The organism is Sphingoaurantiacus capsulatus (assembly GCF_042648405.1).
GTDB lineage: Bacteria > Pseudomonadota > Alphaproteobacteria > Sphingomonadales > Sphingomonadaceae > Sphingoaurantiacus > Sphingoaurantiacus capsulatus.
Genome location: NZ_JBHRXV010000010.1, coordinates 111,685 through 165,305 on the forward strand (window position 1 = coordinate 111,685; position 53,621 = coordinate 165,305).

The window sequence follows — 53,621 nt, forward strand, 5'->3', positions numbered from 1 at the left end:
AAGGCGCCGAGACCCATCAGGGTGCTGGTCACCGGTGCGCCGGTCAGCGCCGCCAGTTCGCGCAGCGCGGCGCTCGCCGCCGGGCCGGAATTGATGACGCCGCCGCCGGTGTAGAGGATCGGCCGCTCGGCCGCGGCCAGCATGTCCACGGCCGCCGAGACCAGCGCGGCGTCGCCGTCGACCTGCGGGCGGTAGGTCTTGTGCTCGATGGCCTTGGGCGCGGTGTAGCGCGCCTTCATCACCTGCACGTCCTTGGGGATGTCGATCACCACCGGGCCGGGGCGGCCCGACGTGGCGATGTGGAAGGCCTCGTGCACCGTCTGGCCGAGCTTGTCGGCGTCCTTCACCAGATAATTATGCTTCGAACAGTGGCGGGTGATGCCGACCGTATCGCATTCTTGGAAGGCGTCGGTGCCGATCAGGTGCGTCGGCACCTGGCCGGTGATGATGACCAGCGGGATCGAATCGAGCAGCGCGTCGGCGATGCCGGTGACCGCATTGGTCGCGCCGGGGCCGGAGGTGACGAGCACCACGCCCGGCTTGCCGGTCGAGCGCGCATAGCCCTCGGCCGCGTGAACCGCGCCGCCTTCCTGGCGGACGAGGATGTGGCGGATGCGGTCCTGCTGGAAGATCGCGTCGTAGATCGGAAGAACGGCACCGCCCGGATAGCCGAACACGACCTCGACACCGAGGTCGGCCAGCGCCTGCACGATGATCTCCGCTCCGGTCTGGTTGGGGCCAGCCATGTCCACGATCCACTCTTCACCACGACAGCAAGGGGATGCGGAATAGCATATAAAGTTTCAGCGTCAACACGAGATTGGAAATAAAATTACGAAAGACTTCCACCATTTCCGAGACGCCGCCAGCCCGGTGCCTGGTTGCGGAACCAGGTGAGCTGGCGCTTGGCGTAGCGGCGGGTGTCCTGCTTTGCGTTTGCCGCCGCCGTGGCGAGATCGATCTCGCCGGCGAGGTGACGGAGGAGGGGCGGGACGCCCAGCGCCTTCATCACCGGCAGGGCAGGGGGGAGGTGCCGCGCCGCGAGGGCGGCGACTTCGTCGAGTGCTCCTTCGGCGAGCATGATGTCGAAGCGTGCGTCGCAGCGGGCGTAAAGGTCGTCGCGGTCGATCTCGACGACATAGGGCTCCAGTTCGATCGTCTCGCCGATGCCGCCGACATTGCCCTGCTGCCAGTCGCCGAGCGAGCGGCCGGTGGCGCGCCACACTTCGAGCGCGCGTGCGGAGCGCTGGCGGTCGGAGGGGCGGAGGCGGGCGGCCATCGCCGGGTCTTCGGTGGCAAGCGCGGCGTGGGGATTGTCGAGGGCGCGCACGGCGTCGCGCACATCGTCGAGGATTTCGGGGACCGGCGCGATGCCATCAAGGAGCGTGCGGATATAGAGACCGGTACCGCCGACGAGGATCGGCAGGCGGCCTTCCGCCTGAACCTCGGCGATCGCCTCGCGCGCCATCGCCGCCCAGGCGGCGGCTGAGCAGGCGACCGCCCCATCGACGATGCCGTAGAGGCGATGCGGCGCGCGCGCTTCTTCGGCCATCGAGGGCCGGGCGCTGACGATGCGCAGGTCGGCATAGACCTGGCTGGCGTCGGCATTGATGACCACGCCGTTCCGCCGCTCCGCGAGGTCGAGCGCCATCGCAGACTTGCCGCTGGCGGTCGGTCCTGCAATGACGGCCAGCGGTGGCTTCTTCATGAACATCCTGACCCTTGTCGCGCCCGAGCGCTTGTCGCCCGGTGACGTGTCCGCCGCAAGCGATGCGCTGCGCGGGATCGACGCGCAGTTGGGCATGACCGGCTGGATCGACCGCGACAAGGCGTGCGACGTGCAGTTCCGCGGCGCCGAGGTGGCGGCGGCGCGCGCGGCGGTCGACGCGCTCGGCCTGCCGATCGACATCTTCGTGCAGCCGCGCGCGACGCGAGAGAAGCAGATGATCATCGCCGACATGGATTCGACGATGATCACCGTCGAATGCATCGACGAACTGGCTGACTATGCCGGCATCAAGCCGCAGATCGCAGCGGTGACCGAGGCGGCGATGCGCGGCGAGCTGGATTTCGCCGAGGCGCTCGATGCGCGGGTGGCGCTGCTGAAGGGCCTCGCCGCCACCGCAATCGACCGATGCCATGAAGAGCGGGTGCGGCTGATGCCAGGCGCCCGGACGCTGGTGCAGACCATGCGCGCGCGCGGGAGCCACAGCGTGCTGGTGTCGGGAGGCTTCACCGCCTTCGCCGACCGGGTCGGCGCGGCGATCGGCTTTGCCAAGGTGATTGCCAATGAGCTGCTGATCGACGGCGAGGCGCTGGCCGGGACGGTCGCCAAGCCGATCGTCGACAGCGACACCAAGCTCAAGACCTTGCGCGCCGAGGCGTCGGTGCACGGCATTCCGATCGACGCGACACTGGCGGTGGGCGACGGCGCCAACGACATCCCGATGATCGAGGCAGCGGGCTTGGGCGTCGCCTATCACGCGAAGCCGAAGACCGAGGCGGCCGCCGCCGCGGCGGTGCGCCAAGGCGACCTGACCGCGCTGCTCTATGCGCAGGGCATTCCGCGCCGGGAGTGGGTAGCCGACTAGGCCTCCGTCATGTCGGTCGCCAGCGCCAGCATGGCGAAGGAAACCGAGGCATCGCTGACCTCGAAGCTCAGGCCCACGCCCTCGCGGGTGTGCCGGCTGACGTGCGCGGCGATCTCGCCGGCCTCGGGATGATGCAGCCGCACCGCCTCGCCGAGTGGCGGGCGGGCGTTGGTGTCGAGCGTGGCGCCGGCGGCGGAAATGTCGCGCAGCCGGGCCGGATCGCGGCGCGTGCCGGCCTCGATCACGCACATCCGCCGACGGCGAAACCGCGCGAAGGCGCGGCGCCCGACCAGCCGATATACGCTGCCTTCCGACATGATGTGATGACGCCCCCGATTCGCTTCGCTGCCATCAGACTTGAAGCAGCGGTGCGAAGAAAGCGTAAATTTTAAGCGGCTTGGCCGATCAGCTTCCAACGACGAAGCAGTTGCGTCCGACCGTCTGCAGCTTGCCGCAGAGGCGCTGGGCGTCGCCCTTGCTGGCGAACGGCCCCAGCTGAAGGCGGATCATCTTGCCCGCTTCGGCATAGGTCGGCTCGGCCCCGGCAACGACCGCGGGCTGGGAATTCTTCAGCGCCGTCCACGCCTCGACCGCCATCCCGCGCTGCGAAAAGGCGCCGAGCTGCACGCGCCAGCGGCCGTTGGCAGCGGTCTGGATCGGCGCGGGTGAGGCGGCGGCGGTCTTCACGGCGAGCGGGCTGCTCTCCGTCGGGGCCGGCATCGGCGCGCGCGGCGCCGGCGGAGTCGCGGCGGCCACCGCGGTCGCCTCCGCCTCGGCGATCGGCGGCGGGGCGGCGAAGGTCTTGGCGATTTCCTCGCCCTTGGCGCGGTCGTTCGTCGAGATATTGGCGTTCATCGTCGCCAGCGCGGTGGTCGACTGCGGCACGCCGCCGTTGTTGGCGCGCAGCATATAGGCATAGGCGAGCGGCCAGTTCTTGGCAGCGGCCTCGCCGTTGAAGTGGGCGACGCCGAGCACATATTGCGCGCGTGCCTGACCCGCTTTCGCCGCCTGCTCGAGCCAGCGCATGCCTTCGGTCTTGGTATCGGCGGCGGTATAGAGGGTGATGCCGAGCTTCTCCTGCGCCGGCGGGTGGCCGCGCGTCGCGGCCTTGCGATAATAGTCGAGCGCGATGTTCTCGTTCTTGGCGACGCCGCGGCCGAGCTTATAGGCTTGGCCGAGGTTGAACAGCGCATCGGCATCGCCGCGCGCCGCGAACGGCATCCATTCGGCGACGGCGCCCTTGTGGTCGCCCGCGTGCCATTTTTCGACGCCTTCCTTGACGCCGGCCATCGCCGGCGTGGCGATCAGGATGGCCGCTGCCCCCAGCGACGCAATCCAGCTCTTGTTGCGCATGTCCCCCGAAGTCCCCTCGAACGCACCGTCTACATAAAGGCGGCGAGCCTTAGCAGATTTTGCCGCCTGCCGCATGAACATGATGGGCGTATGGCCTGCGAACGCCACGATTTGCCGCACATTCGCGGCGGCCGGTCGAAGGCGAAAAATAGATCGCTCAGCTTGTTATTTCAAGTGCAAGACTTTGAAAAGACAAGGGGAAGAGGCATTTCGGCTCTTTAACCTTCATGAATCTTTACGGATTCTTAGGACGGGCCGTGCGACTCCGTCAGCGGGGAAATTCGTAGACTTGGGGTTTGCGGACATGCGCGTTCTCGCACTGGCGTCGCAGAAGGGCGGGTCCGGAAAGACCACCCTCAGCGGCCATCTCGCCGTTCAGGCGCAACTCGCCGGCGCCGGGCCGGTGGTGCTCATCGACATCGATCCGCAAGGCTCGCTCGCCGACTGGTGGAACGAACGCGCGGCCGACGTGCCGGCGTTCGCGCAGACCAGTGTCGCGCGGCTGGTCGCCGACCTCGACGCGCTGCGCGCCGAAGGGTTCAAGCTGGCGGTGATCGATACGCCGCCGGCGATCACGATGGCGATTCAGAGCGTGATCGCGGTGGCCGAACTGGTCGTCATCCCGACACGGCCGAGCCCGCACGATCTGCGCGCCGCCGGCGCCACGGTCGATATCTGCGAGCGGGCGGGGAAGCCTTTGGTGTTCTGCATCAACGCCGCGACGCCCAAGGCGCGCATCACCCATGAGGCCGCCGTCGCGCTGTCGCAGCATGGCACTGTCGCGCCGGTGACCATCCATCAGCGCACCGATTTCGCGGCTTCGATGATCGACGGGCGAACGGTCATGGAGACCGACCCGAACGGCAAGTCGGCCGCCGAAGTGGCGGGCCTCTGGACCTATATCGCCGACCGGCTGGAGCGGAACTTCCGCCGCACCGTGTTCAACGTGCCCGGCACGATGGCGGCGTCCGCGCCGCGGCTCGGCGTTGCCGGCGGCTTCGGCCGCAAGGCCGTTGGGTGAAAGGCAGCGACATGCGTGAAGCCCGATCCGTCGCGTCACTGACCGGCAACCTGCTCGCCCGCAAGGGCGGCGCGCGCCCGGCGATGCGCCCGCAAATCTTCAACGCCGAGGAGGATCTCGGCTGGAACGACATGGGAGAAGCGGGCGGCGAGCCTAAGCCCGATCCGTCGCCGAAGCTGGTGCCGATCGCCTTCGGCCAGCCGGTCGCCGACGAGGTGCCGCCGCCCGCAGTGGTGCAGCAACAGGCCGCGCTCATCGAAAGTTTCGCCGAGCCGAAGCCGCGCGCGGCAGCGGGCGCACATGGCAAGTCGGCCTTCACCCTGCGGCTCGACGAGGAGCGTCATCTGCGCCTGCGGCTGATGGGGGCGCATCGTCACCGGTCGAGCCAGTCGCTGGTGATCGAGGCGCTCGACCGGCTGCTCGACGAATTCGAGCAGGGGCGGGCGTAGCCATGGCAATCAAAGCGATCCAGGCGCTGCTGCTGGTGGCGACCGCACTGACCGCGGCGGGCTGTCAGCAGGGCGCCGCCACCAAGGCGATGAACGCGCAGCCGTCGCGTGGCGCTGCGGTGCTGCAGGCGCAGGTCCAGGCCGCTGCCGAGCAGCAGATGCGCGGCGCCGGCATCGCGATGGCCGAGGCGAAGGTCGAAGTCGCGCCTGCCGATATCGAGGCGCGGCGGACGCTGGCGCAGGTCTATCTCGCTTCTGGCCGTTTCCGCTCGGCGGCGCAGGCCTATGACGATGCGCTCGGTCTGGCGCCGGGCGACAGCGCGCTGCGGCTGAAGAAGGCGCTGGCGCTGCTGGCGCAGGGCAATGCGGTGGCGGCGGTCGGCGAGCTCGACCGTATCGCGTCGCTGCCCGACGCCGGCCTGGCCTATGCGCTGGCCGGGCAGACCGCGCGTGGTGTCGAACTGCTGGAAGCGGCGGCGCGGGGCGCCGAGGCTTCCCCGCGCATCCGGCAGAATCTCGCGCTCGCTTATGCGCTCGACGGGCAATGGGCGCGCGCCCGCGTCGTCGCCGCGCAGGATCTCGACCCGCAGGCGGTGGAAGGACGGATGCGCCACTGGGCGCTGCTCGCCTCGACCGCCGATCCGGCGGCGCAGACCGCCGGCCTGCTGGCGGTGACGCCCGACGGCGGCGACCCCGGTCGGCCGATCGGCCTTGCCTATGTCGCGCCGATGGCGGCGCCGGCGGTGCAGGTTGCCGACGTGGCGGCTCCGCCGACCCTCACGACGAGCCCCCCTGTGCAAGTGGCGTTGCGTAAAGCCAGCCTGTCCGTGCCCACCCCGGCGCCGGCCCGGCAATGGGTCGTCCAGCTCGGCGCCTACGACACGCCCGAGCTGGTCGACAGCAACTGGGCAACCCTCCAGCGCCGCGTCGGCGACCTGCTCGACGGCCGCGCGCCGTCGCGCAGCGAGAAGATGGTGGGGGAGAAGCGCTACTACCGCCTGTCGGTCGCCGGCTTCAGCCAACGCGGCGCCGCGATCGACCTCTGCGAGGCGTTGCAGGCGCGGCAGAAGGATTGCTTCGTGCGCCGGGTCGGCCCGGCGGTGCCGCAGCCGACCCGGGCTTAGGCGTCAGGCCTTGCCGTCGAACGCCGCCTGAAGCGCGGCGAGGTCGAGCTTGACCATCTTCAGCATGGCGTCGGCCGCGCGCTTGGCGGCCGCGCGGTCAGGGCTCGCCATCATGTCGTTGAGCGCGACCGGTACGACCTGCCAGCAGACGCCGAACTTGTCCTTCAGCCAGCCGCATTGCTCGGTGGTGCCGCCCGCCGACAGGAAGCCGTCCCAATAATGGTCGATCTCCGCCTGGTCGGCGCAGTTGATGGTGAACGAGATGGCGTGGTTGAACGGATCGAGCGGACCCGCCGACATTGCGGTGAACGACTGGCCGTCGAGGGTGAACTCGACGACGACGACCGACCCGGGCGGGCCGCTCGGCGTGTCGGTCGGCATCGTCGTCGTCCGGTCGATGCGCGAGTTGGGAAACAGCGAAACATAGAGTTTCGCTGCCTCCTCGGCCTCCTTCGCGTACCAGAAGGAGGGGCTGATCTTCGCGATGCTCACGCCTTCTCGCCGTGGTCGACGATCGGCTCGAAGGCGCCGAAGATCAGGCGCTGTCCGTCGAACGGCATGTCGCTGCCGCTCATGCGCTCGTCGTTCATGATCTTTTCTTGGGCCGCGTCGCGCGCTTCCTTCGACGGGTAGACCACCCACGAGAACACGACATTCTCATCGGCCTCGGCCTTCACGGCGCGCTTGAAGTCGGTGACCTTGCCGTCGGGAATATTGTCGCCCCAGCATTCGACGACGCGCAGCGCGCCATGCTCGATGAAGATCGGCGCCGCCTTGGCGGCCAGCGCGCGATAGGCCTCGCGGTTGCCGTTGGGCACCGGAATCAGAAAGCCGTCGATATACATATCTCTCTCCTCAGGCTGCTTCTTTGAAATCGCCGAGCTGCGCGGCGAGCGCGCGCTGGAAGGCGGGGCGCGCCTCGCAGCGGTGCTGATAGGCGGTCAGCACGGGGTAGTCGTTCAGGATCGAGGTCTGGCGCAGGTTGCGCAGCACCGTCGACATCATCAGGTCGCCGGCGGTGAAGCGGTCCTCGAGCCAGTCGCGGCCGTTCAGCTGCGCGGACAGTTCGCCGAGGCGCTGGCGCAGCTCTTCCTCGACCTGCGGGCGGCGTTCCTTCGTCCAGTCCTCGCCTTCGTGGAACAGGTCGGTCTCGGCGAGTTGCGACACGCCCGGTTCGATGCTGTTCAGCGCGGCGAAGATCCAGGTGAGCGCGCGGGCGCGGCCGGCTTCGTCGCGCGGCATCAGCGCCTCGCTGCCGAGCGCGATGTGCGTGACGATCGCGCCGGATTCGAACATCCGCACCTGGCCGTCGTCATAGGCCGGCACCTGTCCGAACGGCTGCCACTGGCGATACGCCGGGCCCTTCGACTCCTCGAAGTTCTTCAGGTCGCTGTCATAGGCGATGCCCGCCTCTTCCAGCGCCCAGCGGACGCGCAGGTCACGAACGAGGCCGCGGGCGAAGTCCGGCACCCAGTCGAAGGCCGATACGCAAGGGCCACTCATCACGCGTCCTTTTTGATCGGGGCGCCGATCGACCAGGTGTGGCCGAACGGGTCCTGCACATTGCCGTAGCGGTCGCCCCAGAACTGGTCCTCGAGCGGCATGGTCACCGTCGCGCCGGCGGCGACCGCGCGCTCGAACCAGCGGTCGGCGTCGTCGACTTCCAGATGCAGAGTCACCGCGGTCGGCGCGCCGGTCGGGCCGCCGGTATATTCAGGGAAATCGTCGTGCATCATCAGCGAGCCGCCGTTGATGCGGACGTGGGCGTGCATCAGCCGCTTGCCATCGTCGGCGGGCATGCGCATCGCCTCCTCGGCGCCGAATGCCTTCACATAGAAGTCGATCGCCTCTGCGGCACGGCCGTCGCGGATGGTGATGTGCGGGGTGATGCCCGTCAGCGGGCCTTGCTGTGCATGATCGGTCATCTCGTCTCTCCCAGGGATTGGCGGTTCAGGCTTCGACGGCCGGCGGGCCGTTTTCGGCGGCGACGGGGTCCATCCACATCACTTCCCAGATGTGACCATCGGGGTCCTCGACGCTGCGCGAGTACATGAAGCCATAGTCCTGCGTGGTCGCGGCATCGGCGCGCCCGCCGGCGCCGCCGGCCTTTTCGACCACCGCGTCGACCTCGCTGCGGCTGTCGACCGAGAAGCAGTTGATCACCTCGCAGCTGGTCCTCGCGTCGGAAATCGCCTTCGCGTTGAACTGCCGGAACTTGTCGTGGGTCAGCAGCATGATGCCGATCACGTCGGACAGCATCATCGCGGCCCCGGTCTCGTCGGTGAACTTCGGCTCGTTGGTCGCGCCGAGCGCCTCATAGAAGGCTCGCGACTTGGCGAGGTCGGCCACCGGCAGGTTCACGAAGATCATCTTGGGCATCGCTTAGGCTTTCTGTGCCGAATCGGATTTGACGATGATGCCGCCGTTAGTTATAAAAAACAACCATGGAGTTAGAAAAAGTAACCAAAGGCGACAAGCGACGCTACGACGATGCCTGCGGCACGGCACATGCGCTCGACCTCATCGGGGAGCGCTGGGCCCTGCTGGTAATGCGTGAACTTATGTTGGGGCCGAAAAGGTTCGGTGACATCCGCGCCGGGCTGCCCGGAATCAGCGCCAATGTGCTGACGCAGCGGCTGGAGGGGCTGGAAGCGGCCAATGTGTTGACCCGCCGCCGCCTGCCGCCGCCGGCCAGCGCGCAGGTCTATGAGCTGACGCCCTGGGGCTATGAGGCGGAGGTGATCCTGCAGGTGATGGGCCGCTGGGCGGCGCGGTCACCGCAGCACGACCCGACGATGCCACTGAGCGCCACGTCGCTGTTCCTGTCGTTCCGCACCATGCTGAAGCGCGACCTCGCGCAAGGGATCGACGCGAAGATCGGCTTCCGCATCGGTGTGGAGGATTTCCTCGCCCATCTGCACGACGCCGAAATCGGCGTGCGGCGGGGAACGCTCGACGGCGCCGAGGTGATTTTCGCGATGCCGGAAGCGCCGGTGATGGCAGGCGTCGTCTACGGCGGCCAGCCGATCGAGGCGATGGAGGCGGCGGGGCTGCTGACCGTCACCGGCGACCGGAAGCTGGCGGCCGACTTCATCACGCTGTTCGAGCTGCCGCCGAAGGCGGTCATCACCGCCTAGCGGAAAATCTCGCCGCCCTTCACCGTCATCAGCACGCGACCCTGCACCGGCGATCCGTCGAACGGCGTATTGTCGGCGGCGAAGCGGTCGGCGTCGATGCGCCACGGCGCGCCGGGGTCGAACAGCAGCAGGTCGGCGGGCTCGCCGGCCGCGAGCTTGCCGCCGGGCAGGCTAAAAAGCTGCGCGGGATTGCTGCTGAGCTTGGCCAGCAGGTCGATCAGCGGCAGGCGGCCATCGTGCACCGGGGTCAGCGCCAGCGCGAGCAAGGTCTCGGCGCCGACCATGCCGGGGGCGGCGTCGGCGAAGGGGAGGCGCTTGTCCTCCTGCGTGCGCGGATCATGGCCCGAGGCGATGACGTCGATGGTGCCGTCGGCAAGCGCGGCCAGCACCGCCAGCCGATCGTCCTCGCTGCGCAGCGGCGGCGACATGCGCGCGAAGGTGCGGTAGCCGAGCGTCGCCTGATCGTTGAGCAGCATGTGCGCCGGGGTCACGCCGCAGGTGACGCGCACCCCGCGCGCCTTGGCGCGGCGGACGATCTCGATGCTCTCCGCCGTGGTGACCTGCCGGATATGCAGCCGCGCGCCGGTGGCTTCGGCGAGGCGAACATCGCGCGCGACCGCGAGCGCTTCGGCAAAGGCAGGGGCAGAGGAGAGGCCGAGCCTTGTGGCGAACTCGCCGGCGGTCGCCACGGCGTCGCCGGCGATGCCGCTGTCTTCGGCATGCGTCACGACGACGAGGTCGAAGCCGCTGGCATATTGCATCAGCCGGTGCATGACGCCGCTGTCGGCGATCCAGCGGTGGCCGGTGGAAACGCCGGCGGCGCCCGCCAGCTTCATTAGCCCGATCTCGGCCAGCTCGCTGCCCTCGAGCCCGCGCGTTGCGGCGGCGAAGGGGTGGACCCAGACCTGCGGCTTGCCGATCCGCTGCGCGCGCTCGACCAAGGCCGGGTCGTCGACCGGCGGCGACTGGTCGGGCATCAGCAGCACGCGAATGATGCCGCCGGCGAGGCAGGCGGCGCCGTCGGCCTTGAACACCCCGGCATCGACGAGCGCCGGGGTCAGCACCTTGCCGCCGCAGTCGATGACCTCGGCGCCCTCGGGGACCGCGCCGTCGATCGCCTCGATCTCCCGGTCGCGAACGATCAGCGAACCGCTGCGGTCGAGCCCGCTCGCCGGATCGATCAGCCGGGCATTGGTGAAGGCGAGCACGCTCATACCCAGCCCTCCACGCCACGGCGCGACCTTGTCAGCACATCGAGGCAGGCCATGCGGACGGCCACGCCCATCTCCACCTGCTCGGTGATCGCCGAGCGGCTGATGTCGTCGGCGACCGCCGTGTCGATCTCGACGCCGCGGTTCATCGGGCCGGGGTGCATGACCAGCACGTCGGGCTTGGCGGCGGCGAGCCGCTCCTGCGTCAGGCCATAGAAGCGGAAATATTCGCGGGTCGAGGGGAAATAGGCGCCCGACATGCGCTCGCGCTGCAGGCGCAGCATCATGATGACATCGGCGCCGTCGAGGCCCTTGTCCATGTCGGTGTAGACATCGACGCCCAGCCGGTCGGTGTCCTCGCCGATCAGGGTTGGCGGCGCCACCGCGCGCACCTTGGCGCCGAGCGCGCCGAGCAGCTGGAAGTTGGAGCGGGCGACGCGGCTGTGCAGGATGTCGCCGCAGATCGCCACCGTGAGCCCGGCGATGCGGCGCTTGCGGCGGCGGATGGTCAGCGCGTCGAGCAGCGCCTGCGTCGGGTGTTCGTGGCGGCCATCGCCGGCGTTGAGCACGGGGCAGCCGACCTTCTCGGCGATGAGCTGCACGGCGCCCGATGCGTCGTGCCGGATGACGATGACGTCGGGGTGCATGGCGTTGAGGGTGAGCGCGGTGTCGAGCAGCGTCTCGCCCTTCTTCACCGAGGACTGGCTGACGCCCATGTTCACGACGTCGGCGCCGAGGCGCTTTCCGGCGATCTCGAACGACAGCAGCGTCCGCGTCGAATTTTCGAAGAAGGCGTTGATCTGGGTGAGACCGTGCAGCCGCTCGTCGCGCTTGGCGGGCAGGCGGTTGAACTCGATCCACTGCTCCGCCTCGTCGAGGAGATAATTGATCTCCCAGGGCTGCAAGCCTTCGATGCCGAGCAGATGCTTGTGCGGAAACGGATGGACGCCGGCAGGAAGGGGCGTCGGTCCAAGTGTGTCGCGAGTCATTAAAGGCGCTGTTTAGCGCGGTGGGGCGGGGAGGGGAAGCGCGCATTCCCTCGCCCCGCCGGGGAGAGGGCGACTCGCCTGCAGGCGAGCGGGGTGAGGGGAGGATGTTCGCCAGAGGCTCGCTCCGCTCGCACCCCTCACCCAACCCTCTCCCCAGCGGGGAGAGGGCTTAACGCGGCAGATACGCCAGCGCGTCGATCGCGCCTTGCAGGATATGCGCGGCGGCGAGCTTGTCGACGAGGTCGGCGCGGCGGGCGCGGCTGAGGTCGGCGTCGATCATCGCGCGCTCGACAGCCTGCGTCGACCAGCGCTCGTCCCACAGCAGGATGGGCAGACCGAGCGGCGCATCGACGTTGCGCGAAAAGGCGCGGGTCGACTGGGTGCGCGGGCTGTCGCTGCCGTCCATGCTGAGCGGCAGGCCGATGACGAGGCCTTTCACGCCTTCCTTGGCGACGAAGCGCTTGAGGATTTCGAGGTCGGCGGTGAACTTGGTTCGCCGGATCGTCTCGGCGGGCGAGGCGAAGGACCAGCCGGCGTCGCAGAGCGCAAGGCCGATAGTCTTGGTGCCGACGTCGAGCCCGGCGAGGCGGCCGCCGATCGACAGCGCCTCGCGAAAGACCGTCGTCTCGGTGGTGATCACTCTTCCGTCGCGGCGGCCGGCTCGCGCGCCGCCAGCCAGCCGCTCAGCCGCGCCTCGGCATCGGCGCGGAGGTTCGCCCAGAACATCATGTAGTCGTAGACATGATAGTTGTTGCCGGGGAGGACGTAGCCGTCGAAGTCGGCCGGTGGCTCGCCGATCAGCAGGAAGCCCTGCGCGTCGCAACGGGCGGGCACGCGGCCAGGGGCCAGCTTCGCCTTCGGCATGTCGCTCTCGGGAATCAGCGCGCCCATGTTGGCGTCGGCGGGCGCGTCGCCGCCGCGCCCGGTGAGCGGGTTGGTGCAGACCATCGGCGTGCCCTTGCGGGTGGCGCCGGTGAAGCCGGGGACGGCGTCATAGACCTCGACCACCTGCTCGGTCTCGGCGGGCTCGGCGAAGCTCTGCCAGCTCAGCAGGCAGCCGGGCTGCCCCTCCTCAGCACAGGCGGGGAGGCCGAGCGCGGGGATGTCGGCGGTGGTCGAGACCGGCCAGCCGGCGATATAGGCGGCAACGATGCGGCCGGCGATCGGCTGGCCGGCGACGCGCTCGCGCAGCAGGCGCAGCAGGTGCAGCGAGCCCTGGCTGTGGCCGGCGAGGAGGATCGGGCGATCCGCCGGCACCGCCGCGACAAACGCGTCGAAGGCGCGCAGCACGTCGGCATAGGCGAAGTCGATGGCGGCCTGGCCGTCCTTCTTGTCGGTGAGGAAGGCGCCGAAGGTCGCCTCGCGGTAGCGCGGCGCCCACACCTGCGCGATGCCGTTGAACACGCTGGCCTGCGTCTGCAGGTAGACGGCGAGGCGCTCGTTGGTTTTCTCATCGTCGGCCGGGGCGTTCCAGCTCGCGCGGTCGAGATAGGCGGTCGGCGTCACATAGAAGAGGTAGGCACCGGGCTTCGGTGCGGCCTGATAGCCCTCGGGCGCCCAGCGCGCCGGATCGGTGGCGAGCTTCGGATGCGCCAGCCAGCCGCCGGTGCTGGCGTAATCGGGCGCCGGCGCCGGCTTACTCTCGGCGAAGGTCACGCTCGGCACCATCGACAGGCGCATGATCTGCAGCCCGAAAATCCGGTAGATGAACGCCCCCGCGATCACCAACATGATGATGATCGCAATCACCCACAGGAACCGACGTGCCGCCATGCTTGCCTCCGCTTGTGCGCGGGGCATAGCATGCCCCCGACGGGAGAGGGAGAGCAGGATGACGGGGCGGATTCTGGCGGGCTGCGCGGCGATCGCGCTGATGGCGGGCGCGGCGACAGCACAGGGGACGCACGACCTCGTCATCAAGGGCGGCACCATCTACGATGGCTCGGGCGGCGCACCCTATGTCGGCGACGTGGCGATCGACGGAGACCGGATCGTCAAGGTCGGCGGCAGCGCGAAGGGAAAGCGCGAGGTCGACGCCAAGGGCCTCGCAGTGGCGCCGGGCTTCATCAACATGCTGAGCTGGGCGACGGAATCGCTGATCGAGGATGGCAACGCGCAGGCCGATATCCGGCAGGGCGTGACGCTCGAGGTGATGGGCGAAGGCTGGTCGATGGGGCCGCTGTCGCCGGCGATGAAGGCGGTGGCGCCGCAGCGGCAGGGCGACATCAAATATGACGTCCAGTGGACGACGCTCGGCGAATATCTCGACTTCCTCGCCAAGAAGGGCGTGTCGCCGAACATCGCTTCGTTCGTCGGCGCGACGACGGTGCGCGTGCACGAACTTGGCGAGCGCGATATCGACCCGACGCCCGAGCAACTGACGAAGATGCGCGCGCTGGTGCGGCAGGCGATGAACGAGGGCGCGATGGGCGTCGGCTCGTCGCTAATCTACGCGCCCGCCTTCTACGCCGAAACGCCCGAGCTGATCGCGCTGATGCAGGAGGCCGGCAAGTGTGGCGGCATGTACATCAGCCATATGCGCAACGAGGGCGACCATATCGAAAAGGCGATCGACGAGCTGATCACCATCGCCCGCGCGTCGAAGGCACCGGCGGAAATCTATCACCTGAAGCTCGCCGGCAAGGACAATTGGGGCAAGCTCGACAAGGTGATCGCGCAGGTCGAGAAGGCGCGCGCCGCGGGCGTGCGCGTCACCGCCGACATGTACACCTACACCGCCGGCGCGACCGGCCTCGACGCTTCGATGCCGCTCTGGGTGCAGGACGGCGGGCTGGAGAAGTGGATCGAGCGACTGAAGGACCCGGCAACGCGCGCGAAGGTGGTCGCCGAGATGCGCAAGCCGGGGCAGGAGTGGGAGAACCTCATGGTTCAGGCCGGCTCGCCCGAGAAAGTGATCCTGATCGCCTTCAAGAACCCGGCGCTGAAGAAATATACGGGGAAGACGCTCGCCGAGGTGGCGAAGGAGCGCGGCACCTCGCCCGAAGACACCGCGATCGACCTCGTCATCGAGGACGGCAGCCGGGTCGGCACCGCCTATTTCCTGATGGACGAGGCCAATGTCCGGCGGCAGGTGGGGTTACCGTGGATGAGCTTCGGCTCCGATGAGGAAGCCCCCGCCACCACCGGCGTGTTCACCCAGTACAACAACCACCCGCGCGCCTTCGGCAACTTCGCCCGCGTGCTCGGGAAGTACGTCCGCGAGGAAAAGGCCGCGACCCTGCCCGACGCCATCCGGCGGCTGAGCGCCTTTCCGGCGGAAAACCTCGGCATCAAGGATCGCGGCTCCCTGAAGGCGGGCCATTTCGCCGATGTGGTGGTGTTCGACCCGGCAACGGTGTCCGACCACTCCACCTTCCAGAGCACCCGCCACTATTCGACCGGCATGCGCGACGTGTTCGTCAACGGCGTGCAGGTACTGAAGGACGGCGAGCATACCAACGCCAAGCCGGGGCGGGTGGTGCGCGGGCCGGGGGCTGGGAAGTGCGGTTAAAATAAAGGCAAATTTCTGCGCTTAGTTGGACACGGGATGCTTAGCCGTACGGGCGCCCTAGCCGGTTATATTCCATGCCACCACACGCCGCGCTCGGGTCCGCGACTCCGCTCCGCGCGGCGATGGTAATTCGCTTACCTCCCACGCGGGACTTGTCGTCCACATCGGCGCTGTAAGCCCTGAGGTATTCTAGCTGCAATGTTGTCGGTCCAGTCCAACGCATATTGACGCCGTAAGCGCATTCGCTGCGCACCGCGCCATAGAAGTAAGCGACCTGCGTGGAGGAACCGAACCAACTGTCCGCCCGGCGTAGCCGCACCTCATAACCGAACGACGTGGTCGCGCCGCCGTTCGTTTCTATGAGTGTTGCTTCGACTGCGCCGTCTGGCGATGTGAGATGTGATACCTCGTCGCGCGACACGCACGCGAAATTCAGCAACAATCCCAGAAGCAGTAAGCCACCGAGAGCAAGCGAGAGGCAGGTGAGCAAACCTTTGAGGAGGCCACGCATCGGAGGATTTTGATACGCAAGAGAAACAGATGCAAATGTAGAACAGGAGCCAGCTAATCGCTCTGCTTGCCGCGCTGCGACGCAGCATGCTAATCGCCCGGCCTTCCAACTCGGGGAAATCGAATGTCGGTCGACGCCGCCACCGTCAAACGGATCGCGCATCTGGCGCGCATCAAGCTTCAGGATCATGAGGTCGCGCCGCTGGAGCGCGAGCTGAACGGGATTCTCAGCTGGATCGAGCAACTGGGCGAGGTGAACACCGACGGGGTCGAGCCGATGACCGCCGTCATCCCCAACAATCTGCGCTGGCGCGAGGATGTCGTCACCGATGGCGGCTATCCCGACAAGGTGCTGGCCAACGCGCCGCAGGGCGAGTTCGGCTTCTTCGCCGTGCCGAAGGTGATCGAATAACGCACCATCGTCATCCCCGCGAAGGCGGGGACCCAGCCCGATTGAAAGGCGCCAGCGAGAGCTGGCATGTTCTTTTCGGGTGGACTGGGTCCCCGCCTTCGCGGGGATGACGATTGGGGGTGCTGGATGGCGAGGAATTACGGCGGGTACGTTTATATCCTCGCGAGCGAACGCAACGGCACGCTCTACATCGGTGTCACCAACGACCTGGCCCGGCGAGTCGGCGAGCATCGCGAAGGGTTGGTCGAAGGGTTCACGCGGCGATATGCGGTGAAGCGGCTCGTTTACATCGAGAGCTTCGAGCGGATAGAGGACGCCATCGCGCGCGAGAAGGCGATGAAGAAGTGGAAGCGGCTCTGGAAGCTCGATCTCATCGAGCGACAAAATCCGGACTGGGTCGACTTGTTCGAACGGGACTTTGTGGTTTGATGGACTGGGTCCCCGCCTTCGCGGGGATGACGATCAGGTAGATGATGACGAGCAACCTCACCGATTTCACGCTGGCGCAGATGCGCGACGGGCTGCGCGCCAGGTCCTTCTCCGCGAAGGAGCTGGCGACCGCGCATATCGAGGCCGTCGAGGCGGCACGGCCGCTCAACGCGTTTCTCGTCGAGACGCCCGAGCATGCACTGAAGGCGGCCGACGCCGCCGACGCGGCGCTGACGAAGGGCGAGGCGAAGCCGCTGTCGGGCATCCCGCTCGGCATCAAGGATCTGTTCTGCACCGAGGGCGTGCAGACGACCGCGGCGTCGAAGATCCTTGAAGGTTTCGTGCCCCAGTATGAGAGCACGATCACCGCGAAGCTGTTCGGCGACGGCGCCGGAATGCTCGGCAAGCTGAACCTCGACCAGTTCGCGATGGGATCGTCGAACGAGACCAGCGCCTATGGCAACGTGATCTCGCCGTGGCGCGGCGCGGGCGATGCGCAGCTCGTCCCCGGCGGCTCGTCGGGCGGTTCGTCGTCGGCGGTCGCGGCGCGGCTGTGCGCCGGCGCGACCGGCACCGACACCGGCGGCTCGATCCGCCAGCCCGCGGCCTTCACGGGCATCGCCGGCATCAAGCCGACCTACGGGCGCTGCTCGCGCTGGGGCACCGTCGCCTTCGCCTCGTCGCTCGACCAGGCGGGACCGATGGCGCGCGACGTGCGCGACTGCGCGATCCTGCTGAAGTCGATGTGCGGCTTCGACCCGAAGGACTCGACCTCGCTCGACGTGGCGGTCCCCGATTTCGAAGCGGCACTGTCGGGCGACCTGCGCGGCAAGAAGGTCGGCATCCCGAAGGAATATCGGCTCGACGGCATGCCGGAGGAGATCGAGGCGCTGTGGCAGCAGGGCATCGGCTGGTTGCGCGAGGCGGGTGCCGAGATCGTCGACGTGTCGCTGCCGCACACCCATTACGCGCTGCCGACCTATTATATCGTGGCGCCGGCGGAAGCCTCATCGAACCTCGCGCGCTATGACGGCGTCCGCTACGGCCTGCGCGAAACCCCGCAGGGCGGTTCGCTCGCCGAGATGTACGAGGCGACGCGCGCCGCCGGCTTCGGCCCGGAGGTGAAGCGCCGCATCATGATCGGCACCTATGTGCTGTCGGCGGGCTATTATGACGCCTATTACATCAAGGCGCAGAAGGTGCGCGCGCTGATCGCCCGCGACTTCGACGAGGCCTGGGCGAAGTGCGACGTGCTGCTGGCGCCGACCGCGCCGTCAGCGGCGTTCGCCTTCGGGTCGAAATCGGACGATCCGATCGCGATGTATCTGAACGACGTCTTCACCGTGCCGTCGTCGCTCGCGGGGCTACCGGCGATGTCGGTGCCGGCGGGCGTCGATGTGGACGGCCTGCCGCTCGGGCTGCAGCTGATCGGCAAGTCGCTCGACGAGCAGGGCGTGCTGAACGCCGGCTATGCGATCGAGAAGGCGGCGAACTTCACGGCCAGGCCGGCGCGGTGGTGGTAGAGATGGCTGACATGACTCCGTTCCGCATCAAGGGCGACACCGGCGAGTGGGAGGTCGTTCTCGGCCTCGAGGTCCATGCCCAGGTCGTCTCCAACGCCAAGCTGTTCTCGGGCGCCTCCACCGAATTCGGTGCCGAGCCCAATTCGCAGGTGAGCTTCGTCGATGCGGCGATGCCCGGCATGCTGCCCGTCATCAACGGCGAGTGCGTCCGCCAAGCGGTGCGCACCGGTCTCGCGCTCGGCGCGCAGATCAACCGCTGGTCGCGCTTTGACCGCAAAAACTACTTCTACGCCGATCTGCCGCAGGGATATCAGATCAGCCAGTTCCAGTACCCGATCGTCGGCGAGGGCGAGCTGGTGGTCGAGCTGGAGGACGGCGGCACGCAGACCGTCGGTATCGAGCGCATCCACATCGAGCAGGATGCGGGCAAGTCGATGCACGACCAGAGCCCGTCGAAGAGCCACGTCGACCTCAACCGGTCGGGCGTGGCGCTGATGGAGATCGTGTCGAAGCCCGACATGCGCTCGCCGGAAGAAGCCGGCGCCTATGTGCGCAAGCTGCGCTCGATCCTCCGCTACGTCGGCTCGTGCGACGGCAACATGGAGGAAGGCTCCATGCGCGCCGACGTGAACGTCTCGGTGCGCAAGCCCGGCGACCCGCTCGGCACGCGCTGCGAGATCAAGAACGTCAATTCGGTGCGCTTCGTCATGGCGGCGATCGAATATGAGGCGCGGCGCCAGATCGAGGTGATCGAGGGCGGCGGCACGATCACGCAGGAGACGCGGTTGTTCGACCCCGACAAGGGCGAGACGCGGTCGATGCGGTCGAAGGAAGAGGCGCACGACTATCGCTACTTCCCCGATCCCGATCTGCTGCCGCTCGAACTGACCGAGGCGTTCGTCGCCGAGTGCGAGGCGAGCCTCCCCGAGCTGCCCGACGCCAAGCGCACACGCTACGAGAGCGACCTCGGCATCACGCCGTACAACGCCGGCGTGCTGACGACGGAGAAGGAAACCGCCGATTATTTCGAGGCGCTGCTCGCCGAGAGCGCCAAGCGGCAGGGCAAGCCCGAGAGCGAGGTCGCGCGTGCGGCGTCGAACTGGGTGATCTCCGACCTGTTCGCCGCGCTTAAGAGCGGCGACCGCGCGATGGCGTCGAGCCCGATCTCGGCGGCGCAGGGCGCCGAGCTGCTGGCGCTGATCGCCGACGGCACCTTGTCGGGCCGCCTCGCCAAGGACGTGTTCGCGATCATGCTGGAGACCGGCCAGGACGCGGGCGTCATCGTCGAGGAGCGCGGGCTGAAGCAGGTCAGCGACACCGGCGCCATCGAGACGGCGATCACCGAGCTGCTGGCCGCGAACGCCGACAAGGTCGCCGAGTACCGATCGGGCAAGGACAAGCTGTTCGGTTTCTTCGTCGGCCAGATGATGCGCGCGACGGGCGGCAAGGCCAATCCGGCGGTGGTCAACGACTTGCTGAAAAAGGCGCTGGAAGGCTGATGATCGGCGCGCGATGATGCGTCCATGACCATCATCGCGACGATCGACGAGCTCGAGGCGATCTATTCGGCAAAGCCGGTGGCGGCCTCGACGGTGAAGGAGGTCGCGCGGATCACGCCCGACTATGCCCGGCTGATCAAGGCGTCGCCGTTCGTAGCACTGGCGACCAGCGGCCCCGAAGGGCTCGACTGCAGCCCGCGCGGCGACAAGCCGGGCTTCGTGCGCATCCTTGATGAACGCACGCTGGCGATGCCCGACCGGCGCGGTAACAACCGCATCGACAGCTTGCGCAACATCGTCCGCGACCCGCGCGTGGCGCTGCTGTTCCTCATCCCCGGATCGGGCACGACCTTCCGCGTCAACGGCCGCGCAACCCTGTCGGCGGACGCGGAGCTGCTGGCGAGCTTTGCGGTCGAGGACCATGCGCCGCGCACCGTGATCCTGATCGAGGTCGAGACCGCCTATTTCCAGTGCGCCCGCGCCATCGTGCGATCGGAGCTGTGGAATCCGGCGCGGCATGTCGATCCGAAGTCGCTGCCGACACCGGGGCAGATCCTCGCGGCGCTGACCGCCGGCGAGGTCGGCGGCGAGGGGTATGACCGCGAATGGCCCGGCCGCGCCGCCGCCACGATGTGGTGAGCGCGTCCCCGCTTGCGCTCCGCAGGCAAGCCGCCTAAACGCACCCGCTAGGTCGGGGCGTAGCGCAGCCTGGTAGCGCATCAGACTGGGGGTCTGGGGGTCGCAGGTTCGAATCCTGTCGCCCCGACCAGCTTTTCCGGAAATCTCCAGTTTCTTAACAGCGGGACACGCTTGAAATCGCGAATGAAGTTATCTTCACTCGCTTGAGATACGTTCGAAGCGTAGCAAACCTACTTATCACGCGCTTAAGGCGGTTATGCCTTGGCAAGGCTGGCCAACCGTCGGATCGACACCGGCGCGTCAGTCGCACGATCGGTTGGCGGAAGGGTGGGCTTTAAAGACCGTCTTTACCAATGCGGAGACATACCTTCGTATGCGGCGAATTACCAGCATTGCGTGGGGCAAATCCCACTGCCATATTCTGGTCAAGCTCGTTGCGTAACAAATGTTCCGTGGAACTTCGGAACTTCGGAACCGTAGACAGCAATCGGGGGATAGGAGTTGACCATGCGTAAAGAAGGCTGGGGCGGAGTTTAAACCTGACCGCCATTGTCCAATTTTGGATCACCTACGGCTCCGTTTTCGCGAACGGGGCCGTAGTGCTATCTGCGGTCGCGGCGTTCATACTTATTAAGTCCAGCAAGCGGACCGCGCTTCGTAAGGCGACACTTGATCTAATCCTTCGCGCTGAGAGTGATAACGACTATCTTGGCGCTCGGCGTGCATTTCGCGAGATGATTAATGCCGGCGAGGATTTCGGCGCTCTAGGACGGCAGAAGGCTCCAGACGCCGATAAAAGCGGCGCCCTGCGAATTTTGCTCAATTTCAATGAACTAATCGCGATTTCGATTCGAGAGGGCGCAATCGACGTTCGCGTCTATCGGCGCTGGCTAAACGCTGCATACATCAAAGACTATGACCTTCTGCGCAGTTTCATTACGAACCTGCGAAACAAGGAAGGGAATCAGCGCATCTACTGTGAGTTCGCCCAAATGGCAGAGCAGTGGCGCAACGACCCGTGGCCGAAGCCGCCGGGGTTCTTCAAGCGCGTAATGATACAGCTAGGTCGCATCGATTGACTTGGTCAGATGCAGATCGCCCCGACCAGCTTTACCAAACATCTCCAGTGAACCACGCGGCGGGCAGTGTCCCGCCGCGGGTTCGCCTGTGCGCGCAAAAAATATGGGGCCCCGAACCGGAGGGTTCGCGGCCCCAGATAGGAGGCGGGACAAGGCGAAGGGGGTGCCTGCAGCCATCCGTCGGGGGTCTCCGGGGATGTAGGCCGCAAGCGAAGAAACGCGATGCCCGAACCGACTAGGCACCTTCCTCCGGGGGCCAGCAATACCGTAGGTTACCGGTGCGACAGGCGTCCGGCGGCGCGTAACACTACGGTACCGGATCATCCGGCAGCGGCAGTGCGTTCAGCGGTCATGTCGAAGATCATTCCCGGCGCCGTGGCGCTCATGGCCCTCGTGGCGGCCCCCGCCGCCGCACAGATCGTGCTCGGCAACAGCGTCACGGTGATCGATCGGGTCAGCGGCCAGCCGAAGCCGGCGACGCAGGCCTTCCGCGGCGACGGCGTCGTCTATGTGCTGACCTATCGCAACACCAGCGACCAGCGGATCATCAACTACACGATCAACCATGGCGTCGCGCCGACCGCCGAGTTCATCGGCGAGGAGACCGGCGCGCCGCTCTATTCCACCGACGGCACCAATTTCGCGCCGCTCGAACAGCTCGTCGCGCGCAACCGCGACGGCAGCACCCGCGCCGCGGTGCGCGGCGACGTCAAGCATATGCGCTGGAAGATTCCCGGCATCATCGAGCCGGGGGCGGCCGGCGAGGTGCGTTACAAGGCGCGGCTGCGCTAGCGGGCGAGGGTGAAGGACAGCTCTACGGCGGCGCCCGGCACCAGCGGTCTCGCTCCTGCGTCGCGGTCGGCGAGGCGACCTTCCAGCCGCAGGCGCCCGGTCGCGGCGGGGAGTTCGACGCCAGCTGTCAGCAAGTGGAATTCGGCAGGCACCAAGGTGATCGGGTTGCGCGCGGTCCCACTGCGGTTGAGTTCGACCTTGCGCCAGGTCGCGTAGACCCGGCGATCGTCGGCGTCGGTGTAGCTGCCGGCGAGCGCCCACATGCGGCCGTCACCGTCGAGGCTGCTGCCGAGCGACCGTCCGCGATAGCGGTAGCCGTCGGTGTAGATGCTGTGGTTGTAGAAGGAGCCGGGGTAGCGCTTGCCGCCGCCGAACAATTTGGTGGCGAGCGTATCGGCGGCCTCGCCGTGCAGGCTCCAGCTGGCGCCATCCTCGCCCGCCGGCCCGGTCAGCGCGAAGCCGGCGACGCGGCCGAATTGCTCGACGATGACGTTGTTCTCATCTTCGCCCTCGATCTCGGCGTAGACCTGCGCGGCGACCGGGCCGATCATCGTGCGGTAGCTGACGTCGCCGCCCGCCAACTGGTTGCCGGGCTCGTTGGGCGTCCCGCTGTTGTCGCGGTCGCCGAAGGCGATGATCGCATCCGCCAGCATGTTGAGGTCGCACGGCCGGTTCTGCCCGCAGAGCTGCAGCGCGCGGTTGAGCCCGATCTCGAGCCCCGGCGCCGGCGCGAAGGCGGCGCGCATCGCGACCAGCGCGGTGTTCTTGTAGTCGCGACGGTCGCCGGTCAGCAGCCCGGCGAACACCTCGACGCTGACCGGGCCGAGGGCGCGAAGGACGGGCAGGTCGATCGGCGCTGGCGCGGTGCGGCGGAAGCCGATCTGCGGGGTCGGGCGGGCGTTGGTCGACAGCAGCAGCGCATTCTCGCGCCCTGGCCCCCACCAATGGTCGACGAAGCCGCCGTAGATGGCCCAGCCCCCGTAATCGAGCGTCAGCAGGGTGGGTTCGAGGTGCGCCTTGCCGTCGCGCATCCCGGCGCCGAAGCGCAGGTTGATGCGGCCGAAGTCCTTGCTGGCCGAGGCGGCGATGTCGCCTTCGCCGCGCGCGGTGGTGCCGAAACCGCGGATCAGCGCGGGCTCGCTGGTCACATAAGAGGTGAGGCGCGGGCCGTCGGCGGCGCAGGCGGCGGCGATGCGGCGCGCGGCATCGGCCAGCGCGGCATCGACCTCGCCGATCTTGCAGAGCTGCGCGGCCGGCAATGGCCAAGCGTTGATCGGCCCGCGGATCGCGCCGGCGGCGGCGAGGCGGTCGACGTCCTGGCGCAATTGCTCCGACCCGGCCTCGACCCAGGGGGCAGCCGAAGTGGGCGCGGCGGTGAACAGCAGGGCGGCGAGCAGGGGGGCGGGGCGCATCGAATCCCGCCTAAGAAGTAAATGCCGATAAGTCTAGTTATAACTATACAAGATGAGGCGTGACGTGGCGTTTGAAAGCTGGTGCTATGCGATCCACCTCAGAATCACCGAAAGGCCCCCTCATGCGCCTGCTCGCGCTCGCCCTTGCGCTTTCCACCGCCCTGCCGGCCAGCGCCGCCACCCTGCTGATCGGCAACAAGGCGGAGAACACGGTCAGCTTCATCGACCTGGCGACAGGCAAGGAGCGCGCGCGGCTGCCGACCGGGCCGATGCCGCACGAGATCGCGATCTCGCCCGATGGCAACACCGCGGCGGTGGTCGCTTATGGCGCCAAGCAGATCGACTTCTACGACGTGGCGGCGGCGAAGCATCTGAAGGCGATCGACCTCGGCACCAATTTGCGCCCGCACGGCATCGCCTGGCTGAAGAGCGGCGGCATCGTCGCGACCACCGAGGGCAGCTCGACCCTGAGCCTCGTCGATCCGGTGAGCGGCAAGGTCGACAGCATCGCCACCGGGGCGAAGGGGTCGCACATGGTGACCGTCACCGCCGACGAGAGCCGGGCGTTCGTCACCAACCTCGGCTCGCGCAACATCTCGGCGCTCGACCTGGTAAAGCGCACCAAGATCAGCGATCTGTCGGCCGGCGAGGAGCCGGAAGGCCTGTCGCTGACGCCCGACGGCAAGGAACTATGGGTCGCCAACCGCGCCGAGGATACGGTGATGGTGTTCGACGCGAAGACCCTGGCGAAACTTGCTACGGTCAAGGTCGGCGACATGCCGATCCGCCTGCAGGTCAGCCCCGACGGCAAGACCGCCGTTACCTCCAACTTCTTCGACGGCACGCTAACCCTGATCGACGTCGCCAGCCGCAAGGTGACGCGGACGGTGCCGGTCAGCGGCGGCAAGGACGCGGCGCAGGTGACGATCATGTTCGCGAGCGACGGCCAGCGCATTTATGTCGCCGAGACCGGCAAGTCGCAGGTTGCCGAGGTCGAGCTTTCGACGGGGAAGGTACTGCGCCATCTGCCGGCGGGTCAGGGCGCCGACGGCTTAGGCTATTCGCCGATCGGCTAGTTTCGCCCGCGCAACGACGGTCGGCTTGTGGTGTCAAAAGGTGTATGATCCCGCCCTCGACACTGCACAGGGAGAGAGGTCATGCTGACCCGCAAGCCCAAGTCGACTGACGGACATCGCGAACCGCATCTGCCACACGAGGACCGCTCGACGCAGGTCATCGGCGTGGCCTTCACCGTGGGCGTGGCGGCCGCGGCGATTGCCGGAACGTTGGCGCTGTTCGCTTAATCGGCGACGCGCGGCCCGCTGCTGGCCTCGACGAAACGGTCGATGGCCGGCGGCTCGATCCAGTCATGCCGGTGCGCTTCCCAAACCGAGCGCAGCGGGGTTCCGAACTGCGGGTCGGCGAAGCTGCCGGTGCCGATGCCCGCGCCGTCGGGATGGAAGTCGGTCGTCCAGAACACCGTCGACCCGCAGGTGCCGCAGAAATGATTGGTCAGGCGCCCGCCCGAGGTACCGCGCCGCTCCCAGTTGCGGAACTCGCCGTCGATGACGAGCTGCGCCATCTTGAAATAGGCGCCGACGCCGAACGGCGAGCCGGTGCGGCGCTGGCAGGCGGTGCAATGGCACATCGACACGCCGTAGGGCTCGCCGGTGGCGGTGACCTGAAGCTGGCCGCAGGCGCAGGAGGCGGTGCGCGTCGTCATCCCCCGACACCCAGCTTGTGCAGCCGCGCATTCTCGACATAGCCGGCGCAGCCAGCGCGGTTGCGCTCGATCTCTTCCGGCTTGAGGTCGCGGATGTGGACGGCCGGGCGGCCGGTCCAGAGCTGACCGCGGCCGATGCGCTTGCCGGGGGTGAGCAGGGCGCCGGCGGCGAGCATGCCGTCGGTCTCGATCACGCAGGCGTCCATGACGATCGAGCCGAGGCCGACGAAGGCATGATCCTCCATCGTGCAGCCATGGACCATCGCCAGATGGCCGATCAGGCAACCGTTGCCGATGTAGGTGCCGTGGGTGTGGCTGGTGACATGGACGATTGTGCCGTCCTGGATGTTGGTGCGCTCGCCGACGACGATCTCCTGCACGTCGCCGCGCAGCACGCAATTGTACCAGATGCTCGATCCCGCCCCGAGCGTAACGCGGCCGATCACCTGCGCGCCGGGGGCGATGAAGGCATCGTCGGCGACGGTCGGCGTGATGCCGTTGAAGCTGTGCACGGGCATGTCAGCGTGGCCGATCGATCGCGTAGGTGATGTGCGGCTTCAGCGGGTCGCCGTCGGGGACCGATGGATGGTCGAAGTCGCCATCGGCGAGGCGGTGCATGCCCAGCCGCTCCATCAGCCCCCACGAGCGGACGTTGCCCGGCGTGGTGATGGCGATAACGCGCTTGTAGCTGGTGTTCGCTAACGCCCAGCCGAGCGAGGCCTCCGCAGCCTCGCGTGCATAGCCGCCACCCCAGGCGTCACGGCGCAGGCGCCAGCCGGTTTCCAGCTCGCCCGCGAGGTGCGGCGCGGCGGCTTCGGCTTTCAACCCGCAGAAGCCGAGGAACATGCCGTCCGCCTTCCGCTCCAGCGCCCAGAAGCAGAAGCCGTGCTTCGCCTGATGCGCCATCAGCCGGTCGACGGCCGCGTCGACCTCGGCGCGCGACATCAGCGGGCCGAGGGTGGCCATCACCTCGGGGTCCTGCCCCATCTCGGCGAAGGGCGCGCGGTCGCTGTCCTGCCACGGGCGGACCAGCAGGCGCTCGGTCTCGATCATTCGTCCTCCAGCAGGGCGGCGACCGCCAGCACGGTGTTCCAGTTGCGCGCGGTGAGCGGCGAGCCGGCGGCCTTGTCGAGCACGGCGGGGCTCAGCTTCGAATTGCCGACGCTCTCGCCGAAGTCGATCCACAGCTCGCCATGCTTGATCGCGACCCGCTCATGCGCCAGCGCCTTTGCCTCGATCTTCTCGACGGCGTCGGCGGCGGGCGGCTTTATCGTCAAACAGAGGTGGAGCAGCTTCGGCCGTTCGGTCTCCATGACCGGGAAGGGGCTGCCCGAGGCATATTTCTTCCACTCGGCAGCGGTGCGCACGGCGACGGGCACGTCGAGCTTGAACTGGTCGTGGATCAGCTTTTCCAGCTTCGCGCACACCTCCGCTGCCGGCTTCGGAGAAGACAAGACGACATTGCCGCTCTGGATATAGGTTTTCACGCCCTCGAACCCTGCGTCGGTCAGGGCGGCGCGCAGCTCGGCCATCGGCAGCTTGCGCGTCGCGCCGACGTTGATGCCGCGGATCAGCGCGACATACTGCGTCACGGGAAAAGCGGCGCGGCCTCGAGCCCCATCGTCTCGGGCAGGCCGAACATCAGGTTCATGTTCTGGATCGCCTGGCCCGACGATCCCTTCACGAGGTTGTCGATGGCGACGATCACCAGCGCGCGGCCGGGTACCCGGTCGGCAAAGACGTTGAGCACGACATGGTTCGACCCGCGCACCATCCGCGTTGCCGGGGCGACACCTTCGGGCAGCAGGTGGACGAACGGCTCACCGGCATAGCGCGCGTCGAAGGCGGCGCGCAGGTCGGCGGCAGTGCGGTCGTCGGCGAGGTCGACGACGATCGTCGCCAGCTCGCCGCGGTTCATCGGGACCAGATGCGGGGTGAAGCTGATGATCACCTCGCGGCCGGCGCGTGAGCTGAGCTCTTGCTCCATCTCGGGCATGTGGCGGTGCTTGCCGATGCCATAGGGATGCACGGCTTCCGCAACCTCGGGGAAGAGATTGGCTTCCTTGACGCTGCGGCCGGCGCCGGACACGCCCGACAGCGCGTTGATGGTGATGCGGTCGGGCGAGATCAGCCCGCGCTCGACCAGCGGCAACAGCGCCAGCAGCGCGGCGGTCGGGTAGCAGCCTGGGCAGGCGGCAATGCGCGCCGTGGGCAGCGTGTCGCGCGCGAATTCGGTCAGGCCATAGACCGCCTCCGGCAGAAGCTGCGGCGCCGGGTGGGCGTTGCCGTACCAGTCGGCGTAAGTCGCGGCGTCCTTCAGCCGGAAGTCGGCGGACAGGTCGACAATCTTCGGCCCCTCGATCTGGCTGAGCAGCTCGGCCGACGCGGCGTGCGGCAGGCAGCCGAACACCACGTCGATGCCGGTAAAGTCGATCTCGTCGGCCTTGCACAGCTTCGGCAGCGACGGATAGGCGGCGAAGTGCGGCCACACCTGCGCCATCGTCTGCCCCGCCTTGGCGTTCGCCGACAGCGCCGCGATCTCAATACGCGGATGCGTCAGCGCGAGACGGACGAGATCGGCCCCGGTGTAGCCCGAGGCGCCCAGAACGGCGATGCGAAGCGGCGTGGTCATGGCCGCCGCTTAGGACATGACGCGCTTGCGCGCCAGTATTTCGCGGCGCTAGCCTCTGTGGCGGGGGAGGATCGGCATGGTCGATACGAAGAAGATCGTCGCCATCGGCGGGCTCGGGGGCCTCATCGCCATCGCGCTCGGGATGCTGGTGCACGGCACCGGCGCCGAGGGCTGGTCGGCGGCGACGAGCTGGACGGCGCGCTGGGCATTGATCCCGTTCGCGCTGGTGTTCGCGACGCCGGGCCTGCTGCCGCGGGCGAGCGGCTGGTTTCGCGAGTTGCTGCGCAATCGCCGGGGGCTGGGGCTGTCGTTCGCGCTGGCGCATTTCATCCACGCCGGCGCGATCGTCACCCTTTTTGCGGTGACGGGCGGAAGCCCGAAGCTGCTGACGCTCCTCGGCGGCGGGCTCGCCTATCTGTTCATCCTCGCGATGGCGCTGACCTCGACCAACGCGGCGCAGCGCGCGATGGGGCGGTGGTGGAAGCACCTCCATCGCTGGGGGCTCTGGTATGTCTTCCTGATCTTCGCGCAGTCCTACGGGGGCAGGCTGGCCCGGATGGGCGAGCATGCCCCCGAAGGTGCGTTCGGCCTGACGGTGCTGCTGCTGGCGCTCGCCTTGCGGCTCGCGCCGAAGCGTCAGCCGGCGTACTTGACCGAGCAGCCGTAGGGCTTCGACGACGACACCGCGACGGCGCGCTTCGCCTTCATGTCGGCGAGGGCGGCGGTGACGTAGTTCTTCGCGCCCTTGATGTCGGCGACGTCGGCGGTCGGCTTGTCGTCGATGCCGCCCTGGTAGACGAGCTTGCCGGCGGGATCGACGATGTACATGTGCGGCGTCGTCTTCGCGGCGTAGGCGCGGCCGACCGCACCGCTGCCGTCGAGCAGGTAAGCGGCAGGTGCGGCGCCCTTCGCCTTGACGATCGCGTTGGCGCCGGCGCCATCGACCTGGCCTTGCTTGCCGGGCGCGCCCGAGTTGACGGTCAGCCACACGACGCCGTCCTTCGCGGCCGACTTCTGCAGCGCCTGCATGTTGCCGGCATAATGCTTCTTCACGAACGGACATTCGGCGTTGGTCCATTCGAGGACGACGGTCTTGCCCTTGAATTCCGACAGGCTGCGCGCCTTGCCGTTGCTGTCGGTAACCTTGAAGGCCGGGGCGGCCTGGCCGACCACCGGGTTGGCGACCGCCGGGGCGGCGAGGGCGATGGCGGCGGTGAGCGTGAGCATCTTGAGCATGTCTGGTTCCTTCGTTGGGGGGCTGAAGAACTAGGCAACAAGTCCGGTTAGACGGTCGACGGTCAGGATTTGCGGAAGCTCTTCGACCGTGCCGTCGGGGCGGTAGAAGAGGTACAGGGGAATGCCGTTGCGACCGCGGCTTTCGAGGAAGGCGGCGATCACCGGGTCGGCGTTGGTCCAGTCGCCGACCAGCGTGGTGACGCCCGCCTTGTCGAAGGCGGCGGCGACATCGCTGCTGCCGAGCGCACCGCGCTCGTTGACCTTGCAGGTGATGCACCAATCGGCGGTGAAATAGACGAAGGTCGGCTTGCGCTCGGCGGTGAGCGACGCGAGCTTTTCGGGCGAGAAGGTTTCAGCGGCGAGGACGGCGTCGCTCGCCGCCTCGGCGCGCGTAGCCGTGACTGGGTTGACCAGCAGCACGGCGAACAGCGCGGCGGCAGCGAGGCCGAGCGGCGCGAAGTTGCGGCCCTCGCTACCCTGCCGGCGACCGAGCCACCACAGGGCGAGCCCGAGCAGCAGCGCGGCGGCAAGGCCCAAGGTCATGCCCTCAACCCCCGCCTGCCGGCCGAGCACCCAGGCAAGGCCCACGGCGGTCATGAACATCGGGATCGAGAGGATGCGGCGGAACTTGTCCATCCACGCGCCGGGCTTCGGCAGGCGGCGGCGCAGCGCGGGGACGAAGCCGAGCAGCAGGAAGGGCAGCGCGAGCCCGAAGCCGAGACCGGCGAACACCGCGAGCCCGACGGCGGGCGGCAGCGCGATGGCGGCGCCGAGCGCGACGCCCATGAACGGGCCGGTGCAGGGCGTGGCGACGAAGGCGGCGAGCACGCCAGTCCAGAAGGCGCCGCCGGCGCCGCCCTTCTCGGCAAGCTTCGCGCCCGCGCCGCGGCCCGCGACATCGATCTCGTAAAGGCCGGCGAGGTTGAGGCCGATCGCGACCATCAGCAGGAACAGGAAGGCGATGACGCGCGGGTCCTGCAACTGGAACGCCCAGCCGACGCTGGCACCGGCGGCGCGCAGCGCCAGGATGAGCCCGCCGAGCGCGAGGCAGGTCAGCACGACGCCGGCGGTGTAGGCGAGCCCTTCGCGCCGCGCTTCGGCCTCCGAGGTCCCGCTGCGCGCGAGGCTCAGCGCCTTCAGGCTGAGGATCGGGAACACGCAGGGCATGATGTTGAGGAGCAGGCCGCCAGCGACCGCGGCGAGGAGGGCGAGGGCGGCGGTCTGGAAGGTGTTGCCTTCGCTGCTGCCCGGCGCCGCTGCCGCCGCGATCGGGGCGGTGCTGGCAGGCACATCGCCGAGCTTCGCGACGATCTCGAACGACAGCGGCTGGTCATAGCCTTCGACGTCGAGCTTGAGGATGCCGGGCACTTCCTTGAGCTCGCGTGCGGCTTCCGCCGTGGTTTCGAGACGCAGCTTGTCGCCGGCGAGGCTGAAGCTCTGCGGCGCGGCGTAACCGATCGCGCCTTCGACGGCGGGGAAGAAGTGGCCGCCGGTAACCTTGGCAGCCTGCGCGAACGGTACGGCGAGCTGGAAGCGGTCGCCTTCGAACCTGAAAGTGACCGGCCAGTCGACGGCCTTGGGCAGCGCGGCGCGGGCGTCGGCGAAGCGCTTGTCCTGCGCCGGGTCGGCGGCGCCGTCGCCGGCGGTGAGGTCGAGCTTGAGGGTCGCGCCCTCGGGCACGCACAGCTCGTCGTCGCAGACCAGCCAGTCGAGCTTCACCGTGACCGGCACCGGCGCCCCCGGCGCAAGGCCGGCGGGCAGCGCGATCTCGGCGAGCAGCACGTTCTCGTGCGAGTAGACATGGTTCATCAGCCCGGCGACGACGAAGGTCTCGGGCGTCGGGTAGCGGAGTTCGCTGGCGGTGGCGCCCGGGGGGAGCGTCCACACCGCGCGAGTCGGCGCCCCGGCGTCGCCGGGGTTGACCCAATAGGTGTGCCACTCGGCGATCGGTTTCATCACCAGCCCGACGGTCAGCTTGCCGCCGGGGGCGGGGCGGGCGCTTTCGGCGACCAGCTCCACGCTGGTGTGCTCCAGCTTGGCGGAGGATTGCGCGGCTGCCGCGACGGGCAACAGGAGCAGGGCGAGAGCAGCGAACCAGCGGATCATGGCGATGGTTATAGCCGCCGGCCGCGGCCGCTCAAATGCGTCGCGTCGTCCGGTCGAGACAGGATGGCGATGGGCTGTCATCACGCGCCCCAGGCTTCGCGGTAGACGCGCAGGAAATTGCCGCCGAACAGCTTCTCCAGCCGGGTGACCGACCAGCCGCGCCGGGCGAGCGCGGCGGCGAGGCGCTGGAAGCGGTCGACGCTGTTGTAGTCGGCGACGATCGGGAAGACGTCGGGGCCTTCGCCCGGAGCGGCGATACCTCGGCGCATGCGCTCCAGCGCCCATTCGCGGTTCGACTTGCGCGTCGCCTCGGTGATGACCGGCGGCAGCTGGCCGTTGTCGGTACCGATGCCGACATGATCCTCGCCCGCGACCTTGGCGACATGCTCGATGTGCCGGATGAGGTCGGCGCCGGTCGGCTGGCTGTCGAGTGTGAGGAACGGCATGAAATAGACGCCGACGACGCCGCCCTTCGCCGCGACGGCGCGGATCGTCTCGTCGGACGTGTTGCGCGGATGGTCGGTGAGCGCGCGGGCGGCGGTGTGGCTGATCACCAGCGGCCGTTTGGCGTGCGCCGTACCTTCGGCCATCGTGCGCGCGCCGCCGTGGCTGAGATCGAGCAGCAGCTTCTCCGCCTCGATCCGCTCGATGGTGGCGCGCCCCAATTTCGACAGGCCGGCGTTGTCGGGCTCGAGCGCGCCGTCGCCGGCGAGGTTGCGGTTGTTGTAGGTGAGCTGGACGGTCATCACGCCGTCCGCCTTCAACTGCGCGAGCCGGTCGAGCTCGGGCCCGACCATCACGCTGTCCTGCGTGCCGAGCAGCACCGCGAACCGGCCGTCGCGCTTGGCGCTGAGGATGTCGGCGGTGGTGCGCACCAGCCGCAGCCGGTCGGGGTTGGCGGCAAGTTCATCCTTATGCTCGGCGATCTTCTTCAGATACTCGCCCCAAGGATCGGCGATATTGCCGACCGGAAAGACGCTGTCGCGGATCATGGTGATGCCGGTGGCTCGCGTTTCCAACCACGCCCGGTCGCTCAGCCGGCGCGTGCCACCGGGGCTATAGGGATCTTTCACGCTGCCCAGCGCGTCGATGATGATGGCGCGGTCGTACCAGGCCGGATCACCTTTCGCCAAACCGGGCCGCGCCATCGCGGCCGCCGCGGCTCCCAAGATCATCGTCCGTCGGTCCACGCGCATGTCGCCCTTCCAAAAGCGGTCGGCAGCACGATAGCCCGGTCTTTCCGAATTCCCTAAGTGCCGGAGGTCGCTCGGCCGAACCGTGACTTTCGGCCTATGGCGGGGGTTCCCCGGCTATGGCAGCATCGCCCGCATGGCTCGGCAGATCACAAATCACCGTCACTGGTTCTTCTGCGTCGGCGCGCTGGCGCTGTGGCTCGCGCAGGGCTGGCCGGTTCTCGAAGCGCTCGCAAACGGCGGGAAAATCCGCGGGGTGCCAGTGCCTGACCTTTGGCTGGTCCCCTTCCTGATATTCGGCGCGACCGTCCTCGCCGCGATGACGTTGAGGTTGCGCGCGAGCTTCCAGTGGGCGCTGTTGTCGATCGAACTTGCCGCTGTCCTGGCGATGGCGGCGATCGTTCAGTGGGCCGGCATGTCGGCCTTTCTCGCGATCATCGCGTGGCAGGCGGCGCTGGTTACCTCGCCGGGCAAGGCGATCGGCTGGGCGGTGTTTCAGACGTTGGCGCTGATCGGCGCGCTGGCGCTGACGGCCAATCCCGACCTGTGCTGGGTGATCACCAAATCGTTCGCGCTGCAACTGCTCCTCGTCTTCACCGCACAGGCGGTGCAGCGCGAGGCGGAGTCGGCGCGCGCGCTGGCCGAGACCAACCGCCAGTTGCGGGCCGCGCAGGCGATCATCGCCAACACGGTGCGCGATGCCGAGCGGCTGCGCATCTCGCGCGAGCTTCACGATGCCTGGGGCCACGAGCTGACCGCACTCGGGCTGCAGCTCGAAATCGCCAGCCATGTCGTCGAGCCGGGGCGGGGCAACGATCATGTCGTACAGGCCAAGGGCCTGGCCCGTTCGCTCCTCGCCAAGGTCCGCGACGTGGTTTCGACGCTTCGCGATACCGAGCACAGCGACCTGAGGGATGCGCTGGACGCGCTCGCCCACAGCGTTCCAAGCCCGGCGGTGCATGTCGAGATGGCGTCCGGCGTGCAGGTCGGCCCCGAGCAGGCGCACGCGCTCATCCGCTGCGCGCAGGAGGCGGTGACCAACGCCGTCCGCCATTCCAGCGCCGCGAACCTGTGGCTTCAGGTCACCGCGGACCGCGACGGCGTGCGCCTGGTCGCGCACAACGACGGCACCGCGCGGCGCGCAGCGGCGGCACCCGGCAATGGCTTGGTCGGCATGCGCGAGCGCATCGAGACCTTGGGCGGGCGGTTGGCGGTGCGGATGGAGGCCGGCATCGGCTTCACTGTCGACGCCTGGCTGCCGTCGAGCACGCCCCGCACCGCATGATTCTGGCCGCATGATCCGCGTCGTCCTCGTCGACGACCAGACGCTGGTGCGCCGGGGAATAGGCGGCTTGCTCGAACTGGTGCCCGACATCGAGGTCGTTGGTGAGGCGAGCGACGGCGAGGAAGCGCTCGCCGTGGTGCCGGTGCTGAAGCCCGACGTGCTGCTGCTCGATGTCCGCATGCCGCGGATGAGCGGCATCGCCGTACTCGACGCGCTGCGGTCGGCAAACGCACTGCCGCCCACATTGGTGCTGACCACCTTCGACGATGGCGACGCGGCGATCGCCGCGATCAAGGCCGGGGCGAAGGGACTAATGCTGAAGGATGTGTCGCTCGACGATCTAGCGGGCGCGATCCGCGCGCTGGCGAGCGGGCAGACGGCGTTTCAGCCGGCGATGACCGACAGCCTGATGGCGGCGCTGCAGCGGACGCCGGCGTCAGCGGACAGCTACGTCAGCGAGCCGCTGACCGGGCGCGAGAAGGAAGTGCTACACCTGATCTGCGCCGGCTACAGCAACAAGGAGATCGCCGACCTGCTGTCGCTCGCGGAAGGGACGGTGAAGAATCATGTCTCCAACCTGCTGTTGAAGCTCGACGCCCGCGACCGGACGCGGGCGGCGTTGAAGGCGCTTCAACAGGGCCATTTGAGCTAAGGCGCAAAGAAGAAGGGCCAGGGATCGCTCCCCGGCCCTTTGATCTGGCGAATGCCTGTCCGCTTAGCGCTTCGAGAACTGGAAGCTGCGACGCGCCTTGGCGCGGCCGTACTTCTTACGCTCGACGACGCGCGGGTCGCGGGTCAGGAAGCCGGCCTGCTTGACGACGGTGCGAAGCGTCGGCTCGTAGCGGGTCAGCGCCTGGGCGATGCCGTGCTTCACCGCACCGGCCTGGCCCGAGAGGCCGCCGCCCGAAACGGTGGCGATCACGTCGTACTGGCCAACGCGGCCGGCGATGTCGAACGGCTGGTTGATGACGAGACGCAGCGTCGGGCGCGCGAAATACACCGTCTGGTCACGACCGTTGACGATGATCTGGCCGGTGCCCGGCTTCACCCACACGCGGGCGACAGCGTCCTTGCGCTTGCCGGTGGCATAGGCCCGGCCCTGCGCGTCGATCTGCTGCTCGCGGAGCGGCGCGGTCGAAACCGGCGCGCCGGCGTCGACGTTGCCCGGGTTCGCCACAACGGCGCCCTGCAGGTCGGCGAGGTCGCTCAGCGACTGGCGATTGTCTTCCATTACGCGCCCACCTTGTTCTTGCGGTTCATGGCAGCGACGTCGAGAACCTCGGGGTTCTGCGCCGTGTGCGGATGCTCGGTGCCCTTGAAGATGCGCAGGTTGCGCATCTGCTGACGGCCGAGCGGGCCGCGCGGGACCATGCGCTCGACAGCCTTCTCGAGCACGCGCTCGGGGAAGCGGCCGTCCAGCACCTTGTCGGCGCGGACTTCCTTGATGCCGCCCGGGTAGCCGGTGTGGCGATAATACACTTTCTGCGTCAGCTTGCGGCCGGTGAAGCGCACCTTGTCCGCGTTGATGACGATGATGTTGTCACCGCAATCGACGTGGGGGGTGTAGATGGCCTTGTGCTTGCCACGCAGACGGTTGGCGATGATTGAGGCCAGACGACCGACGACGAGACCCTCGGCGTCGATCAGCAGCCACTTCTTCTCAACCTCGGCGGGCTTCGCCGATACGGTCGTTTTCATGGTATCCTCATCGGAAACTAAAAACCGGCGGGCGAGGCCACACCGGAACGCGGCGTCATATGAAGCTGGAGCGCCGCCGGGTCAAGGAAAACCGCGCTTTTGGACGGTGGTATTATAATACCACCGGTTTGCGCGTCGCCCAATGCGCGGCCCAGATTGTCGCAGCCAATAGCACCGCCGCGCCCGCCTGATGCGCGACACCGAGCACGATGTTGACGCCCGACAGCAAGGTGGCGACGCCGAGGGCGAACTGCAGCAGCACCGCGCCGCCGAGCGCCAGCGCGCGGCTGCCGGCGCCGGCCTTCCACAGCTTGCCCGCGACGTGCAGCGCGAACAGCGCGACGACGATGGCGAGGCTGCGGTGGATGAATTGTGTCACCACGGGGTCGTTGATCAAATTGGCGAGCGCCTCGCGCACCGCTTCGGCGACATGCGGCGGCATGACATGGTCGCCCATCAGCGGCCAGGTGTTGAAAGCATAGCCGCCGTTGAGCCCGGCGACGAACGCGCCCCAGACGATCTGCACGAACAGCAAGGGCAGGAACCAGCGCACCCAGCCTGACGGCCGCGGCGCGGCAGGCGGGGCGGGATCGCGGAGATCGAGCGCGGTCCAGATCAGTCCCGCGAAGATCAGAAGGGCGAGGGTAAGGTGCGTCGCCAGCCGGTCGTGCGCCACATCCGGGCGGTCGATCAGGCCGGAGGCGACCATCCACCAGCCGACGAAGCCCTGCAGCCCGCCGAGGATGAGCAGCCCGGTCAGCCGTGGGCCGTAGCCGGACGGGATCGCGCGGCGGACGGCGAACCACAGCAGCGGCAGCGCGAAGGCGACGCCGATCAGGCGGCCGAGCAGCCGGTGCAGATATTCCCAGAAGAAGATCGACTTGAATTCGCCGAGGCTCATGCCCCGGTTGACCTTCTGATATTCGGGATAGGCCTTGTAGGCCTCGAACTCGGCCTGCCACTGCGCGTCGTTCAAGGGCGGGACGACGCCGCTGATCGGCTCCCAGCGCACCATCGACAGGCCGGATTCGGTGAGGCGGGTGATGCCGCCGATCACCACCATGAGAAAGACGAGGCCCGCGACGGCGAGCAGCCAGGCGGAAATGGCGCGTGGGCGCGCATTCGGGGCGGGGTGGGCGAGCGTGGCCATGGCGCCCGCCTATGCCAGAGCCGCGCCGCCTGCGCCAATCGGGCAGGCAGTCGCGGCTCCGGCCAGGATTTGACGACTAGGCGCCCGGCGGCGGGGGCGTGGTGCTGTCCGGGATATTCGGGTCGCCGGTCGGCTCCATGGTCGGCGGCGGCATCGTGCTGTCGACCGGTGTGCCGCCGGTGGGCGAGGTCGGCGCCCCCGACGAGCCGCTGGTGCCGGTCGAATTCGGCGCGGCGGCCCCGCTGCCCGCGTCGCCGGGCGTGCCGCCGGTGTCACCCATCATGTTGCCGGCGCCCGTCGTATCGGTCGCGAGGCCCGGATCGGTGTCGGTTGTGTCGGTGGTGGTGTCGGCTTCGTTGCCATTGCCGCAAGCGGCGAGGCCAAGCGTCGCTGCGATGGCGATCATCGGAATGGAAAGGCGCATGATGCTCACTCCATATGGTTTTTGTTGTTAGACGGGCGACCTACAGACCGCTCGAGCTTAATTGCCCGGCGGCGGGGCGGCCGGCGCGGTCGGGTCGCTGGTCGTCGTCGGCTCCATCGGCGGCGGCGCCGTCGTGCTGTCGACTGGTGTGCCGGTGGCCGGTGTAACCGGCGCAACGGGCGCGTCGGTGGTCATGGCGCCGGGATCGCCGGTCATCGTGCCGGTGTCGGTGGCCATCGCGTCGGTGGCGGGATCAGGGGCGAGGCCCGGATCGGTCGCCGTCGTTTCTGCGGTGCTGGTGTCGGCTTCGCCGCCGCCACCGCAGGCGGTGAGACCGAGCGTGGCCGCGACAGCGATCATGGGAATGGCAAGGCGCATGGACCTGACTCCTTCATTGTTCTTTTGCGGAACAATGGGGAACTGGTGGTCGAAGCGCCGGTTCCGGCCGGTTCGACGAACGCCGCTTATGCTGCGATGCGCCGCTATTCGGTGGCGGGTTCGGCCTCGGCTTCTTCAGCCGGCGCTTCAGGCGGCTGCGTCGGCGCGGGGCGGCGCGTGACGGGCGCGTCCATCGAACCGGCCTCGCGCGCGGCGGCCTCGACATCGGCCGCCGCATGACGGGTGGCGGCGGCGACATCGCCGCCGAAGCCGGTGTCTTCGGTGACGGCAGCGGCTTCGGCCGGCGCGGCCTGCTCGGCATCGTCGCCGCAGGCGGCGAGCGTCAGCAAGGCGACGAGGGCGAGGGTGCGGATCATCTGCTTCTCCACCGTCAGCGCGCCGCGCGCGCCTCGGCGATCGCCTTCTTCATCTCGTCATAGCCGACCGACCCGGACAGGATGCGGTTGCCGACGACATAGGCGGGGGTGCCGGTAAGGCCGAGCGCGCGGCCGAGGTCGAGGTTCTTGTTGATCTCGGTCTTGAGCGCAGTCGAGGTGATGTCGCTCGCGGTCTGCCGTTCGTTGAGGCCGGCCTTGCGGACGGTGGCCACCACTTTCTCGTGGCTCGGGCGGCCGGCGGCGAACATCGCGTCGTGGAACGGCTTGTAGCGGCCCTGTTTCGCCGCCGACAGGCTGGCCATCGCCGCCTCATCCGACGCGGGGCCGAGGATCGGGAAGTCGCGGTAGACGACCTTCAGATTCTGGTCGTCCTTCAGCAGCCGTTCGACGTCGGCCTTCGAGGCGCGGCAATAGGGGCAGGCATAGTCGAAGAACTCGACCATCACGATGTCGCCGTCAGGGTTGCCCGCCCAGGCGCCAGCGAAGGGCTTCTCGATCTCGGCGCGATTGCTGTCGAGCAGCTTTTCGACCTCGCGGTCCTGCAGCCGGTTGATCGCCTCGGGGATGATCTCGGGGTTCTTGAGGATATAGTCGCGCACCATTGCGTCGATGGCCTCGCGCTGCGCCTTGCTGAACTGGTCGGCGCCGGCCGGCGCGGGCGAGCTGCTGCCTGCGGCGATCGCCAGACCTGCCGCCGCCGCCAGAATAACCGCCCCCATTGCCGCCCACTCCCACAAGCCGAATTGCGCGATCCGCGCCTTCGCTGCCGCGACCAACCCACCGAAATCCTTCGTCATCGCCGCTTCTTTTTCTCCATGTCGGCCTCGCTTACCATGACGATGTCTTGGGCGCGAAGCCAGTCGGGCGTGCCGGTCTTGAGACCGGCGAGCGCGCGGCGGGCGCTGGGCAGCGCCATCTGCGGCGCGCGCATCAGATTATAGCGTTCGGCCGAGGCCAGCGCGGCGCGCGGCTCGTCGCCCTCGCGCTCATAGGCGATGCCGAGCTGGTACCAGGCGAACGGGTTGGTGTTGTCGCGCGCCACCGCCGAGCGAAGGATGTTCTTCGCCTCTTCAGTATCGGCCTTTTCCTCGGTCGAGATCAGCGCATGGCCGAGCAGGGTCGAGATCAGCGGCTGGTCGGGCGCCATCTTCACCGCGAGGCGAAGCGGCGGGATCGCTTCCTTCACCCGGCCGGATTCGAGCAGGATCTGGCCCTTCAGCTCGAGATAATAGGGGTCGTTCGGCGCTTTCGCGAGCAGCGCGTCGACCTCGGTCGCGGCGCGGTCGGGGAAGGCCGATTTGTGCCACGCATAAGCGCGGGCATAGCGCGCCGGCTCCGAGGTGTCGGTCTCGGGGTAGAGCTGGAAGGTGCGCGCCGGTTCGCTGACGAAGCCGACGAGCTTGCCTTTGATGCGCTGAAAGCGCTTTTCCATTTCCGGGTTCGACGGGCGGTCCCAGGCGGCGGACTTCTTGTACAGCTCTTCCAGCATGGTGATGCGTTCGCCGCTCAGCGGGTGGGTGCGGCCGTAGCTGTCATCCTGCGGGATGGCGTAGCGATATTCCTGGTTCTGGATCTGCTTGAAAAAGTCGATCGAGCCCTTGCCCGAGATGCCCGCCTTGTCGAGGAAGGAGGCGCCAGCCTGGTCGGTCGAGGACTCCTGGTTGCGCGAATAGGCGAGGAACTTGCCGAGCGCCGCCTGCTGGCCGCCCGCCATGATGCCCATGCCGGCCTCGCCCGCGCCGACCGCGATGGCGGCGGCGCCGAGCAGCAGCGACAGCAGCGAGACGCTGTTCGCGCCCGAAATGCCGTCGGCGAAGCGGACGTTGTGCCCGCCGGTGATGTGGCCGAGCTCGTGGGCGATGATGCCCTCGATCTGGTTGACGCCCTTCGCCTGCGCGATCGTCCCCGAGTGCATGAACACATTCTGGCCGCCCGCGACGAAAGCGTTCAGCGAGGGATCGTTGACGAGGATGAAGTGAACCGACTTCGGGTCGAGCTTGGCGGCATCGACCAGCGGCCGCGACATATCGTTGAAGAAGGCCTCGGTCTCGGCGTCGCGCAGCACGCTCTGGGCGAGAACCGGGCGGACCCCGAACGCGAAGGTCGCGATCAGCAGGAGGAACAGGCGCAGGTAAGTCATAGGTCCGATCACCTGCCTGTCTCTGCCTGAACGCGAAGTGAAACGGCGAGGCGACCGATTGTCGCCTCGCCGTTTTGTCACTCAGTTACCGAACGTGCGCTGCCACCAGCCCTTGCGGTTGCCGCGAGGGCGCTCCGGGGCGCCTTCCTCGGTCTCGGCGGTGGCCGGCTCGGGGTCGTTCGCGGCTTCGGCCGGGACCTCGGCGGCCTCGGTCACCGCCGGTTCGGCCGGCGCCGCCGCAGCCTTGCGGCTGCGGGTGGCGCGCTTTTTCGGCTGGGGCGCTTCCTCGGCAACCGGCTCCGGCTCGGGAGCGGCTTCGACGACCGGGGCTTCGACGACCGGGGCGTCGGCGATGGGCGCCTCCTCGGCGGCCGGCTCGGCCTTCTTGCGGCTACGGGCAGCGCGCTTCTTCGGCTTGGGCGCTTCCTCCGCCTCGGGCTCCGGCGCGGGTTCGGAGACGGTCTCGGGTGCGGCCTCGACGGTCGGCTCGGCATCGGCATCGGCATCGGCATCAGCCGACGCGGTGTCGCCCTCGGCACCGTTGCGGCGGCGACCGCCGCGACGGCCGCGACGGCGGCGGCGGCGTTCCTCGCCTTCACCGTCGGACGGCGCGGCGGCGTCGGCGTCAGCGGGCGCTTCGGCACCCTCAGCGGCCTCCTCGCCATCCTCGGCCTCACCCTCGGCGGCGGGCTGATCACCGTCCTCGCGGCGACCACCACGGCGGCGGCGACGACGACGACCGCGACCACGGCTGCCTTCCTGGCGGTCCTCGCGATCCTCGCGCGGCTCACGCGACCCACGGCGACGGCTGGTGGTCTCTTCCTCCTCGTCCTCGCCTTCGACCTCTTCCTCGATCTCTTCCGGCTCCTCGTCGGCGGCGACGGGGGCGGGGAGTGGCGCGGAGGTCGGCACCGGCTTCGACGGCGGGCCGCCGGCGGCTTCGATGGCGAAGTGCGGCGATGCCATTTCGCTGTCGGGCATCACCTCGATGGTGACGCCGTAGCGGTTCTCAAGCTCGGCAAGGTCGTTGCGCTTGCGGTTGAGGATATAGACGGCGACCTCGGTCCCGGCGCGCAGGGTGAACTCGCAGCACTTGCCCTTGACCATCTCGGCCTCGAGCCCGCGCAGCGCGCCTAGCGCAGCAGACGAAGAGGTGCGGACGATGCCGGCGCCTTCGCAGACCGGGCAGGTGTGCGACGAGGCTTCGAGCACGCCGGTGCGCAGGCGCTGGCGGCTCATCTCCATCAGGCCGAACGACGAGATGCGGCCGACCTGGATGCGCGCGCGATCGTTCGCGAGCGCGGCCTTCATCGCCTTTTCGACCTTCCGGGTGTTGGAGTGGTTCTCCATGTCGATGAAGTCGATGACCACGAGGCCCGCCATGTCGCGCAGGCGGAGCTGGCGGGCGATCTCGTCGGCGGCCTCGAGGTTGGTCTTGAGCGCCGTTTCCTCGATATTGTGCTCGCGGGTGGAGCGGCCCGAGTTGATGTCGATCGACACCAGCGCCTCGGTCGGGTTGATGACGATATAGCCGCCCGACTTCAGCTGGACGACCGGCTGGTACATTGCCGCAAGCTGGCCCTCGACGCCGAAGCGCTGGAACAGCGGCACCGGGTCGGCATATTGCTGAACCTTCTTCGCGTGGCTCGGCATCAGCAGCTTCATGAAGTCCTTGGCGGCCTTGTAGCCGCCTTCGCCATCGACCAGCACCTGGTCGATCTCGCGCGAGTAGATGTCGCGGATCGCGCGCTTCAGCAGGTCCGAATCCTGATGGATCAGCGCCGGCGCGGTCGACTGCAAGGTCAGGTCGCGGATGCCGTCCCACAGGCGGGTCAGGTAATCGAAGTCGCGCTTGATCTCGGTCTTGGTGCGCTTGGTGCCGGCGGTGCGGATGATGCACGCCATGCCCTGCGGCAGCTTGAGATCCGAGATCAGTGACTTCAGCTTCTTGCGCTCGGCCTGGTTCGAAATCTTGCGGCTGATGCCGCCGCCGTTGTGCGTGTTCGGCATCAGCACCGAATAGCGGCCGGCGAGGCTCAGATAGGTGGTCAGCGCCGCGCCCTTGTTGCCGCGCTCCTCCTTCACGACCTGGACGAGCAGCACCTGACGGCGGTGGATGACTTCCTGGATCTTGTAGCGGCGGCGGAGCGACATGCGCTTCTTGCGCAGCGCCTCGGTCGTCGACTCGTCATGCGCGCCGGTTTCTTCCGGCGCACGGACGGGCGCGTCCTCGTCGCCGTCGGCGTGCGGCTCGGCATCATGATCCTCGTCGTGATCATGCTCGTCGTGATGCGCCTCGAGCGCCTGCGCGGCCTCGCGCTCCTCGCGGAGCAGCGCCTCGCGATCCTCCTTGGGGATCTGGTAATAGTCGGGATGGATTTCCGAAAAGGCGAGGAAACCGTGACGGTTGCCGCCATATTCGATGAACGCGGCCTGCAGCGACGGTTCGACGCGCGTGACCTTCGCGAGGTAGATATTTCCCTTCAGCTGCTTCCGGGCAGCGGACTCGAAATCAAATTCCTCGATGCGATTCCCATTGACGACGGCAACCCGGGTCTCTTCCGGGTGGCGGGCGTCGATCAGCATGCGCTGTGACATTGATATTTCTCCAGGTGCGCGGCGCGCCGGCGGCAAGGCCGGCCGGCAAGCCTGCGCTAGATAGGGAAGCGTCGCCGGACGGCGCGCTCCGATTGTTGTGATGAACATGGGTCGCAACGGCAAAGCGCGGCGCGCACCGATCCCCGAAGGATCGATGTTCTGCGATGCGACGTGCCAACGTCATGCGACCAACCTCGGATGCCTTCGGATTGGCACAGGCACAAAGCCAATGCGCCGCGAAGGCGGAACAGCGTGGATACGGAGACCTGAGCACCGTCGTCGCCCCAGGGGCGGTTGGCGGGCGGGTCGAACCCGTATGCGGCGATCGTCAGGTAAAAACCCGGCGACCGTCCGGATTGCTAGCACCGAAGCGTGGCGCGAACAACACAAAGGATGGGCCAAAGCGCCGCAATCCGTTGCGTCGGCGATTCGTTAACGATAAGATTTCTTAAGTTTCGCGTTATCTTGCGCGTGGGGGCGAATGAAACAGGTGAAGCGGCTGCTGCTGGCTACCGTCGTTGCGGGTCTCGCGACGGCGTCGTCGGCTGCGACCGTGAAATCGGTGAGCGTCGAGCCGGCGGGCGCCGAGGTTCGCGTCACCGTCGCCTTCGACGACCGCTTCGACGCGCCCTCGGCCTTCGCGCTCGACGCGCCGCAGCGGCTGGTCATCGACCTGCCGGGCAACAAGGCCGACACGCGCAGCTATCCCGGGCAGGGCGCCGTCACCGGCGCGCGCACCGCGCAGTTCGCCGCCGACAAGGCGCGGCTGGTGATCGATCTGTCCGGGCCGATGACGCTCGGCCAGACCAGCGCCGCCGACAACAAGCTGATCCTCACGCTGAAGCCTGCCGAGACGGCGGCGTTCGCGAAGATGACCAAGGGGCGCACCAAGCTGCCCGGCATCGCCGCGCCGGTCGAGGTCGCCAAGTTCGAGCTGCCCGACCTGACGCCGCCGGCGAAGGCTGAACCGAAGAACGTCGAGGCCAAGGTCACGCTGACCCCGGCGCCCGCGAAGCCGGCGGTCACCAAGGCCGAACGCGCCGCCGCGAAGGCGACGCCCGCCGTCGAGCGCGCGATCGAGCCGTTCGTCGACCGCATCACCGTGCCGCCGCGCCAGGCACTCACCAAAACCTCGGCGACGACCTTGTCGCCCAAGGCCGCCAAGGCGACGCCGGTGCGCGCCGCGGCGGTAAAACCGGGCTTCCGCCCGCTCGTCGTCATCGACGCCGGCCATGGCGGCCACGACCCGGGCTCGATCTCGGTCTATGGCGGCCGGCAGGAGAAGGACGCGACGCTCGCCATCTCGAAGGCGATCGCCGCTGAGATCAACCGGCAGGGCAAGGCGCGCGCGATCCTGACCCGCACCGGCGACACCTACCTCGTCCACCGCGAGCGCTTCGAAATCGCGCGGCGGCAGAAGGCGGCGCTGTTCATCTCGGTTCACGCCGACGCGGCGCCGGTGCCCGAGGCGCGGGGTGCTACGGTCTATACGCTGTCCGAGGTCGCCTCCGACCGCGAGGCGGCGCGGCTGGCCGCCAAGGAAAACAAGACCAGCGTGCTCGCCGGCTTCGACTTCGCGCGCGAAAGCCGCGACGTCGCCGACATCCTCATCGACCTGTCGCAGCGCGAGACGATGAACGCGTCGGCCGCGTTCGCGACGGTGCTCCAGCGCGAGATGTCGCCGAAGGTTCACTTCAAGAGCAACGCGCACCGCTTCGCCGGCTTTCTTGTGCTGAAGGCGCCCGACGTGCCGTCGGTGCTGCTCGAAACCGGCTATGTCTCGAACGAGCAGGACGCGCGCTTCGTGTTCTCCGAGGCCGGGCAGAAGGCAATCGCCGAGGGCGTCGCCAGCGCCGTCGACGTCTATCTGAACCGCCGGGTCGCCCAGCGCTGAGTTCGACGGCGGCTTGCGAAGCCGTTGATATGATTTAAGCACGACGCGGCATGACCGCTTCCCGACCTTTCGCATGAGCGCGCGGCTGACGCTGCGCACGGCGACCCGCGCCGAGCATGACCGCGTCGATACGCAATTTTCCGCCCATGATCTGGCCAGCCGCGACGGCTATGCGCGCTTCCTCGCCACGCAGGCCGGCGCGCATCTGCCGGTGGAGCGCGCGGTCGAGGCGGCGGGGGCGGCCGAATTGCTCGCCGACTGGCCGCTGCGCCGCCGTGCCGATGCGTTGCTTGCTGATCTTGGCGAGCTGGGCGTCGCACCGGTCGCCGAGCAAAATTTCGAGCTTTTCCGCGGCGAGGCGTCGCTGCTGGGAGCTATTTACGTCCTTGAGGGTTCACGCCTGGGTGGGGCCGTTCTCCGTCGACAGATTTCCGCAGGTTTGCCCGCACGCTTCCTGTCGCCCGGCGCGCCGGGGGCGTGGCGCATGCTGACCGACCTGCTTGACGAACGGTTGCGGCCCCCCGCCGCGCTCGACGAGGCGATTGCCTCGGCCCGCGCGGTTTTTGCCTGTTTCGAGGCGGCGGGAAGCCGTCCACCGGAGTCCTGATTGAGCACGTTGCCGAAGCCCGAGGTGGTCGACCTCACCAATTGCGACCGCGAGCCGATCCATCTGCTCGGCGAGATTCAGCCGATCGGCTTCCTGCTGGCGCTGTCGAGCGCGTGGGTGATCGAGCGCGCCTCGGCCAATCTCGCTGAGTTCATCGGCGTCGCGCCGGAGGCTGCGATCGGCCAGCCGCTCGACAAGCTGCTCGGCCACGGCGCAGTCCACAATTTCCGCAACCGCATCGCCATGCTGCGCGGGCCCGACGCCGTCGAGCGCATCTTCGGCTGCGACATCGCCGGCGATGGCCGGCACTACGACATCGCGCTGCATGTCACCGCCGGCCAGATCGTCATCGAGGCCGAGCCGGCGTCGGGTGAGGCGGGCGACGCGACCAACACGGTGCGCGGCATGATCGCGCGCATCGACCAGACCAAGACCATCGACGCGCTGCTCAACGAAGGCGCGCGGCTGGTGCGCGGGCTCGCCGGCTATGACCGGGTGATGGTCTATCGCTTCGCCGAAGACGGCTCGGGCGAAGTGGCGGCCGAATCCTGCGTGTCGGGCATCGGCAGCTTCAAGGGGCTGCACTATCCGCCGAACGACATTCCGCAGCAGGCGCGCGAGCTGTATCGCCGCAACCTGCTGCGCCTGATCAGCGACATCAACGCCGAGCCGGTGCCGATCGTCTCGACCACCGACAAGCCGATCGACCTGTCGCTGTCGATCCTGCGATCGGTGTCGCGCATCCATGTCGAATATCTGCGCAACATGGGCGTCGGCGCTTCGATGTCGATCTCGATCATCGTCGACGATCAGCTATGGGGCCTGTTCGCCTGCCACCACTACAGCCCGCGTAGCCCAAGCTTCGAGCGGCGGTCGGTGTGCGAGCTGTTCGCGCAGATGTTCTCGATGCGGCTCGAAAGCCGGCTGCGCAAGGAACTGATGGAGTTCGAGCGGCGCGCCCGCGACATCTCCGACCAGCTGCTCGGTGCCGTCGCCTCCGACGAGAGCCTGCTCAACGATTCGACTTGGCTGGCGAGCCTGCTGACCGACGCTATCCCGGCCGACGGCGTCGGCGTGTGGATGAACGGCAGCCAGGCACTGACCGGCAGCACGCCGCCCGCCGGTGCTTTCCGTGAACTCATCGCGCAGCTGCCCGAGCTGTCGCAGGGCGACGTGTTCGCCACCGACCAGATCTCGGCGGTGGTGCCGGGCGCCGATCGCTACGCAGCGACCGCCGCCGGCATGCTGGCGATCCCGCTGTCGCGCGTCGCCAACGACTATGTCGTGCTGTTCCGGTCGGAGCTGATCCGGTCGGTGCGCTGGGGCGGCGACCCTTACAAGCCGGTCGAATATGGCCCCAATGGCCCGCGCCTGACCCCGCGCGAAAGCTTCGCCGAGTGGAAGGAGCTGGTCGAGGGCAAGTCGAAGCCGTTCACCTCATCCGAACGCCGCGTCGCCGAGACGTTGCGCGCCACGCTCATCGAGGTGGTGCTGCGGATGGCGGAGGAGGCGACCGCGCAGCGCCGGCAGGCGCAGGAGCGGCAGGAAGTGCTCATCGCCGAGCTCAACCACCGCGTGCGCAACATTCTCGGCGTCATCCGTGGCCTCATCCGCCAGTCGAAGCCGCACGATGACAGTATCGAGAATTTCGTGAAGCTGGTCGACGGTCGCATCCATGCCCTGGCCCGCGCCCACAACCAGATCACCGACGATCATTGGGGTCCCGCGCCGATCCGCGCGCTGATCGACGCCGAGGCCGCCGCCTTCCTCGCCGATGGCGGCGAGGAGCGTATCGTCACCACCGGCGACTTCGTGCTGCTCAACCCGCAGGCTTACTCGACGATGGCGCTGGTCATCCACGAGCTGGTCACCAATTCGACGAAATACGGCAGCCTGTCGGTGCCCGAAGGCCAGGTCGAGATCGCGTGGAGTCGCAACGAGGCCGGCGACCTGATCGTCAACTGGAACGAGCGCGGCGGTCCCAAGGTCTCGCCGCCATCGCGCAAGGGCTTCGGCGCGACCATCGTCGGCCGTTCGGTGCCCTATGACCTCGGCGGCGAATCGCGCATCGAATATCCACCCGAGGGCGTCTGGGCGCGCTTCCGCATCCCGGCGCGCCACGTGACCGAAGCGGCGGAACCGAGCCGCCTGCCGACGATCAAGTTCCAGCGCCCGGCGATCGGTCACCCGACCGCGCCGCCGCAGCAGATCCTCGTCGGCCACCGCGTGCTGCTCGTCGAGGACAGCCTGATCATCGCATTGGACGCCGAGGACGTGCTGAACCGCCTCGGCGCGACCGAAGCGACGACGGCCTCGACGGTCGATGCCGGGCTGGAGGCGATTGACAATTTCCAGCCGACGGTGGCGATGCTCGACATCAATCTCGGCGATCGCAGCAGCTACCCCGTCGCCGATAAGCTCGACGACGACAGCATCCCCTTCATCTTCGCGTCGGGCTATGGCGAGCAGGCGCAGCTCCCCGAGCGGCACCAGCAGCGCGTGGTGCTGCAGAAGCCCTACACGCTGGAGAACGTCGCGCGGGCGCTCCACAAGCTGATCGACCGATAGTCGCCGCTTGAGAGCGCCTCCGCGCCTGCTATACGGCTAGCCTATGAGTGAGCGTGTATCGAGCGGGCCGGTTCGGCTGCGGCGCATGGCGGACTGGCGGGGGCGCATCGAGGCGTTGCCGCGCTGGGTGCGCGTCAGCGGCGCGGCCCTGCTCGGCGTGGCCGGCCTTGGTCTCATTGCCGGCATCGCGCTCTACATCTGGCTGGTGCAGGGGCTTCCGAGCGCGTCCGAGCTCGCGGAATATGAGCCGCCGCTCCCCACCCATGTCCGCGCCATCGACGGGTCGGCGATGCATACTTTCGCGCGCGAACGGCGCGTGTTCGTGCCCTATCCGGAAATCCCGCGGCCGCTGATCAACGCTTTCATTTCCGCCGAGGACAAGACCTTCTTCACCCACGGCGGGCTCGACTATCCGGGCATCGCGCAGGCGGTGCTGACCAACCTGAGCAACAGCGGCCGGCCGGTTGGCGCCTCGACGATCACCCAGCAGGTGGCGAAGAACCTGCTGCTGACCAGCGAGGTCAGCTACATCCGCAAGGGCCGCGAGGCGATCCTGGCGAAGCGCATCGAGGATGCCTTCACCAAGGAAGAGATCATCGAACTCTACCTTAACCAGATTTTCCTCGGCCGGAACGCCTATGGGATCGAGGCCGCGTCGCAGGCCTACTTCAATAAATCGGTCGACAAGCTGACCATCCCCGAGATGGCCTATCTGGCGGTGCTGCCGAAGGCGCCCTCGAACTATAATCCAGTGCGCCACCTCGAGCGCGCCACCAACCGGCGCAACTGGGTGCTCCGGCAGATGGCCGAGAACGGCTACATAAGCGACGCGCAGATGCGCGAGGCGCAGGCGACGCCGCTGCTCGCCGTCCGCCCCGCCGACGTGAAGCGCGACCGCACCGGCAGCTATTTCCTCGAGGACGTGCGTCGCGAGCTGATCGCCCGCTATGGCGAGACCGCCGAGGACAGCCCGAACAGCGTCTATGCCGGCGGCCTCTGGGTGCGCACCACCATCAACCCGGCGATGCAGCGCGCCGCCGAATATGCACTGCGCGACGGCCTCGTGAAATACGACAACGTCCGCGGCTGGCGCGGTGCGCAGGACAAGATCGCGCTCGGCGACGGCTGGCGCGAGCGACTGCAGGCGCTCAACATACCGGTCGGCTACGACGACTGGCGCGCCGCCGTCATCCTGTCGAACGACCGCCGGGTGGCGCAGATCGGCTTCGAGGACGGCACGACGGGCAGCCTGCCGCGGTCGAACGCGCCGCAGGTGCTGCGCGGGGTCGGCACGCCGGCGCTCGACGTGCTGAAGCCGGGCGACGTCATTGCGGTGCGCGTGCTCGACAACAATGCCGGCTATGCGCTGCGCCAGATCCCCGAGGTCGGCGGCGGCATGGTGGTGCAGGACGTTCACACCGGGCGGGTGCTGGCGATGGTCGGCGGCTTCGACAGCCGCCGCTCGCAGTTCAACCGCGCCAGCCAGGCACAGCGCCAGCCGGGGTCGACCTTCAAGCCGTTCGTCTATGCAACCGCGCTCGACAATGGCTACACACCGGCGTCGATCATCAACGACGCGCCCTTCTGCGTCTTTCAGACCAAGCTGCTCGGCAACAAATGCTTCCGCAACTTCACCGGCGGTTATGCGGGGCCGCAGACGATGCGCTGGGGCATCGAGCAGTCGCGCAACCTGATGACGGTGCGCGCCGCCTCGAACGTCGGCATGGACAAGATCGTCGCCAACGCCAAGGACTGGGGCATCGGCACCTATGACCCGGTGCTGTCGATGGCGCTCGGCGCCGGCGAGACCACCGTGCTCAAGATGACCAACGCCTTCGGCATGCTGGCGAACGGCGGCAAGCGCATCACGCCGATCCTGATCGACCAGATCCAGGATCGCCGCGGCAAGACCATCTTCCGCGCCGACGCGCGCCCCTGCGAGGGCTGTAATTCGGCCGACTGGCTGGGCGAGGCGATGCCGCGCCCGGGCGACGTCCGCAAGCAGGCGATGGACGCCCGCACCGCCTATCAGATGGTGCATATCCTCGAAGGCGTCGTGCAGCGGGGTACCGCGACCGTTCTTCGCGATCTCGACCGGCCGCTGTTCGGCAAGACCGGCACCACCAACGGCCCGACCAACGTCTGGTTCGTCGGCGGCACCGCCGACGTCGTGGCGGGCGTCTATATCGGCTACGACCAGCCGCGCGACATGGGCAACTGGGCGCAGGGCGGCCGCATCGCCGCGCCGATCTTCAAGGATTTCGCGATCGCCGCCCTGAAGGACGCGCCGAAGAACGAGTTTCGCGTGCCGCCGGGCATTCGCCTCGTCCGCATCGACCGCCGCAGCGGCCGCCGCGTCTATGACGTGTTCCCGACCAACCTCGACGACACCAAGCCGTCGGTGATCTGGGAAGCGTTCAAGCCCGAGTCCGAACCGCGGCGCCTCGCGCGCTCCACCGGCTTCGAGACGCGCGCCACTGTGCGCTCCGACGCCGATTTCTTGCAAAACAGCGGCGGCATCTACTAAGTCCGCCACATCCATATCAGGCCGTCATTCCCGCGAAGGCGGGAACCCAGTCCTATAAGAAATCTGCCCGCCTCGGCGGGCGCCATTTGCCGGACTGGATCCCCGCCTTCGCGGGGATGACGAAGAAGAGAAACGGAGACCCGCCCATGCGCCCCGAAGCGCAAGCCCATGCCGATCGAATCAAGCAGGCGCTCGACCTGCTGAGGAGGTTTCTTTGACTGGGATCGCGCCCTCAAGCGTCTCGACCAGCTGAACGCCAAGGTCGAAGACCCGACGCTCTGGAACGATCCCAAGGCCGCGCAGGAGGTGATGCGCGAGCGTCGTCGCCTCGATGAGGCGATCAGCGCGACCCGCGAGATCGAGTCCGAACTTGAGGACACCGTTGGCCTGATCGAGATGGCCGAGGAAGAGGGCGACCAGGCGATGGTCGCCGACGGCACCGCCGCGCTCGCCGCGTTGGCGGAGCGGGCCGATCGCGACAAGGTGGCGGCGCTGCTCGCCGGCGAGGCCGACGGCAACGACACTTATATCGAGATCAATTCGGGCGCCGGCGGCACCGAAAGCCAGGACTGGGCCGAAATCCTGCAGCGCATGTACACGCGCTGGGCGGAACGGCGCGGCTACAAGGTCGAGCTGGTCGATCATCACGCCGGCGAGCAGGCGGGCATCAAATCGGCCACGCTGCTGGTGAAGGGCGCCAACGCCTATGGCTGGGCGAAAACGGAGAGTGGCGTGCACCGGCTGGTGCGCATCAGCCCTTACGACTCCGCCGCGCGCCGCCACACCAGCTTTTCGAGCATCTGGGTCTATCCGGTGATCGACGACAGCATCGAGGTCGACGTGCAGGAGAAAGACCTGCGCATCGACACCTATCGCTCGTCGGGCGCCGGCGGCCAGCACGTCAACACGACCGACTCGGCGGTGCGCATCACGCATATCCCGACCGGCATCGTCGTCGCCTGCCAGAACCAGCGCTCGCAGCACAAGAACCGCGCCGAAGCCATGAACCAACTCCGCGCGCGCCTCTACGAGCGCGAGCTGGCCGAGCGCGAGGCGGTCGCCAACGCGCAGAACGCGACCAAGACCGACATCGGCTGGGGCCACCAGATCCGCAGCTATGTGCTGCAGCCCTATCAGCTGGTGAAGGATTTGCGCACCGGCGTGACCTCGACGGCCCCGTCGGACGTGCTCGACGGCGCGCTCGACCCCTTCATGTCGGCGGCGCTGTCGCAGCGGGTGACCGGCGAGCAGGTCGACGTCGAGGACGTGGACTAGGGAAGCGCCGGCGGCTCCGCGGCAGCCGGCAGCGTCCGCACATGCACGTCCTGCTGCTCGCGCGGCAGGGCGATGCCGTGCTCGCGGAACAGCTCCCAGATGCGCAGCAGCACCTCGCCCTGCACGTTGGTGACGCCGGCCTCCGGATCGTCGATCCAGATGCGGATTTCATGCTCGATAGCGCTGAGCGTGAATGCCGTGATCCAGCAGACCGGCTTGGGATCGGGCAGGATGCGCGGATGGCCTTCGGTCGCCTGCAGCATCAGCCGCTGCGCGAGGCGCACGTCGCTGTCGTGGCCGACGGCGACCTTGATGTGCAGGCGGACATTCTTGTTGGTGTATGACCAGTTCTCGACCGGCTCGGTCATCAGCGTCTCATTGGGGATGAGATGCTCCTTGCCGTCGCGGGTCAGCACCGAGACGTAGCGGACGCCGATCTTGTTCACCCAGCCGAAGGTGTCGCCGACGACGATGACGTCGCCCGGCTTGATCGAGCGGTCCATCAGCAGGATCAGGCCCGAGATCAGGTTGCCGAAGGTCTTCTGGAAGCCGAAGCCGATAGCGAGGCCGAAGGCGCCCGAGAACACGGCCAATGCGGTGAGGTCGATGCCGAGCACATCGATGCCGACGAAGAAAGCGATGGCGACGACGACGATGCCGGCGAGCTTCTGGAACAGCACCCGCTGCGACAGGTCGAGCGCGTGGACGTTGCCGATCGAGCGGTTGACCGCGCGGATGCCGACGCGGACGGTGCCGAACAGCAGCGCGGCGATCAGCACGAAATTGAGGATGTCGAGAAGCGACAGCCGCGTCTTGCCGAAGCTGATCGCCGCGCGGTCGAGCCCGGCGACCAGCGGGTCGAGCCCGCCCAGCCGCCCGGCGACGATGGCGGTGCCGACGGCGAAGGCGGCGAGCGTCGCCAGCACAGGGCCGAAGCGCACGCCACGCGCGAGCTGGTAGACGACCAGCGTGGTAGCAATGCCGAGCGCCGCGACGACAGCGACGAAGCCGGTTTCCCCCAGTTGCGGCGCGAGGCCGGTGAAGGCAGCCAGCAACAGCGTGCCGGTGAAATAGCGAGTGAGGGCGCAGAGCCGCCCGACGAAGCCGCCGGCGACGTTCGGCGCCTGGGTGCCTGCCCAGCCTTCGAGGCGAATGCCGATCAGCCGCCCGACTGCCCAGGCGCCGCCGATGGCGATGACGATCAGCAGGCCAGCGAGCAGCAGCCCCTGATATTCGGGCGTCAGCGCATCGAGATCGAGGCGCGCCGGGTCCATCGCCCTATCCGAGCGCCGTTTCGTAGCGCAGCAGCCCAGCTTCGAGGTCGGCAATCAGGTCGCCGGGGTCTTCGAGGCCGATGTGCAGGCGGACGAGCGGGCCGTCGGCCGCCCAGCGTGTGGCTGTGCGGATGGTATGCGGCTCGACCGGCAGGATCAGGCTCTCATAGCCGCCGAACGAGAAGCCCATGCCGAAGTGCTTGAGGCCGTCGACCAGCGGCCCGGTCTCGGGGCGGCCGCCTTCGCGCAGGATCATCGCGAACAGGCTCGACGCGCCGTGGAAATCGCGCTGCCAGATGGCGTGGCCAGGATGGGTGTGCAGGCCGGGGTGCAGCACTTGCGCGACCGACGGCTGCGCCTCCAGCCAGCGCGCGACTTCGAGCGCACTGCGGCCGTGGCGCTCCATCCGTGCGTGCAAGGTCCGCAGGCCGCGCAGGGTGAGGTAGGCGTCGTCGGCGGACACGGTTTGGCCAAGGCGATAGCTGGTGGTGCGCAAGCGCTCCCACACGCCCGGCGCAGCCGTGACCGAGCCCATCAGCACGTCCGAATGGCCGACGACGAACTTGGTCAGCGACTGGACGGAGAGGTCGACGCCATGGCCGATGGCGGCGAACAGCAAGGGAGTCGCCCAGGTGTTGTCGATCAGGGTGACGATGCCGCGCGCCTTCGCCGCCGCGACGATCGCCGGCACGTCCTGCACCTCGAAGGTCAGCGAGCCCGGGCTCTCCATGAAGATGGCGCGGGTGTTGGGCTGGATGAGGTCGGCGATGCCGGCGCCGATCGTCGGGTCGTAATAGCTCGTCTCGATGCCGAGGTCGCGCAGCGTGCGGCTGC

Annotated in this window: 57 protein-coding genes and 1 tRNA gene (2 of these 58 only partly in view); 24 read left to right on the plus strand and 34 right to left on the minus strand. The window is 68.0% G+C overall.

Annotation, left to right across the window (positions count from 1 at the left end; genetic code table 11):
- Positions 1-746, minus strand: partial view of an acetolactate synthase 3 large subunit gene (locus tag ACFOMD_RS11130; protein WP_380861325.1) — the beginning only. The gene continues 1,009 nt to the left of window position 1, outside the view; 746 of the gene's 1,755 nt are visible here — the first part of the coding sequence; the start codon lies at positions 744-746; its stop codon lies beyond the left edge, outside the window.
- Between the two features lie 86 nt (positions 747-832).
- A complete protein-coding gene (miaA, locus tag ACFOMD_RS11135) occupies positions 833-1,708 on the minus strand; it encodes a tRNA (adenosine(37)-N6)-dimethylallyltransferase MiaA (RefSeq protein ID WP_380861326.1) in 876 nt (291 codons plus the stop codon).
- Here miaA and serB point away from each other — a divergent pair.
- Positions 1,707-2,591, plus strand: a complete 885-nt coding sequence (serB, locus tag ACFOMD_RS11140) for a phosphoserine phosphatase SerB (RefSeq protein WP_380861698.1) — start codon at positions 1,707-1,709, stop codon at positions 2,589-2,591. The genes miaA and serB overlap by 2 nt on opposite strands.
- Here the strand turns inward: serB and ACFOMD_RS11145 are convergent.
- Complete coding sequence (locus ACFOMD_RS11145; RefSeq protein WP_380861328.1) at positions 2,588-2,908, minus strand: PilZ domain-containing protein; 321 nt, start codon at positions 2,906-2,908, stop codon at positions 2,588-2,590. The two genes, serB and ACFOMD_RS11145, sit on opposite strands and share 4 nt — an antisense overlap.
- 88 nt (positions 2,909-2,996) lie before the next feature.
- The gene (locus ACFOMD_RS11150) at positions 2,997-3,944 is read right to left on the minus strand and encodes an SPOR domain-containing protein (protein WP_380861330.1); all 948 of its coding nucleotides are present in this window, start codon (positions 3,942-3,944) and stop codon (positions 2,997-2,999) included.
- Positions 3,945-4,248: 304 nt separating this feature from the next.
- Here ACFOMD_RS11150 and ACFOMD_RS11155 point away from each other — a divergent pair, with 304 nt between their 5' ends.
- The 3 genes from ACFOMD_RS11155 to ACFOMD_RS11165 are packed head-to-tail and all read left to right on the plus strand — an operon-like array spanning position 4,249 to position 6,538.
- The gene (locus tag ACFOMD_RS11155) at positions 4,249-4,965 is read left to right on the plus strand and encodes an AAA family ATPase (protein WP_380861332.1); all 717 of its coding nucleotides are present in this window, start codon (positions 4,249-4,251) and stop codon (positions 4,963-4,965) included.
- 11 nt (positions 4,966-4,976) lie between these two features.
- Positions 4,977-5,414 (plus strand): hypothetical protein, encoded by a 438-nt coding sequence (locus ACFOMD_RS11160; protein ID WP_380861334.1) that lies wholly within the window; start codon positions 4,977-4,979, stop codon positions 5,412-5,414.
- A gap of 2 nt (positions 5,415-5,416) precedes the next feature.
- On the plus strand, positions 5,417-6,538 hold the full coding sequence (locus tag ACFOMD_RS11165; protein ID WP_380861336.1) for an SPOR domain-containing protein: 1,122 nt from the start codon (positions 5,417-5,419) through the stop codon (positions 6,536-6,538).
- A gap of 3 nt (positions 6,539-6,541) precedes the next feature.
- Here ACFOMD_RS11165 and ACFOMD_RS11170 read toward each other — a convergent pair whose 3' ends face one another.
- From ACFOMD_RS11170 to ACFOMD_RS11190, 5 genes are read right to left on the minus strand one after another with little or no spacing between them, the layout of a single operon-like run.
- The gene (locus tag ACFOMD_RS11170; protein WP_380861338.1) at positions 6,542-7,030 is read right to left on the minus strand and encodes a VOC family protein; all 489 of its coding nucleotides are present in this window, start codon (positions 7,028-7,030) and stop codon (positions 6,542-6,544) included.
- Positions 7,027-7,383: a DUF1428 domain-containing protein gene (locus tag ACFOMD_RS11175; RefSeq protein WP_380861340.1), complete on the minus strand. Its 357-nt coding sequence runs from the start codon at positions 7,381-7,383 to the stop codon at positions 7,027-7,029. The genes ACFOMD_RS11170 and ACFOMD_RS11175 overlap by 4 nt, the downstream gene beginning before the upstream one ends.
- 10 nt (positions 7,384-7,393) lie before the next feature.
- The gene (locus tag ACFOMD_RS11180; protein WP_380861342.1) at positions 7,394-8,041 is read right to left on the minus strand and encodes a glutathione S-transferase family protein; all 648 of its coding nucleotides are present in this window, start codon (positions 8,039-8,041) and stop codon (positions 7,394-7,396) included.
- Positions 8,041-8,463 carry a VOC family protein gene (locus ACFOMD_RS11185; RefSeq protein ID WP_380861343.1) on the minus strand — a complete coding sequence of 141 codons (423 nt, stop codon included), beginning with the start codon at positions 8,461-8,463 and terminating at the stop codon, positions 8,041-8,043. The genes ACFOMD_RS11180 and ACFOMD_RS11185 overlap by 1 nt, the downstream gene beginning before the upstream one ends.
- Positions 8,464-8,488: 25 nt before the next feature.
- Positions 8,489-8,917, minus strand: a complete 429-nt coding sequence (locus tag ACFOMD_RS11190; protein WP_380861344.1) for a VOC family protein — start codon at positions 8,915-8,917, stop codon at positions 8,489-8,491.
- 65 nt (positions 8,918-8,982) lie between these two features.
- Between ACFOMD_RS11190 and ACFOMD_RS11195 the strand changes: the two genes are divergently transcribed.
- Complete coding sequence (locus ACFOMD_RS11195; protein WP_380861345.1) at positions 8,983-9,675, plus strand: winged helix-turn-helix transcriptional regulator; 693 nt, start codon at positions 8,983-8,985, stop codon at positions 9,673-9,675.
- Here ACFOMD_RS11195 and ACFOMD_RS11200 read toward each other — a convergent pair.
- The 4 genes from ACFOMD_RS11200 to ACFOMD_RS11215 form a co-directional block, all read right to left on the minus strand.
- On the minus strand, positions 9,672-10,889 hold the full coding sequence (locus ACFOMD_RS11200; RefSeq protein ID WP_380861347.1) for a dihydroorotase: 1,218 nt from the start codon (positions 10,887-10,889) through the stop codon (positions 9,672-9,674). The genes ACFOMD_RS11195 and ACFOMD_RS11200 overlap by 4 nt on opposite strands.
- Positions 10,886-11,875 carry an aspartate carbamoyltransferase catalytic subunit gene (locus ACFOMD_RS11205; RefSeq protein WP_380861349.1) on the minus strand — a complete coding sequence of 330 codons (990 nt, stop codon included), beginning with the start codon at positions 11,873-11,875 and terminating at the stop codon, positions 10,886-10,888. The genes ACFOMD_RS11200 and ACFOMD_RS11205 overlap by 4 nt, the downstream gene beginning before the upstream one ends.
- 169 nt (positions 11,876-12,044) lie before the next feature.
- Positions 12,045-12,515, minus strand: a complete 471-nt coding sequence (ruvX, locus tag ACFOMD_RS11210; RefSeq protein WP_380861351.1) for a Holliday junction resolvase RuvX — start codon at positions 12,513-12,515, stop codon at positions 12,045-12,047.
- Positions 12,512-13,648 (minus strand): DUF3089 domain-containing protein, encoded by a 1,137-nt coding sequence (locus ACFOMD_RS11215; protein WP_380861353.1) that lies wholly within the window; start codon positions 13,646-13,648, stop codon positions 12,512-12,514. Before ACFOMD_RS11215 ends, ruvX begins: the two co-directional genes overlap by 4 nt.
- 58 nt (positions 13,649-13,706) lie before the next feature.
- Here ACFOMD_RS11215 and ACFOMD_RS11220 point away from each other — a divergent pair, with 58 nt between their 5' ends.
- Positions 13,707-15,386, plus strand: a complete 1,680-nt coding sequence (locus ACFOMD_RS11220) for an N-acyl-D-amino-acid deacylase family protein (RefSeq protein ID WP_380861355.1) — start codon at positions 13,707-13,709, stop codon at positions 15,384-15,386.
- A gap of 40 nt (positions 15,387-15,426) precedes the next feature.
- Here ACFOMD_RS11220 and ACFOMD_RS11225 read toward each other — a convergent pair whose 3' ends face one another.
- Positions 15,427-15,897 (minus strand): hypothetical protein, encoded by a 471-nt coding sequence (locus tag ACFOMD_RS11225; protein WP_380861357.1) that lies wholly within the window; start codon positions 15,895-15,897, stop codon positions 15,427-15,429.
- Positions 15,898-16,020: 123 nt separating this feature from the next.
- Between ACFOMD_RS11225 and gatC the strand changes: the two genes are divergently transcribed.
- The 8 genes from gatC (at position 16,021) to ACFOMD_RS11265 (ending at position 22,269) form a co-directional block, all read left to right on the plus strand.
- Positions 16,021-16,308: an Asp-tRNA(Asn)/Glu-tRNA(Gln) amidotransferase subunit GatC gene (gene gatC / locus ACFOMD_RS11230; RefSeq protein WP_380861359.1), complete on the plus strand. Its 288-nt coding sequence runs from the start codon at positions 16,021-16,023 to the stop codon at positions 16,306-16,308.
- A gap of 126 nt (positions 16,309-16,434) precedes the next feature.
- Entirely contained in the window at positions 16,435-16,737 is a 303-nt protein-coding gene (locus ACFOMD_RS11235; protein ID WP_380861700.1) for a GIY-YIG nuclease family protein, read from the plus strand.
- Between the two features lie 41 nt (positions 16,738-16,778).
- Positions 16,779-18,260 (plus strand): Asp-tRNA(Asn)/Glu-tRNA(Gln) amidotransferase subunit GatA, encoded by a 1,482-nt coding sequence (gene gatA / locus ACFOMD_RS11240; RefSeq protein WP_380861361.1) that lies wholly within the window; start codon positions 16,779-16,781, stop codon positions 18,258-18,260.
- Positions 18,261-18,271: 11 nt separating this feature from the next.
- Positions 18,272-19,759 carry an Asp-tRNA(Asn)/Glu-tRNA(Gln) amidotransferase subunit GatB gene (gatB, locus tag ACFOMD_RS11245; protein WP_380861702.1) on the plus strand — a complete coding sequence of 496 codons (1,488 nt, stop codon included), beginning with the start codon at positions 18,272-18,274 and terminating at the stop codon, positions 19,757-19,759.
- A gap of 24 nt (positions 19,760-19,783) precedes the next feature.
- Positions 19,784-20,398: a pyridoxamine 5'-phosphate oxidase family protein gene (locus ACFOMD_RS11250; RefSeq protein ID WP_380861363.1), complete on the plus strand. Its 615-nt coding sequence runs from the start codon at positions 19,784-19,786 to the stop codon at positions 20,396-20,398.
- Between the two features lie 53 nt (positions 20,399-20,451).
- Positions 20,452-20,528: transfer RNA gene (locus ACFOMD_RS11255), tRNA-Pro, on the plus strand.
- A gap of 469 nt (positions 20,529-20,997) precedes the next feature.
- Positions 20,998-21,477, plus strand: a complete 480-nt coding sequence (locus ACFOMD_RS11260) for a DUF4760 domain-containing protein (protein WP_380861365.1) — start codon at positions 20,998-21,000, stop codon at positions 21,475-21,477.
- A gap of 351 nt (positions 21,478-21,828) precedes the next feature.
- Complete coding sequence (locus ACFOMD_RS11265; RefSeq protein WP_380861367.1) at positions 21,829-22,269, plus strand: hypothetical protein; 441 nt, start codon at positions 21,829-21,831, stop codon at positions 22,267-22,269.
- Here the strand turns inward: ACFOMD_RS11265 and ACFOMD_RS11270 are convergent.
- Entirely contained in the window at positions 22,266-23,681 is a 1,416-nt protein-coding gene (locus tag ACFOMD_RS11270; protein ID WP_380861369.1) for a capsule assembly Wzi family protein, read from the minus strand. The genes ACFOMD_RS11265 and ACFOMD_RS11270 overlap by 4 nt on opposite strands.
- A gap of 122 nt (positions 23,682-23,803) precedes the next feature.
- Between ACFOMD_RS11270 and ACFOMD_RS11275 the strand changes: the two genes are divergently transcribed.
- On the plus strand, positions 23,804-24,757 hold the full coding sequence (locus tag ACFOMD_RS11275; protein WP_380861371.1) for a YncE family protein: 954 nt from the start codon (positions 23,804-23,806) through the stop codon (positions 24,755-24,757).
- 81 nt (positions 24,758-24,838) lie between these two features.
- A complete protein-coding gene (locus ACFOMD_RS11280) occupies positions 24,839-24,985 on the plus strand; it encodes a hypothetical protein (RefSeq protein ID WP_380861373.1) in 147 nt (48 codons plus the stop codon).
- Here ACFOMD_RS11280 and ACFOMD_RS11285 read toward each other — a convergent pair.
- The 5 genes from ACFOMD_RS11285 to argC are packed head-to-tail and all read right to left on the minus strand — an operon-like array spanning position 24,982 to position 28,036.
- Positions 24,982-25,404 carry a GFA family protein gene (locus ACFOMD_RS11285; RefSeq protein ID WP_380861375.1) on the minus strand — a complete coding sequence of 141 codons (423 nt, stop codon included), beginning with the start codon at positions 25,402-25,404 and terminating at the stop codon, positions 24,982-24,984. The two genes, ACFOMD_RS11280 and ACFOMD_RS11285, sit on opposite strands and share 4 nt — an antisense overlap.
- Positions 25,401-25,922, minus strand: coding sequence for a gamma carbonic anhydrase family protein (locus ACFOMD_RS11290; protein ID WP_380861377.1), 522 nt, complete (start codon positions 25,920-25,922; stop codon positions 25,401-25,403). Before ACFOMD_RS11290 ends, ACFOMD_RS11285 begins: the two co-directional genes overlap by 4 nt.
- A 1-nt stretch (position 25,923) precedes the next feature.
- The gene (locus ACFOMD_RS11295; RefSeq protein ID WP_380861379.1) at positions 25,924-26,457 is read right to left on the minus strand and encodes a GNAT family N-acetyltransferase; all 534 of its coding nucleotides are present in this window, start codon (positions 26,455-26,457) and stop codon (positions 25,924-25,926) included.
- The gene (locus tag ACFOMD_RS11300; RefSeq protein WP_380861381.1) at positions 26,454-26,996 is read right to left on the minus strand and encodes a DUF1697 domain-containing protein; all 543 of its coding nucleotides are present in this window, start codon (positions 26,994-26,996) and stop codon (positions 26,454-26,456) included. The genes ACFOMD_RS11295 and ACFOMD_RS11300 overlap by 4 nt, the downstream gene beginning before the upstream one ends.
- The gene (gene argC, locus ACFOMD_RS11305; RefSeq protein WP_380861383.1) at positions 26,993-28,036 is read right to left on the minus strand and encodes an N-acetyl-gamma-glutamyl-phosphate reductase; all 1,044 of its coding nucleotides are present in this window, start codon (positions 28,034-28,036) and stop codon (positions 26,993-26,995) included. The genes ACFOMD_RS11300 and argC overlap by 4 nt, the downstream gene beginning before the upstream one ends.
- Before the next feature lie 76 nt (positions 28,037-28,112).
- Here argC and ACFOMD_RS11310 point away from each other — a divergent pair, with 76 nt between their 5' ends.
- Positions 28,113-28,703: a hypothetical protein gene (locus ACFOMD_RS11310; protein WP_380861385.1), complete on the plus strand. Its 591-nt coding sequence runs from the start codon at positions 28,113-28,115 to the stop codon at positions 28,701-28,703.
- Here ACFOMD_RS11310 and ACFOMD_RS11315 read toward each other — a convergent pair.
- The 3 genes from ACFOMD_RS11315 to ACFOMD_RS11325 form a co-directional block, all read right to left on the minus strand.
- A complete protein-coding gene (locus ACFOMD_RS11315; protein WP_380861387.1) occupies positions 28,673-29,272 on the minus strand; it encodes a thioredoxin family protein in 600 nt (199 codons plus the stop codon). The genes ACFOMD_RS11310 and ACFOMD_RS11315 overlap by 31 nt on opposite strands.
- A gap of 30 nt (positions 29,273-29,302) precedes the next feature.
- Positions 29,303-31,378, minus strand: a complete 2,076-nt coding sequence (locus ACFOMD_RS11320) for a protein-disulfide reductase DsbD family protein (protein ID WP_380861389.1) — start codon at positions 31,376-31,378, stop codon at positions 29,303-29,305.
- 80 nt (positions 31,379-31,458) lie between these two features.
- Positions 31,459-32,553, minus strand: a complete 1,095-nt coding sequence (locus ACFOMD_RS11325; RefSeq protein WP_380861391.1) for a dipeptidase — start codon at positions 32,551-32,553, stop codon at positions 31,459-31,461.
- 154 nt (positions 32,554-32,707) lie between these two features.
- On the opposite strand from ACFOMD_RS11325, the gene ACFOMD_RS11330 reads away from it, so the two are divergent.
- A complete protein-coding gene (locus ACFOMD_RS11330) occupies positions 32,708-33,856 on the plus strand; it encodes a sensor histidine kinase (protein WP_380861393.1) in 1,149 nt (382 codons plus the stop codon).
- 10 nt (positions 33,857-33,866) lie between these two features.
- On the plus strand, positions 33,867-34,508 hold the full coding sequence (locus ACFOMD_RS11335) for a response regulator (protein WP_380861395.1): 642 nt from the start codon (positions 33,867-33,869) through the stop codon (positions 34,506-34,508).
- 63 nt (positions 34,509-34,571) lie between these two features.
- On the opposite strand, the gene rpsI is transcribed toward ACFOMD_RS11335, so the two are convergent.
- The 9 genes from rpsI to ACFOMD_RS11380 all read right to left on the minus strand — a co-directional run bounded on the left by rpsI (position 34,572) and on the right by ACFOMD_RS11380 (position 42,642).
- On the minus strand, positions 34,572-35,087 hold the full coding sequence (gene rpsI, locus ACFOMD_RS11340; protein WP_380861397.1) for a 30S ribosomal protein S9: 516 nt from the start codon (positions 35,085-35,087) through the stop codon (positions 34,572-34,574).
- Complete coding sequence (rplM, locus tag ACFOMD_RS11345) at positions 35,087-35,554, minus strand: 50S ribosomal protein L13 (RefSeq protein ID WP_380861399.1); 468 nt, start codon at positions 35,552-35,554, stop codon at positions 35,087-35,089. The genes rpsI and rplM overlap by 1 nt, the downstream gene beginning before the upstream one ends.
- Positions 35,555-35,666: 112 nt before the next feature.
- Positions 35,667-36,704: a COX15/CtaA family protein gene (locus ACFOMD_RS11350; RefSeq protein WP_380861401.1), complete on the minus strand. Its 1,038-nt coding sequence runs from the start codon at positions 36,702-36,704 to the stop codon at positions 35,667-35,669.
- A 76-nt stretch (positions 36,705-36,780) separates the two neighbouring features.
- On the minus strand, positions 36,781-37,128 hold the full coding sequence (locus tag ACFOMD_RS11355; protein WP_380861403.1) for a hypothetical protein: 348 nt from the start codon (positions 37,126-37,128) through the stop codon (positions 36,781-36,783).
- Between the two features lie 57 nt (positions 37,129-37,185).
- Positions 37,186-37,506 (minus strand): hypothetical protein, encoded by a 321-nt coding sequence (locus ACFOMD_RS11360; protein ID WP_380861405.1) that lies wholly within the window; start codon positions 37,504-37,506, stop codon positions 37,186-37,188.
- Positions 37,507-37,610: 104 nt separating this feature from the next.
- A complete protein-coding gene (locus tag ACFOMD_RS11365; RefSeq protein ID WP_380861407.1) occupies positions 37,611-37,883 on the minus strand; it encodes a hypothetical protein in 273 nt (90 codons plus the stop codon).
- Positions 37,884-37,897: 14 nt separating this feature from the next.
- On the minus strand, positions 37,898-38,701 hold the full coding sequence (locus tag ACFOMD_RS11370) for a DsbA family protein (protein WP_380861409.1): 804 nt from the start codon (positions 38,699-38,701) through the stop codon (positions 37,898-37,900).
- Entirely contained in the window at positions 38,698-40,044 is a 1,347-nt protein-coding gene (locus tag ACFOMD_RS11375; RefSeq protein WP_380861411.1) for a M48 family metalloprotease, read from the minus strand. The genes ACFOMD_RS11370 and ACFOMD_RS11375 overlap by 4 nt, the downstream gene beginning before the upstream one ends.
- A gap of 81 nt (positions 40,045-40,125) precedes the next feature.
- Positions 40,126-42,642, minus strand: coding sequence for an Rne/Rng family ribonuclease (locus tag ACFOMD_RS11380; protein WP_380861413.1), 2,517 nt, complete (start codon positions 42,640-42,642; stop codon positions 40,126-40,128).
- Positions 42,643-43,123: 481 nt separating this feature from the next.
- Here ACFOMD_RS11380 and ACFOMD_RS11385 point away from each other — a divergent pair, with 481 nt between their 5' ends.
- The 5 genes from ACFOMD_RS11385 (at position 43,124) to prfB (ending at position 51,513) form a co-directional block, all read left to right on the plus strand.
- Positions 43,124-44,536, plus strand: a complete 1,413-nt coding sequence (locus ACFOMD_RS11385; protein WP_380861415.1) for an N-acetylmuramoyl-L-alanine amidase — start codon at positions 43,124-43,126, stop codon at positions 44,534-44,536.
- 73 nt (positions 44,537-44,609) lie between these two features.
- A complete protein-coding gene (locus ACFOMD_RS11390; RefSeq protein ID WP_380861417.1) occupies positions 44,610-45,143 on the plus strand; it encodes a biliverdin-producing heme oxygenase in 534 nt (177 codons plus the stop codon).
- Positions 45,144-47,711, plus strand: a complete 2,568-nt coding sequence (locus tag ACFOMD_RS11395) for an HWE histidine kinase domain-containing protein (protein WP_380861419.1) — start codon at positions 45,144-45,146, stop codon at positions 47,709-47,711.
- A gap of 43 nt (positions 47,712-47,754) precedes the next feature.
- Entirely contained in the window at positions 47,755-50,238 is a 2,484-nt protein-coding gene (locus ACFOMD_RS11400) for a penicillin-binding protein 1A (RefSeq protein WP_380861421.1), read from the plus strand.
- 146 nt (positions 50,239-50,384) lie between these two features.
- Positions 50,385-51,513 (plus strand): peptide chain release factor 2 gene (prfB, locus tag ACFOMD_RS11405; RefSeq protein ID WP_380861423.1). Its coding sequence is split into 2 segments (ribosomal slippage): positions 50,385-50,453 and positions 50,455-51,513, totalling 1,128 coding nucleotides; the frame shifts between segments, so codons are not numbered across the junction.
- Here the strand turns inward: prfB and ACFOMD_RS11410 are convergent.
- Both ACFOMD_RS11410 and metC read right to left on the minus strand, forming a co-directional pair.
- Positions 51,510-52,787, minus strand: coding sequence for a mechanosensitive ion channel family protein (locus ACFOMD_RS11410; protein WP_380861425.1), 1,278 nt, complete (start codon positions 52,785-52,787; stop codon positions 51,510-51,512). The genes prfB and ACFOMD_RS11410 overlap by 4 nt on opposite strands.
- A 4-nt stretch (positions 52,788-52,791) precedes the next feature.
- Positions 52,792-53,621, minus strand: the 3' portion of a protein-coding gene (gene metC / locus ACFOMD_RS11415) for a cystathionine beta-lyase (protein ID WP_380861427.1). 412 nt of this gene lie beyond the right edge of the window; only the last 830 of its 1,242 coding nucleotides appear in the window; the start codon falls outside the window, past its right edge; its stop codon occupies positions 52,792-52,794.

Coding starts and splice junctions, on each gene's coding strand:
- serB (WP_380861698.1), top strand. CDS start 1,707: ATGAACATCCTGACCCTTGTCGCGCCCGAGCGCTTGTCGCCCGGTGAC.
- miaA (WP_380861326.1), bottom strand. CDS start 1,708: ATGAAGAAGCCACCGCTGGCCGTCATTGCAGGACCGACCGCCAGCGGC.
- ACFOMD_RS11145 (WP_380861328.1), bottom strand. CDS start 2,908: ATGTCGGAAGGCAGCGTATATCGGCTGGTCGGGCGCCGCGCCTTCGCG.
- ACFOMD_RS11150 (WP_380861330.1), bottom strand. CDS start 3,944: ATGCGCAACAAGAGCTGGATTGCGTCGCTGGGGGCAGCGGCCATCCTG.
- ACFOMD_RS11155 (WP_380861332.1), top strand. CDS start 4,249: ATGCGCGTTCTCGCACTGGCGTCGCAGAAGGGCGGGTCCGGAAAGACC.
- ACFOMD_RS11160 (WP_380861334.1), top strand. CDS start 4,977: ATGCGTGAAGCCCGATCCGTCGCGTCACTGACCGGCAACCTGCTCGCC.
- ACFOMD_RS11165 (WP_380861336.1), top strand. CDS start 5,417: ATGGCAATCAAAGCGATCCAGGCGCTGCTGCTGGTGGCGACCGCACTG.
- ACFOMD_RS11175 (WP_380861340.1), bottom strand. CDS start 7,383: ATGTATATCGACGGCTTTCTGATTCCGGTGCCCAACGGCAACCGCGAG.
- ACFOMD_RS11180 (WP_380861342.1), bottom strand. CDS start 8,041: ATGAGTGGCCCTTGCGTATCGGCCTTCGACTGGGTGCCGGACTTCGCC.
- ACFOMD_RS11185 (WP_380861343.1), bottom strand. CDS start 8,463: ATGACCGATCATGCACAGCAAGGCCCGCTGACGGGCATCACCCCGCAC.
- ACFOMD_RS11190 (WP_380861344.1), bottom strand. CDS start 8,917: ATGCCCAAGATGATCTTCGTGAACCTGCCGGTGGCCGACCTCGCCAAG.
- ACFOMD_RS11195 (WP_380861345.1), top strand. CDS start 8,983: ATGGAGTTAGAAAAAGTAACCAAAGGCGACAAGCGACGCTACGACGAT.
- ACFOMD_RS11200 (WP_380861347.1), bottom strand. CDS start 10,889: ATGAGCGTGCTCGCCTTCACCAATGCCCGGCTGATCGATCCGGCGAGC.
- ACFOMD_RS11205 (WP_380861349.1), bottom strand. CDS start 11,875: ATGACTCGCGACACACTTGGACCGACGCCCCTTCCTGCCGGCGTCCAT.
- ACFOMD_RS11215 (WP_380861353.1), bottom strand. CDS start 13,648: ATGGCGGCACGTCGGTTCCTGTGGGTGATTGCGATCATCATCATGTTG.
- ACFOMD_RS11220 (WP_380861355.1), top strand. CDS start 13,707: ATGACGGGGCGGATTCTGGCGGGCTGCGCGGCGATCGCGCTGATGGCG.
- ACFOMD_RS11225 (WP_380861357.1), bottom strand. CDS start 15,897: ATGCGTGGCCTCCTCAAAGGTTTGCTCACCTGCCTCTCGCTTGCTCTC.
- gatC (WP_380861359.1), top strand. CDS start 16,021: ATGTCGGTCGACGCCGCCACCGTCAAACGGATCGCGCATCTGGCGCGC.
- ACFOMD_RS11235 (WP_380861700.1), top strand. CDS start 16,435: ATGGCGAGGAATTACGGCGGGTACGTTTATATCCTCGCGAGCGAACGC.
- gatA (WP_380861361.1), top strand. CDS start 16,779: ATGATGACGAGCAACCTCACCGATTTCACGCTGGCGCAGATGCGCGAC.
- gatB (WP_380861702.1), top strand. CDS start 18,272: ATGACTCCGTTCCGCATCAAGGGCGACACCGGCGAGTGGGAGGTCGTT.
- ACFOMD_RS11250 (WP_380861363.1), top strand. CDS start 19,784: ATGACCATCATCGCGACGATCGACGAGCTCGAGGCGATCTATTCGGCA.
- ACFOMD_RS11265 (WP_380861367.1), top strand. CDS start 21,829: ATGTCGAAGATCATTCCCGGCGCCGTGGCGCTCATGGCCCTCGTGGCG.
- ACFOMD_RS11270 (WP_380861369.1), bottom strand. CDS start 23,681: ATGCGCCCCGCCCCCCTGCTCGCCGCCCTGCTGTTCACCGCCGCGCCC.
- ACFOMD_RS11275 (WP_380861371.1), top strand. CDS start 23,804: ATGCGCCTGCTCGCGCTCGCCCTTGCGCTTTCCACCGCCCTGCCGGCC.
- ACFOMD_RS11280 (WP_380861373.1), top strand. CDS start 24,839: ATGCTGACCCGCAAGCCCAAGTCGACTGACGGACATCGCGAACCGCAT.
- ACFOMD_RS11285 (WP_380861375.1), bottom strand. CDS start 25,404: ATGACGACGCGCACCGCCTCCTGCGCCTGCGGCCAGCTTCAGGTCACC.
- ACFOMD_RS11290 (WP_380861377.1), bottom strand. CDS start 25,922: ATGCCCGTGCACAGCTTCAACGGCATCACGCCGACCGTCGCCGACGAT.
- ACFOMD_RS11295 (WP_380861379.1), bottom strand. CDS start 26,457: ATGATCGAGACCGAGCGCCTGCTGGTCCGCCCGTGGCAGGACAGCGAC.
- argC (WP_380861383.1), bottom strand. CDS start 28,036: ATGACCACGCCGCTTCGCATCGCCGTTCTGGGCGCCTCGGGCTACACC.
- ACFOMD_RS11310 (WP_380861385.1), top strand. CDS start 28,113: ATGGTCGATACGAAGAAGATCGTCGCCATCGGCGGGCTCGGGGGCCTC.
- ACFOMD_RS11315 (WP_380861387.1), bottom strand. CDS start 29,272: ATGCTCAAGATGCTCACGCTCACCGCCGCCATCGCCCTCGCCGCCCCG.
- ACFOMD_RS11320 (WP_380861389.1), bottom strand. CDS start 31,378: ATGATCCGCTGGTTCGCTGCTCTCGCCCTGCTCCTGTTGCCCGTCGCG.
- ACFOMD_RS11325 (WP_380861391.1), bottom strand. CDS start 32,553: ATGATCTTGGGAGCCGCGGCGGCCGCGATGGCGCGGCCCGGTTTGGCG.
- ACFOMD_RS11330 (WP_380861393.1), top strand. CDS start 32,708: ATGGCTCGGCAGATCACAAATCACCGTCACTGGTTCTTCTGCGTCGGC.
- ACFOMD_RS11335 (WP_380861395.1), top strand. CDS start 33,867: ATGATCCGCGTCGTCCTCGTCGACGACCAGACGCTGGTGCGCCGGGGA.
- rpsI (WP_380861397.1), bottom strand. CDS start 35,087: ATGGAAGACAATCGCCAGTCGCTGAGCGACCTCGCCGACCTGCAGGGC.
- rplM (WP_380861399.1), bottom strand. CDS start 35,554: ATGAAAACGACCGTATCGGCGAAGCCCGCCGAGGTTGAGAAGAAGTGG.
- ACFOMD_RS11350 (WP_380861401.1), bottom strand. CDS start 36,704: ATGGCCACGCTCGCCCACCCCGCCCCGAATGCGCGCCCACGCGCCATT.
- ACFOMD_RS11355 (WP_380861403.1), bottom strand. CDS start 37,128: ATGCGCCTTTCCATTCCGATGATCGCCATCGCAGCGACGCTTGGCCTC.
- ACFOMD_RS11360 (WP_380861405.1), bottom strand. CDS start 37,506: ATGCGCCTTGCCATTCCCATGATCGCTGTCGCGGCCACGCTCGGTCTC.
- ACFOMD_RS11365 (WP_380861407.1), bottom strand. CDS start 37,883: ATGATCCGCACCCTCGCCCTCGTCGCCTTGCTGACGCTCGCCGCCTGC.
- ACFOMD_RS11370 (WP_380861409.1), bottom strand. CDS start 38,701: ATGACGAAGGATTTCGGTGGGTTGGTCGCGGCAGCGAAGGCGCGGATC.
- ACFOMD_RS11375 (WP_380861411.1), bottom strand. CDS start 40,044: ATGACTTACCTGCGCCTGTTCCTCCTGCTGATCGCGACCTTCGCGTTC.
- ACFOMD_RS11380 (WP_380861413.1), bottom strand. CDS start 42,642: ATGTCACAGCGCATGCTGATCGACGCCCGCCACCCGGAAGAGACCCGG.
- ACFOMD_RS11385 (WP_380861415.1), top strand. CDS start 43,124: ATGAAACAGGTGAAGCGGCTGCTGCTGGCTACCGTCGTTGCGGGTCTC.
- ACFOMD_RS11390 (WP_380861417.1), top strand. CDS start 44,610: ATGAGCGCGCGGCTGACGCTGCGCACGGCGACCCGCGCCGAGCATGAC.
- ACFOMD_RS11400 (WP_380861421.1), top strand. CDS start 47,755: ATGAGTGAGCGTGTATCGAGCGGGCCGGTTCGGCTGCGGCGCATGGCG.
- ACFOMD_RS11410 (WP_380861425.1), bottom strand. CDS start 52,787: ATGGACCCGGCGCGCCTCGATCTCGATGCGCTGACGCCCGAATATCAG.